This window comes from Streptomyces sp. NPDC001415 (assembly GCF_053597395.1).
Genome location: NZ_JBSFIE010000005.1, coordinates 225,670 through 283,018, shown reverse-complemented (window position 1 = coordinate 283,018; position 57,349 = coordinate 225,670). Strand labels below are relative to the sequence as shown.

Here is a 57,349-nt window from a genome sequence, read left to right as displayed (position 1 = left end):
CCACGAACAGGACGTTCTCGGGCGGGCAGCCCGCCGCCTCGGTCACCGCGGCGTAGAAGCGGGGATCTGGTTTGCGGATGCCGAGGGCACTGGAGAGCACCAAGGCGTCGAAGCAGTCCGCGATTCCCGCGGCTCGCAGGGTCTGGAGTCGCACCTGCTCCGGCCGGTCCGTGTTGGAAGCCAGTACGCACCTCAGACCGGTCGCGTGGAGGTCCCGAACCGCCGAAGCCGCCTCGGGGTCGATCCTCGCGTCGGGCAGCGCCGTGAACACCGCTTCCATCGCGCGCCGCAGATCCGGGATGTCCGCGCCGCAGTCCTGGGCGGCGCGGCGCAGGCGCGTCTCGAACGTGCTGCGTACTCCTTGGACGCGGCCGGTCGGCCCGAGGCGCCGGATCACCGTGTCGAAGCGGGTGGGGAAGTCGTCGGGGATCAGCGTCCCCGGCAGATTCCGTAGGACTTTCGCGACCAACTCGCCGTCCGGGGCCGGGCCGTGGCCCGCCAGGGTGCCGACGAAATCCAGCGCCAATACGCGCACCCGCTCCATGAGGCCACCCCTTTCCCGGGACAGGCCTCACCCTATTCAGCTGCCTCGCGGATATCCGGCACCCCTTCCCGCGTCGCTGTCGCGAAGCCGATCTGGGCGCGGCCGCGTATCGCCCAACACCTTCTGGCATCCGGTCCTGTCGCAGGCGCCGCATGAACCCCAGGGGTCGGCCCAGGTTGACCGGTTCGAGCGGGTCTCTTGAGGAGTACTGGGACGCTTGGGCGGTGAGGGGCTCAGGCGGCCGGCGAAGGGTGCGGCGCGGAGCGCCACGTACGACGAGAGGAACGGAACATGCGCAAGAGGCACGGAACCCGGTGGCCGGTGCTCGCCGGTCTCACGGCACTGGGCCTGGCCGCGGGAGTGCTGCCCGCGGCCGCCGCCCCGCCGGATCCGGGTGCCCGTGAACAGGCCCGAGTACAGGCGTACTTGGGGCGAATAGCGAACTCTCCGAGCGGGCTCCGGCGCTTCATGGCGGAGCTGCCCAAGGGCGCGGATCTGCATCACCATCTGGGTGGCGCGGTGCGCCCGGAGTCGCTCATCGGGTACGCGGCGCGGGACGGCAAGTGCATCGACACCACGAGCTACGTCGTCACACCGGGACCCCGGCCCTGCGCGGCCGGACAACGCCCGGCGCGGGACGCCGCAGCGCCGGGGCCGTTCCGCCGGCACGTGATCGAGGCGTGGTCGATGCAGGGGTTCGTCCTGCCGCCCGACGGCGACCCGCAGCCTGGACACGACCACTTCTTCGACACATTCGGCAAGTTCGACGAGGCCGAAACCGGCCACGACGCGGACATGCTCGCCGAGGTGGCCCGGGCCGCGGCCGAAGAACACAGCAGCTACCTGGAGACGCTCACCACTCCCGAGGCAGGACCGCTGAACCAGCTCGTCGACCGCATCCTGCCGAAAGACCCAGGACCCGCCGACTTCGCCCGGTTCCACGCCACCCTGACCGCGAACCCGCAGTTCCAGGCCCTGGTCCGGCAGGCGGCCGACGACACCGACCGCAGCGTCCGCGACTACCGCAAGCAGCTGGGCTGCGACACCCGGACCGCCCCGAAGGCCTGCCAGGTCGCGATCCGCTTCGACTACCAGGTGCTGCGCGCCCAGGAACCGCGCCATGTCCTCGCCCAGCAGATCCTCGGCTTCGAGCTCGTACGCCAACACCTCGGCGGGGTCGTCGGCGTGAACATGGTGCAGCCGGAGGACGCACCCGTCGCGCTGCGGGACTACACGCTGCACATGAAGATGGTCGGCTTCCTCAAGTCGCTTTTCCCGAAGGTGCGGGTCAGCCTGCACGCGGGTGAACTCGTCGAGGGCCTCGACGGGGTCGCCGGACGCGATCTGACCTTCCACATCAACGAGGCCGTCACCGTGGCAGGCGCCGACCGGATCGGCCACGGCGTCGACTTCCCCCGCGAGAAGAACCCCGCGGCGCTGGCCGCGCGGATGCGCCAACAGCACGTCCTCGTCGAGGCACCCCTCATCAGCAACGCCCAGATCCTCCGCGTCACCGGCGAGCGGCACCCGCTGCGCAGCTACCTCGACGCGGGCGTGCCCGTCGCCCTGGCCACCGACGACCCGGGCGTCAGCCGCAGCGACCTGACCGCCGTCTTCCAACAGGCCGTCACCGACCAGCAGTTGACCGTCCCGCAACTGCGCACGCTCGCGCGCGCCTCACTGGACCACGCCTTCATCGAGGGCCGGAACCTCTGGAAGGAGCAGGACAGCTACGGTGCGTTCGCCGCGCCCTGCACCAACGACACCGCCGACTCGCACCGGCTGCCGAGCGCCGGATGCCGCACCTTCCTCGCCGCCAGCCCCAAGGCGTCGCTCCAGTGGAAACTGGAAGCGGACTGGCGCGACTTCCTGAACCGGTACGCACACCGCTGAACCGAGGAACGGCTCATGCAGCACCGGGTCATTCGACGGTGACCTCGACCGAGTGCCGGCCAGTCGCCCCATTCGGGACGGTCGGGGTGCGCTGCTCGGTCTGGGTCGCGCCCGTGCCGTCGGTGGCCCGTACGGTCAGGGTGTGATGGCCGGAGGTGGTGGCCTGCCAGGGGAAGGACCACAGGCGCCAGGTGTCGACGCTGTCCTCGGCGGCCAGGTTCGCCTGCTGCCAGGGCCCGTCGTCGACGCGCACCTCGACGCGCTCGATGCCCCGGTGCTGCGCCCAGGCCACCCCCGCCACCATGACCGTGCCCCGCTTGAGCCGGGCGGACGCCCTGGGGGTGTCGATACGGGACTGCGTCTTGACCGGGGCCTGCTGCGACCAGGACCGCTGCACCCAGTACGCGTCGTACGCGGCGAACGTGGTCAGCTCGATGTCCTCGATCCACTTGCACGCCGACACGTATCCGTACAGGCCGGGCACCACCATCCGCACCGGAAAGCCGTGGGCGAACGGAAGGGGCGAGCCGTTCATGCCGATGGCGAGCATCGCGTCGCGGCCGTCGAGGACCGCTTCCACCGGGCTGCCGATCGTCACACCGTCCACCGACCGGGCCACCAGCTGATCGGCGGGCCCGCCGCGCGAGGGCGGGCGCACGCCGCACTCCTTGAGGAGGTCGGCGAGTCGTACGCCGATCCAGCGCGCGTTGCCCACATAGGGGCCGCCGACCTCGTTGGACACGCACGCCAGGGTGATGTCCCGTTCGATCAGCTCGCCCGCCCGGCCCTGGACGAGGTCGTCGAAGGTGACCGTGCGGGGCGTGGTGACACCTTTGCCGTGGATCTTCAACCGCCAGGTGGTGGCGTCCACCTTCGGGACGACGAGTGCCGTGTCGACGCGGTAGAAGTCGGAGTTCGGGGTGAATAGCGGGCTCAGGCCCGGGAGTTGGAGGGAGGCGGCTGGGGGCACGGGCGCCGCGGGTGAGGCCGGGCGGGGCAGGACGACCTTGGCACGGGAGGCGACCGCGCTCTCACCGCTTGAGTTCAGTACGCGGCCGAGCAGCCCCGCGGCGGTGGACGCGGCTGCCGCCGCGGTCGCCGCGAGGACGAACGCGCGCCGGTCCCATCCCTCGCCGCCGTCAACCCTCCGCGTGCTCGGCCGAACGCCGGGCAGACGCCCGACGAGCCAGTACAGGAGCGCCGCACCGGCCACCGCGCCGAACACGGACGGCAGCGCGTCCACCGCACTGTGCGAGTCGGGTCGCCCCGTGGCGGCCAGCGCCCCCACGACCCCGAACGCCAGGACCCCGGCGGCGCCGGCCCGCCGGTGGCGCAGGGCCAGCACCCCGAGGAACAGGGCCAGGACCGCGAGCGCGGCGAGGATGCCGATCTGGAGGACGAGCTTGTCGTTCGTCCCGAAGTGGCGGATCGCCCAGTCCTTGAGAGCCACGGGCGTCCGGTCGATGGCCGCCCCGCCGACCGCGGTCACCGGCCCGGCTTCCGGCCGGACGGCGGCCGCCACCAACTCGGCCACCGCCAGCGCGGCATAGCCCGAGAGGAGACCGCAGAGGGCTCCGAGTGAGGTACGGGTCCACCAGCTCAGTTTCTTCGTCACACTCCGCATTCGATACCGCGACGGCATCGGATTGTCCACGCACGGGCCGTGCGGTCACACGGACGGCCGCGATTCGCGCCGGGGAAGCCCTCAGCTCATGGTGACGGTCAGCAGCGAGTACTGAATGACCGTCAGATCCACGCTCACCGTGCTGCCGTCAACCTTCCAGGGAACCGGCGCCGGCGCGGGAGAGGAACCGTCCGGCGAGCTGACCGCGGCGGCCGTCACCCGCCGCCCCTCCGGGACCACCAGCGAGACCGTGCAGGCGGCCGGGGTGGTCTTGAACGGGGCCGGGCTCTCACCGAAGGCGGTGAAATTGACCAGTTGCACGATGGTGTCGTTGCCGAGGCGGCTCAGCTCCAGGTGGATCCGGTGGTCACCGGCGAGCGAGACGGCGGGCGGCGCGGCGGTGCGCACGGGTTCGAGGAGCCGGTCGGCGCTCGGCCCGTCCGTGTGCGACAGGTACGAGAGGCCGAGCAGATCCTTGAAGTACCAGCACGTCCCCGCCCCGAACGCATGACGGTTGCTCGCCGGCACCGGGTCCGCCTTGTGGAAGCCGAGCACATCGGCGAGCGCGTACTCCGGCCTTGCGGTGCCGAACGCGTCGAGGGCCGTGGGCGCGGGGCCGGTGACGACGACCGTGCCGCCGCCGCTCACGAAGGAACGAAGTACCTCGGCCTCCGCGTCCGAGACCGCCTGCGGATTCGGCAGGTACAGGACGCGGTATCCGGCGAGGTCAGCGCTGTTGAGGCCGGGACTCGGCACCGTGTTGAACGGAACGTGCGCGTACACCAGCGCCTTGACGGTGCCGCGGAACTCGCCCAGCCACTTCTGCTGGGTGCAGCTCTCGTCGGAACTCTCGAAACTCCACCAGTCCTTGATCCCGGAGGGCGGCTTGGTGTTGACGTACATGCCGCTGCCCTGGACGGGGCTCACGAAGTCGCGGCTCGCGGAGGAGTGGTACACGCCGACCGTCGCTGCGGAAACGGCGTCGAAGAGCCGCTCCTGATGCGCGGCGACGAACCCGAACATGCGGGTGCGCATCGCGGTGTCGGTGCTCTGGTCCTTGAAGGGGCTCTTCACCTCGAACGGATTGCAGCCCGCCGCGAGGAGCTCGGCCATCACCAAGGAGGCGTCATCCGCCTTCCAGCCGTACGAGAACGCCCAGGCGGGCTTGGTTCCGCTCGCGGCCCGCGCGTACTTGTACATCGAGATCAGGCAGGTCCAGTCGCTCGCCGTGGCGTGGCGCATCCCGTCGTAGTTGCCGAGGATGTCCACCTCCCACACCTGGCTGACCCCTTCCGCCCGGCGCAGCTGCGCGCCGTCCAGGCCGATCAGGGAGGCGTACTGGTAGTCCATGGTCACGGTCTCGACGAAGGTGACCAGGTCCGGGTTGACGGAGCGGCCCGCCGCGGCGATGTCCAGCTGGAACTGCGACAGGTTGCGGTGCCGCCACTCGACGTAGCGGCGAAAGCCCGGGTTGGTGAAGTCGGCCGTGCGGGGCAGTTCGAGGCCGGTGTCCGCCTTGAACGCGGAAGCCGCCCACAAGGACGCGTCGCACCAGCTCATCGCGCCGTCGAAGTAGATGGGAACGTCCGGCCAGACGGCATCGACGCCCGTCGCCGCGAGGCCGCGTATCCGCGCCAAGTAGTAGTCCCGCCAAGGGGAGTTGGGGCTCAGCCAGCAGCTCTCGTCACCCGGGTCCACCCAGACGACGAGGCCGCCGTAGAACACGTTGGGCTTCCCGTCGAGCCCGCGCTGCACCCAGTCCTTGCCGTTGCTGTTCTTGTAGAACGAGGGCCCCTTCTCGCCGCCGGGGCTGATGAGTTCGAGCGAGGGGTAGTACATGACCACGCGCATTCCGGCCGTGTGCGCCAGGTCGGCGAAGCTCTTCACCTTCGCCATGTGCTCGCTGAACTGCTGGTCGGTCAGCCAGTTCGACAGGACGGTGTCGAGTTCGATCACGCTCACGTTCTGCGCCTTGAGCCTGTTGATCACGGGCAGCATGTCGCGCTGCGGATCGGCGTCGTCGTCGAAGGTGCCGTCCGCGAGCCGCGCGTATCTGGCCCAGTCGGGGAAGGCGACCCCGGCGACCCGCCCGGCTTCCGGGGCATCCGCCCAGGCCGGGCGGGGCCCGCCGCCGGGGAGGAAGGGCGCCAGGTTCGCGGCCACCGCGAGCCCTCCCACGCCGAGCCCTGTCCGTAACACGCTGCGACGGCTCAGTCTTCGTCTCGATTCCATGCCCGGATCTCTCCCTGTGGACCACACCGGTACGTTCCGGCTCGGGCGAGGCATCCTGTCGCCGCGTGGCGGGATCGGCCAGAGTGCCCTTTCGGCCAGGGCGGCTCGACTATGAGGTGGTCGTGAGGGCGGGCGGCAGCATGGCCTCGTGGCCGGGGATGTCCGGGGTGCGGATGCGCTGGGTGAGGAAGAGGGCCGCCCGGTCCAGCGCGTCGTCGGCCTCGTCGAGAACGCCGGCGAACGACTTCCTGCGCCACCTCCGGGACCATCCCGGGGCCCGGGTGGCGGACCTCGCCGCCGAGTTCGCCATCGGAATCGGGGCGACCAGCAAGGGCGTCGACCGCCTGGAGAAGCAGGGATGGGTCGTCCGGCAACGCAATCCGGCGGATCGGCGCTCCTCGCTGCTGGCGCTGACCGATGAGGGCCTGGAACTGGTCGACGCGGCCGATCGCACCTTCACCGGGCGGCTGGCCGAGCTGATCGGTGAAACGCTCGGCGGATCCCGGCTGTCGACCGTCGCGCGGGCCCTCTCCGAGCTCCGCTCCGTGCTGGAACGCGACCAGATCGGCACACCCACAGGCTGAGAGCCTGTGTCTCAACCCCGCCCGGTCTGCGCGGAGTTGAGACCCAGGCTCTGACGCGCGGCGCTACGACACCACCTTCGCGGGGCACAGCCGCTGCGGCTCGCCGCCCTTGAGGGTCGCGTCGACGCAGCCGCCTGGCAGCTCGTCGTGGACGGCGGTGCCGAAGTTGGCCGTGACGGTCAGCGTGCCGTCGCCGAAGACGGTCCGCTGCACGGTGCGGTCGGCGGTCAACCAGTCGAAGGACGTCAACTCCTGTGCCCCCGCCGCCTGGTGGAGCGGCGCGAAGTACTTCTGGAGTGCGGCCAGTTCGCGCACGTTCTGGTCATTGTGCTTGTCCTTGTCGCTGAGCACGAAGTTCAGCGGCGTGTTGTAGAGCATCGCGAGCAGCGCCCGCGTCGTTTTCTGCTCCGGAAGCTTGCTGAAGGACAGTTCCCAGCGCTCCGCGTTGATCAGCGAGCCGTGCAGAGCGGTCTCGTACAGCGGCACGCGGTAGGCCGGGTCGTACATCGCCTTGAGGGCGTCGGCCACCGCGGCCCGGTGCTCCGGCTTGAAGTCGCTCACCCGCACCGGCTTGAAGAACGTGTCGGGGGCCGCCGCGGGTGTGTAGCCGCCCCACGCCGGGTCGTCCTTCGGCTGGTCCGGCGTGCTGTCGAAGTGTCCCGTCTCCATCGGCCACAGCCGGCCGTCGGCAGGGGTGCCCGAACCGTGGTCGAAGGCGAGAGCCCGGTTGGCCCAGGACCCGGCGGCCTCCGAGCCGAGCACGAGCGGGGGGCGCCGCGTGGTGTCGTACGTTCCGTCGGTCAGGCGCTGCATCCGGGCCAGGCGGTTGGCCCGGTCCTGGGCCATGGTCATCGGGTGGGCGGCATCGTGGTCCCGGAAGAGCTCGCCCGCCGCGTCCACGTCCAGGAAGTAACTGGCCGCGCCGCCCGCGACCAACGAGCGTGTGCGGTTCGCGAGGTAGTGCCGCTGGGGCTCGGCCTGCTCGAACGCCTGCGAGCTGAGGTAGCAGCCCTGCTTGTGGAAGCCGGGCTGGGGCGTGCCGTCGGCCCGGCGCACACAGAACGACGGGTAGACGTTGTCGGGCCAGACCGAGTTCGGGGGAGTGTCGGGGCCCTTGGTGCGCCCGTTGGCGAACGAGTCGTACGGCCCGACCAGGTACCCGGCCCGCTGTGCCGCGGTGATGTCCGCCGTCGTCATGGGCGAGTCATCGGCGTCGTAGCCGAGCCAAAGCCGGGAAATACCAAGGGAGTTGAGCTTCTCAATGCCCGCCGCCTTGCGGTCGCCGGCCCAGGCATAGGCGTGGAACGCGCCGAGGAGTTTGCCCGTCTCCGGGTTCTTGCGGATCTTCTCGCTGAGGCTGCCGAGCTGCCCGTGTTCGGCGAGCCAGTGCCGGTAGTCGACGGCAGGCGCGACCGGGGAGCCGTCGGTGAGGCTGAAGGCGACGGTGTACGCGCGGGTCGCGTTGCCGCCGGAGAAGGCGTGCTTGGCCGTGGCGCGCAGGCGCCCGCCCTGGGAGGCGTACGCGAGTGATGTGCCGATGTCGGTGGGCGTCAGATAGCTGACGCCTCGACCGGAGCCCAGGGTGTAGCCCCAGACGGGCAGGGTGAGCTGCGACGCCACGTCCTCCTCGGAGCCCACGAGTTGGGCACGCGACGAGTTCCAGAACGGGTCGGCGACCGGCAGCGACAGGCCCTCGCCGCGCGGGAGTTGGAGGGCGGAGGCGGCCTTGTCGGTGCCCGTGACCGGCCATGCCAGGGTGCCGTCGCGGTCGGAGGTGAGGGTGACGAGCAGCCTGCCGCGCTCGATGCGCGCCTCGGCGCTCAGGCCCCGGCCGGGGTACGACCAGCGGGCGCCCTGGCCCGACTTGGTCACGTGGCTGGGCTTGCCGGGCGCGTCGGCGGCCGGGTCCGACACGCGCAGGGTGCGCCCGTCGTCGGTGCGGGCGTCGATCGCCAGGGTCGCGGGGTCGATGGTGGCGGTGCCCCCGGCGACGGGCAGATCCACCTGGCCGCCATGGATCCGTACCCCCGCGGAGTGGGCGGGCCCGGCCGTGGCGGCCGGGGTCAGGCCGGCGGCCAGAGCGGTGGCGACGGCGAGACCGAGAAGGGTGCGCCGGCCGCTTCGACGGGCCGGACGCGTGATGGATGACTTCCCCGTGCTGATGTCCATGGCGCATGGATAACGAAGAGTTGTAAGAGGACCTTAAGAAGCGGTGGGGCGAGCGGGGTTGGCGGTTGTACGCCCTCGCCCACCCGACACATGCGAGTCGCGCTGAGCCGTTGTGTGCGAGGGTGCCGACGGGCGCGTCTGCCATGAGACACCGGAGGGGTGCATGAGTGCTGCCAGGATCGCGGTCGTGACGAGTGGTGCGGGCTTCGAGTACGACGTGGACCTGCCGCTCATCGTGGCCGCGCTGCGTGCCGAAGGCCTGGCGGCCGAAGCGGTCGCCTGGGATGCGGACTCCGTGGCGTGGGACGGGTTCGACCTCGCGGTCATCCGCTCGACCTGGGACTACGCGACACGGCTCGACGAGTTCCTCGCCTGGGCCGACACCACGTCCCGGCACACCCGGCTGCTCAATCCCGCTCCGATGGTGCGCTGGAGCAGCGACAAACGCTACCTCCTGGAACTCGCCCGACGCGGTGTCCCCGTCGTACCGACGCGGGTCCTCGAACCCGGAGACCAGTACGGCGAGGCCGACTTCGACCGGGAGGAAGGCGTAGTGGTCAAGCCCACCGTCTCCGCGGGCGCCCGGGACACCGCACGCTACGAGCCCGGCCAGGCCGCACAAGCCGTCCGCCATGCGCGGATGCTGCTCGACCAGGGCCACGCCGTGCTGATCCAGCCGTATCTGTCCCTGGTGGAAGAGGGCGAACGCGCGCTGGTCTTCGTCCGCGGCGCGTTCAGTCACGCCCTGCGCAAAGGGCCGCTGCTGACCGAGCCGGGGGTGATAGACAACTTCAGGGTGCCGCACCCCGATCTCGCCCCGCACCGCCCGACCCACGCCGAACTGCGCACCGCCTCGGCCGCGTTGGAGGCCGTTCCGGCACCGCACGCCGCGCTGTTCGCCCGGGTCGACCTCGCTCTGGACGAGAACCGGGAGCCCGTGGTCATGGAGCTGGAGCTCATCGAGCCGAATCTGTTCCTCGACACCAACCCGCTCGGGTTGAAGCGTCTGGTGGAGGCAGTGGCGGCGGAAGCCGGGCTCAGAGCCTGTGTCTGAACCCCGCCCGGGCCCGCGACGCCTGGCACGCACTCCCCCAAGGCCTTAAGGGCCAGGGGGGACCCCCATGCCGCGTTGCCGAAACGCCCTAGTAGCTCCTCCCCCAAGGTCTTGAAGACCAGGGGGTACCCCCATCGAGGACGCTCCGGCGCCTTGCGATCGCACGCACCAGACGCCCCGGCCTGATCCGGACGGGGTTCAGACACAGGCTCTCAGGGCCGCGCGATGACGCCCTCGGCCGGCACCGGCGGCCAGTGGCCGGGGGAGAGGACGCCCAGTGCGTACGCCTTCGCCACAAGCGCCGTACGCCCTTGGACGCGCCAGCGCTGGGAGAGCCGGGCCAGGTGGTAGTTGACGCCGTCGACGGTCAGGCCCAGGGCCTTGCCGATGGCGGCCGTGGTCGCGCCGGACGCCGCGAGCGCCAGAATGCGGGCCTGCGCCTCGCTCACCGATCCGCGCGGGGAAGGCGGCGGTCCGGGGCGCTCGTCCCGCACGTACAGCATCGCGAGCAGCACGGGCGCCGGGCTGGGGACGGCCATGATCGGGTCGATGGTGAACTCGCCCTCGCGTTCGGCGCCGTCCTTGCCCGCCCGCCAGGTCACCTCGATGGGATAGCGCGACGTGCGGCCCGCGCGCAGCGCCCTGACCAGCCGGTCGATCTGCTCCTCGGAGCGCGGGGTGAACAGCTCGCGCAGCGAGCGGCCGCGCAGCCGGCCGGGGGTCGTGCTCCCCCACTCGGCGGCCATCGCGGGGTTGGCGACATGCACCTCGCCGTCGATCGAGCAGACCGCGATCGGAAGGGGAATGCGGTCGAGCAGGGTGAGGAAGTGGTTGCGCCACGCCCCCAAGTCCTCCACCGGTGTCTGCTCGTCGGTCATACCGCGTGCCACCGCCCCCTCTTCGGCCCGTCCGCAAGTGCCGGACGCGAGAAACCACTGCACAATCATGCAGTCCGGCACCAGGGCGCGGCACACCGGGCGGGTGAGGCTGGACGCATGACGGACACGATCCTGATCCCCGCAGACGCACGCCCCGCCGACGACACCGTACCCTTGGTGGACATTTCGGGCGGTGGTCTCACCGAGACGCCCATCCAGCAGTCCATGGAGCTGGTCCGGGTGCACGGGCCGGTGTTCCGGCGTCGCCTCAACGAACACGAGCACCTCTTCGTCAGCTCGCTCGACCTGGTCACCGAACTCGCCGACGAGACCCGGTTCTCCAAGGGCATCTCGAAGATCCTCGACTATGTGCGCGAGTTCGCCGGTGACGGCCTCTTCACCGCCTACAACGACGAGCCGAACTGGGCCAAGGCACACGACATCCTCATGCCGGCCTTCGCGCTCGGCTCGATGCGGACCTACCATCCGACGATGCTGCGCGTCGCGCGCCGCGTGATGGACAGCTGGGACCGCCAGGCGGCACGCGGTGCGACGGTCGACGTCGCCGACGACATGACGCGGATGACCCTGGACACCATCGGCCTCGCCGGATTCGGCTTCGACTTCGACTCGTTCGGACGGGCCACCCCGCACCCCTTCGTCGAGGCGATGGTGCGCTGCCTGGAGTGGAGCATGAAGCGGCTCGGCCGCACCCCGGGCGCCGACCACAGCGAGCAGGACCAGGAGTTCGAGCGGGACTCGGCCTACCTAGCCTCCGTGGTCGACGAGGTCATCGCCGCCCGTACGAAGAGCGGGGACACCTCCGTCGACGACCTCCTCGGCCTGATGCTGGGCGCGGCCCACCCCGAGGAGGGCACCACCCTGGACGCGGCCAACATCCGCAACCAGGTCATCACCTTCCTCATCGCCGGGCACGAGACCACCTCCGGCACCCTGTCCTTCGCCCTCTACCACCTGCTCAAGGACCCGACCGCGCTGCGCCTGGCCCAGCGTGAGGCCGACGAGCTGTGGGGCGACAACCCCGACCCCGACCCCACCTTCGAGGACATCGGCAAGCTGCGCTTCACCCGCCAGGTGCTCAGCGAGGCGCTGCGCCTTTGGCCGACGGCGGCCGCCTTCACCCGGCAGGCCCGTGAGGACACCCTGCTCGGCGGGCGCGTCCCGCTGCGCGCCGGCGACCAGGTCACGGTGCTCACGCCGATGCTGCACCGCGACCCGGCGTGGGGCGACAACCCCGAGCTGTTCGACCCCGCACGGTTCGCGCCCGAGGCCGAGACGGCCCGCTCCCCGCACGCGTACAAGCCCTTCGGAACCGGTGAACGGGCCTGCATCGGGCGGCAGTTCGCGCTCCACGAGGCGACGATGCTCCTGGCTCTGCTGGTGCACCGCTACCGCTTCGTGGACTCCGCGAACTACCAGCTGCGGATCAAGGAGACCCTCACCCTGAAGCCCGAAGGGTTCACCCTCTCCCTGATCCCGCGCACCCCCGCCGACCGGGCCCTGAACCGGGCCGCACTCCCCGCCACGTCCTCCGGCACGACGTCCGAGGCCGCCGAGTCCGGGCCGGAACTGCCCTCCCGGGTCCGCCAGGGCACCGGCCTGCTCCTCCTGCACGGCACGAACTACGGCACCTGCCGCGAGTTCGCCGAGCGCCTGGCCGCCGAAGCCACCACGCTCGGCCTCGCCACCGAGATCGCCCCGCTGGACGCCCACGCCGGCGCGCTGCCGAAGGACCGTCCCGTCGTCATCGTCGCCGCCTCCTACAACGGACAGCCGACCGACGACGCGGCCCGCTTCGTGCGCTGGATCGAGGACGCCGGGCCGGGAGCCGCCGACGGCGTGCCGTACGCGGTGCTCGGCGTCGGCGACCGCAACTGGGCCGCGACCTACCAGCGCATCCCCACCCTGATCGACGACCGCCTCGCGTCCCTGGGCGGCGAGCAGCTGCTGCCCCGCGCCGAAGCCGACGCATCCGGTGAACTCATGGGCACGGTAAGGGAGTTCGCGGAGTCCTTGCGCGTGGCGCTGCTCGAACGGTACGGGGATCCGGAGAGCATCGGCGCCACCGCGCCGCCCGCCGAGGCCGCGTACACCGTCACCGAGATCACCGGTGGGCCGCGTGAGGCGCTCGCCGCGCGCCACGGTCTGACGGAGATGACCGTCACCGAGGCCCGCGACCTGACATCGCCAGGACATCCCCGGCCCAAGCGGTTCGTGCGCCTGGCCCTGCCCGATGGCGTCACCTACCGCACCGCCGACCACCTCACCGTCCTGCCCGCCAACGCCCCGGCGGCCGTCTCCCGGGCCGCGGCGGCCCTCGGTGTGGACCTCGACACCGTCCTGAGCATTCACGCGCGGGGGGCCGCGCCCGCCGCCCTGCCGGTCGACCGCCCGCTTTCCGTACGCGAACTCCTCACCCATTATGTCGAGTTGGGCGGGCGTCCGACCCGCGATCAGATCGCGCTGCTCGCCGCGCACAACCCCTGCCCGCCCGAGCGCGCCGCCCTCGAACACCTGGCGGCGGACGACCCGCGCCCCCTGCTCGGCCTCATCGAGGACCACCCGGCGCTGAAGGGTGCACTCGACTGGCCCACGCTCCTGGAGCTGCTGCCTCCGCTGCGCCCCCGCCAGTACTCGGTGTCCTCCTCGCCCGCCCGCGACCCGCGCCACGCCGACCTGATGGTCTCGCTCAACCCCGGCGGCACCGGCTCCGCCCACCTGCACTCGCTGCGGCCCGGCGACACCGTGCTCGCCCGCGTCCAGCCCTGCCGCGAGGCCTTCCGTATCGCGCCCGACGCACCGGAACCCGTCATCATGATCGCCGCGGGAACGGGCCTCGCCCCCTTCCGAGGGGCCGTCACCGATCGCCTGACGGAACGTCAACTCAGCCCCGCAGTCCTCTACTTCGGCTGTGACGCACCGGAGGTGGACTTCCTCCACGCCGACGAACTGCGCGCCGCCGAACGGGCCGGAGCCCTCTCGCTGCGACCCGCCTTCAGCGCCCCCGCCGAGGGAGGCGGCCGCTTCGTGCAGCACCGCATCGTCGCCGAGGCCGACGAACTCTGGCCGCTTCTGGAGGCGGGCGCCCGGGTGTACGTGTGCGGCGACGGCAACCGCATGGCCCCGGGGGTGCGTGCCGCCTTCCGTGACATCTACGCCCAGCGCACGGGTGCCTCGGCCGAGGACGCCGAGGCCTGGCTGAACCGGCTGACCGCCGAGGGCCGGTACGTGGAGGACGTGTACGCGGGCTGAGACACCCTGGTCGATCGGGCCCCTCCGGGAAGCGGCCCGGCACGGCGCGCACCAGAATCGTAGGAACCGGGGAGGCCGGCCGCCGAACGGCGGGCCTCCCCGCCCACCTCGACATCGGGAGAGAGCACGCGATGCCCACCAGCCCCGCAAGCAGCGAGAAGAGCACCATGAAGGCCATGACGTACGCCTCGTACGGGGACAACTCGGTCCTGAGCCTGACCGAGCAGCCACTGCCCAAGGTGGGTCCGGGCGAGGTGGTCGTGCGGGTGCGCTGCGCGGCCGTCAACCCGGTCGACTGGAAGATCATGTCCGGTGGTCTGGACGGCATGATGGACACGGTCTTCCCGGTGGTCCCGGGCTGGGACGTCGCCGGTGTCGTGGAGCGCACGGGCATCGACACCCCCGAGTGGAAGGCGGGCGACGAGGTCTTCGCGTACGCCCGCAAGGACTATGTGCACGGCGGCACCTTCGCGGAGTTCGTGACCGTCCCCGTACGGGCGCTCGCCCGCAGGCCGAAGTCCCTGAGCTGGGAGGAGACCGCGGGCGTCCCGCTGGCGGGGCTCACCGCCCGGCAGACCCTGACCCGGCTCGGCACGGCCAAGGGCGAGACGGTGCTCGTGCACGCCGCGGCGGGTGGCGTGGGCACGTTCGGCGTACAGATTGCGAAGGCCATGGGCGCCCGCGTCATCGGCACGGCCTCCGAGCGCAACCACGACCGGCTGCGCGAGCTGGGGGCCGAGCCGGTGACGTACGGCGACGGCGTCGCCGAGCGCATCCGGGCGCTGGCCCCCGAGGGCGTGGACGTCGTCGTCGACTACGTCGGCGGGGTCCTCGACACCACCCGGGCGGTCCTGCGTGAAGGGGGCCGCCACGCCTCGATCGCCGACCCGTCGGTCATGGAGGCGGGCGGCCAGTGGATGTGGGTACGCCCCGACGGGCCCGGCCTCGAAGCCCTTGCCACGCTCGCGGACGCGGGCCGGCTCAAGGTCCCGGTGGCCGAGACGTTCCCGCTGGAGCGGCTCGCGGACGCGTTCGAACTCAGCCAGACGGGCCACGCCCACGGCAAGATCGTGATCCGGGTCAGCGAGGACGCGGCGTAACCTGCGCCGTTCGTGGCAGGTCCCGGTCCCGGTGTCGTGTCGGTGAACTGAGGGGTAAATCTGGACGCCGGGCCACCCGGATGAGCGATCGGGCGTCACCGGGTGCCTAGCATGAGCTGCGTTGTCCCCTCGCAGCTGACACGAACGGAGTGCCTGATGAGCGACCCCGATCCGGGTTCGGGTCAGGAACCGGCCGAACTCGAAAAGGGGCCCGGCATACCGGCCCGCAAGGCCTGTCCGCCCGGTGGCCGTCGTACCGGCGCGGCGCTGGCCGTGGCCGTCGTCGCGGTGGGCGCGGGCGTCTACGCCCTGGCTTCCGTTGGCGACGGCCCCTCGGACGCCAAGCCTTCGGCGGCGAAGGGGCCGACACCCGTCGAGGTGTCGGCCGGCACGTGCGGCAAGGGCTGGAGCGGCGCGACCCCGGGCCCCCAGGTGTTCGCGCTGAGCAACACCTCTTCGTCGGCGGCCGAAGTCGATCTCACCGACCCCGCGACCGGCGCCGTCTACGGGGAGGTCGAGGGCCTCGCGCCCGGCACGACCCGCGAGATGCGCGTGGTCCTCGGCGGCGGCTCGTACGCCTTCAAGTGCCTGCCGGACGACGCCGACGCGGTCACAGGACCCACCGTGAAGATCGCGGGCCCGAGCACCGGGAGCGGCCCGGCCGCGGTGCCGGTGACCCAGCACGACCTCATCCCGGTGGCCCTCGCCTACCAGCAGTGGATCACCGCGAAAACCGTTGAACTAACCGACCGCACCGATGAGTTGAAGCGGGCCATCGACGACGGCGACCTCGCCGCGGCGCGCGACGCCTGGCTGCCCGCGCACCTGGTCTACGAGCGCATGGGCGCCGCCTACGACGCGTTCGGCGAGGCGGACGCAGCCATCAACGGCTCGGGCCCCGCCCCGTCGGCCGCCGGATCGGCCCAGGACTTCGAGGGCTTCCACCGGGTCGAGTACGGGCTGTGGCACGGCGAGTCGGCCGCGTCACTGCGCGGGCCCGCCGACCGGCTCGCCCAAGCCGTGCACGCCCTGCGCGACAGCTGGCCGCAGGAACGGCTCGACCCCGCGCAACTGGGGCTGCGCGCCCACGAGATCCTGGAGGCCACGGCGCAGTCCGAGCTCACCGGCCGCACCGACTACGGCAGCGGCACCAACCTGGCCACCGCCCGCGCCAACCTCGACGGCACCCGCGAACTCCTCACCCTGCTGCGCCCGTTGCTCACCAGCCGCTACCCGGACCTGCCGCGCCTCGACGCATGGCTGGACCGCACCCAGCACACCCTGGACGGCTTCGGAGCGGGCGGCCACTGGACGCCGCTGGACCGGCTCGGCCGCCAGGACCGGCAACGGGTCAACAGCGACGTCGGCCAGGCCGTGGAACTCCTCGCCCCGGTGGCGACGATCTGTGATGCGCGGAGGACAGCATGAGCGAGGTACGACGGCGCGGCTTCCTGCGGGGAGCGGCCGTGGGGGTCGGGACCGCGGTCACCGGGGCCGCGCTGAGCGGCGCGATCCCCCGCCCGGCGTCGGCGGAAGGCGCGAGCAAGACCTCCGCGCACCTGGACTTCCACGGGGTGCACCAGGTCGGGATCCTCCAACCTCCCCAGCGGGCAACGGCGTTGGTGTCCTTCGACGTGACCGCGGCGGACCGCAGGGAGCTCACCGAGCTGCTGCGTACGCTCACGGACCGGGCCCGCTTCCTGGCCGCCGGCGGCTCCCCGGCACCGGTCGGGATCACCGCGCCGCCGAGCGACTCCGGGGTGCTCGGCCCCCAGGGGCCCACGGGCGGGGTGACGGTCACCACGGGCGTCGGCGCCTCCCTCTTCGACGACCGGTTCGGCCTCAAGAGCCGCAAGCCGGTCCGGCTCACCGCGATGCCGGCGTTCCCCGACGACGACCTCGATACGGCCTGGTGCCACGGCGACCTGAGCGTGCAGCTGTGCGCCGACAGCCCGGACGTCGTCCTGCACGCCCTGCGCGACATCGCCCGGCACACCCGCGGCGGGATGCAGGTGCGCTGGCGCATGGACGGGTACACCAGTCCACCGAGGCCGAGCGGAACCCCCCGCAACCACATGGGTTTCAAGGACGGCACCGCCAACCCCGACACCGCCGACGCCGCCGCGATGGACCGGCTCGTGTGGGTGGGTGCCCAGGGCGGAGAGCCTGCCTGGACGGCCGGCGGGAGCTACCAGGTCGTGCGGTTGATCCGCATGCTGGTGGAGTTCTGGGACCGGGTCTCGATCAGTGAGCAGGAGCGGATGTTCGGGCGCAGCCGGGACACCGGCGCCCCGCTGGACGGCTCCGCCGAATTCGACGCGCCGAAGTACGCGGAGGACCCCAAGGGGGACGTGATCCCGCTGGACAGCCACATACGCCTCGCCAATCCGCGGTCCGGACCGAGCGAGGGGCAGCGGATCCTGCGCCGCGGCTACAACTACGACCGCGGCATGGACGCCAACGGCGACCTCGACATGGGACTTCTCTTCTGCTGCTACCAGCAGGACCTGGCCCGGCAGTTCGAGACCGTCCAGAAACGGCTGAAGGGCGAGCCGCTGGTGGACTACATCAAGCCATTCGGCGGCGGCTACTTCTTCGCCCTGCCGGGGGTGCGGGACCGTACAGACTGGTTCGGGCGGGCCCTGCTCGGCTGAGGGCCGCACGCTCGGCCGCGCTTCACCAACAGAGGGTCAAGTTTTGGCCTGATATTCCTGACTGGCTGTTCACCAGCAGGACACAATGCCGCCGTCGCGGTGTAGTGGTCCGCGCGAAGCATCACGTTTCGTCAACGACATCAAGACATCACGACGGCGGCCGGTCGCCGGACGCAAGTGGAGGCACGCGGAGCATGGGCAGCAAAGGTAGCGCGGCGGGTCCGGGGCGCTGGGCCAGACGGTGGGGGGCGTTCGCCGGAGCGGCGGCACTCGGCCTGCTGAGCGGTACGGTCCCGGCCGCGGCGGACTCGGCGGACCACCACGGCGAGGGTCAGACGGCCACCCCGGTCAAGCACCTGGTGGTGCTCTTCCAGGAGAACGTGTCCTTCGACCACTACTTCGGCTCGTACCCGGTGGCCGCGAACACCGACGGCACGAAGTTCACGGCCGACAAGCACACCCCGAAGGACATCGACACCCTGCGCAACGCCGGGCTGCTGACGAAGAACCCGAACCAGTACCTCCCCAAGCGGCTCACCCCCGAGCAGGCCATGACCTGCGACCAGAACCACAACTACGGGGCCGAGCAGTACGCCGCCAACGGCGGCAAGGCCGACCTGTACGTCCAGAACACCGACTCCGGCAAGTGCTCCGGCAACCTGTTCGGCGAGCCCGGCCTGGTCATGGACTACTACGACGGCAACACCGTCACCGCGATGTGGAACTACGCCCAGCACTACTCGCTCGGCGACAACTCGTTCAGCACCACCTACGGGCCCTCCACACCCGGTGCGCTCAACCTCATCTCCGCGCAGACCCACGGCGTGATCTCCACCGACCCCGCCTCGGGCACCGAGCACCCCAAGCAGACCGCGACGCCCGACCCGTACGCCGTCGTGTCTCCCGACGCCAAGGGTGTCGGCACGCTGGTCAACGACCCGGACCCGGCGTACGACGACTGCTCGGGCAAGGACCACACCAGCAAGAACGCGCTCGCCGCGATGCAGGGCCGCAACATCGGTGACCTGCTCAACCAGCAGAAGGTCTCCTGGGGCTGGTTCCAGGGCGGCTTCCGGGCGAGCACCGCCTGGGACGGCAAGCAGGGCCACTACGCGAAGTGCTCCGGCACCACCCACACCAACGTGGGCGGCGCGGCGGCCATCGACTACAGCCCGCACCACTCGCCGTTCCAGTACTACAAGTCGACGGCCAACCCGCACCACCTGCCGCCGAAGAACACCGCCGAGATCGGCCACAACGGTCGGGCCAACCACAACTACGACCTCACCGACTTCGACGCCGCGCTCAAGGCCGGCAACCTGCCCGCGGTGAGCTTCCTGAAGGCCCCGGAGTACCAGGACGGCCACGCCGCCTACTCCGACCCGATCGACGAACAGCACTTCCTCGTCGAGCAGATCAACAAGATCCAGCAGTCGCCGGAGTGGAAGGACACCGCGGTGGTCGTCGCCTACGACGACTCCGACGGCTGGTACGACCACGCATACGCCAAGCCGCAGAACGGCTCGAAGGACACCAAGCCCGGCTCCGACGGCAAGGCCGCCGACAGCCCCGCCTGCCAGGCAGGACCGGCCGCGGCCGGCGGCTACTCCGACCGCTGCGGCCCCGGCACGCGCCAGCCGCTGCTCGTCATCTCGCCGTACAGCAAGGTCAACTCGGTGGACCACACCCGGACCGAGCAGGCCTCCATCACCCGCTTCATCGAGGACAACTGGCACACCGGACGGATCGGTGACGCCTCGTTCGACACCCGCGCGAACGCGCTGACCTCCGCGTTCGACTTCAAGCACCCCAACGGCAAGCAGGTCCTGCTCAACGCCGACGGGTCGGTCAAGTCGGTCACCGACATTCCCGAGCACCCGGCCCCGCCCGCCTCCTCCTCCACCGGGGGCAGCACGTCCGGCGCCGGCGGATCGGGCAACAACGCGACGACCCAGACGGCAGGGGAGGCCCTCGCCGAGACGGGCTCCTCCTCGGCGCTCGTCCCGGCCGGGATCACCGCGGGCGCGCTCGCGGTGGGCGGCGCGGGCATCGCCTTCGCCCTGCACCGCCGCAGGAACCGCACCAGCGCGGCTCAGTAACTCCCGCCGCCGCAACACCAGTTGACCGAAGGACCGCCGACACGGTGTCGGCGGTCCTTCGTCATTGCAGGCCACAGGACACGCCGATGAGTGAGTCGGCCCGCTCGTCAGCGGGCAAGCAACAAGAGGGAAGAGGTGGTTCCGGCCGGCTCGCGGAAGGTTCTCATGGGTATCTACGGGCAGGACTGGGCGTCGTACCAGTCGTCGACACCGAACACGAGCGGCCTGTCCTTCGCCTTCGTCAAGGTCACCGAAGGACTCTCGTACATCAACCCCCGCTGGGTGACACAGCGCGACCACGCCAAGGCCAACGGCCTGGTGTGGGGCGCCTATCACTACCCCCACATGGGCAACAGCGCGCAGGCCGAGGCCGACTACTTCATCGCCCAGGTCAACTGGCGGCCCGGCGACGTGGTGATCCTCGACTGGGAGGGCTACGACTCGGCGAACTCCGGCGTCCCCAAGTCGACCCAACGCGCCTATAAGGACGCCTGGTTGAGATATGTCAAGAGCCGCCTGCCGCACAATCCCGTCGGCATGTACGCCAACCTCGACTACTGGTGGAACGTCGACCAGGACGGCTTCTACGCCGACTTCCTGTGGATCGCCACCGCCGGACGCGCCGCGGGGAACCCCGGCATCCAGGCCCCCTGGATGTTCCACCAGTACGGCGAGTCCAACGGCCTCGACCTCGACTACTGCCACCTCGCCAGTACGAGTCAACTGCGCGACTGGGCGCTCTCGTTCCAGCACTCGCCTGAGGAGACCGACATGCCCCAATGGATCACCGGCCGCGTCGACCCGGGCGCCCAGCCCACCGTCGTCCTGCTGCCGCACGGCAGCGCCTGGGCCACCTACAACCGCAGACTGCACCTCGGCATGGACCAGCTCACCGCCACCCCGGCCACCGGTTCGGTCCGCGTAGCCCTGCACGACGGCACCGCGTGGCACGGCGTCCAGGCCGTACAGCTCGCCGCCGACGCAGGCCCGGTCGACGTCGACATCACCAGCAACGACGTGAAGCTGAGCCTGCAGACGGACACGGCAGGCGTCGCCTTCGCCATCGAAACCTGGTGATCCCGGTCGAAACCCGGCAGGGCTCGACCGAAACCCGTCAGGACTCGGTCGCATTCCTCGGCGACGCACAGCGCTTGGCGTGACACTCTGGGCACTCTTGTGTCCTCGGGTCATGCAAGGAGGCGGGTGCGCGTGCGGCCGATCCAGCCGGGGGAGACCCCTTCGGTCCTGACGGTACTGGGCGAGGAGCGCCGGCTCCACAAGGAACTCGGCTTCTGGAGCCTGACCGCGATCGGGTTCTCCAACATCCTCGGCTCGGGCTGGCTGTTCGCCGCCATGTTCGCCGCCCAGACCGCGGGGCCCGCGGCGCTGCTCTCCTGGGTCGGGGCGGGCGTCCTGTGCGCGCTGGTGGCCCTCGTCATGGTGGAACTCGGGGCCACCCGCCCCGAAGGCGGCGGCACCGTGCGGTGGCCGCTGTACGCGAGCGGCCGCCTCGTCGGCACCGTCGTCGGCTGGTCGGTACTGCTGTCGGTCGGCGGTACGGCGGCGGAGATCAGCGCGATCATGCAGTACGCCGCGCACTATCTGCCCAGCCTCTACGACAACGGCCGCCTCACCGGCACCGGCCTCGCCGTGGCCACCGGGCTCAGCGTGCTCCTGACCGCGCTCAACTGGTTCGCCGTTCGGACCTTCGCCCGGCTCAACAACCTGGTGTCACTGTTCAAGGTCCTCATCCCCGTCCTCACCGTCGTCGCCCTGTTCCTCTCCGGCACACACTCCGGCCGCCTCACCGACCACGGCGGCTTCGCACCGTACGGCTACGCGGCCTGTCTGACCGCGTTGGCCGGCGGCGGGATCGTGTACTCCGTCAACGGGTTCCAGGCACCCCTCGACTTCTCCGGCGAGGCCCGCAATCCGCGCCGCACCGTGCCGCTCGCGGTGCTCACCGGCATCGGGCTCGCGGTCCTCGTCTACCTCGGCCTGCAACTGGCCTTCCTCTTCACGGTCCCCGACTCCCTCCTCGGGCACGGCTGGCACGGCGTGAACTTCGACTCGCCCTTCGGCCAGCTCGCCCTCGTCCTCAACCTCCACTGGCTGGCCACCCTGCTGTACGCGGACGCGGTGGTCTCGCCGGGCGGCTCGGCCTACGTCGGAGTCGCGATCGACGCCCGGCACACCTACGCGCTGGCCAAGAACGGCCTGCTGCCCCGCTTCTTCATGCGGATCGACCCCCGCTCCGGCATGGCACACCGGGCCCTGCTGCTCAACCTCGTCGTCATCGTCGTCTTCATGCTGCCGTTCGGCGGCTGGCAGGACATCGTCAGCGTGATGGGCGACATGTACCTGCTCGTGTACGCGGCCTCGGCCGTCGCCGCCGCGGCGTTCCGCGCCCACGACCGGGAGCGGGGACTCCCGCCGGCGGACGGCCAGGTGCCCGGGGTGCACTGGATCGCGCCCATCAGCTTCGTGGTGGCCAGTGAGTTCGTCTTCTGGTCGGGCTGGCACCACCTGCGGCTCGCCCTGCCCCTGGTCCTCGCGGGCGTCCCCCTGTTCCTGATGCTGCGCCCCGACGCGGAGGGCCGCTCCTCGCTCCAGGAACTGCGGCACGGCGCCTGGATCGTCTTCCACCTGGCCGCGCTGACCCTGCTGTCGTGGCTCGGCACCTTCGGCGGCTCGGGCCACCTTCCGGCGCCGTACGACTCGGTGGCGGTGGGCGCCCTCTCCCTCGCCGTGTTCGTCTGGGCGGTCCGCTCCGGCACGGCCCACCTCAGAACGGCCCCGGTCACGGCACTACCCCTCACGTGACGCGGGGCACGGGGCCGTCCGACCCCGCACCACCCGCCGGACCGGCCACCCGAATGTCGTGGAACACCCGTCGCGGCGTGTCCTTCCGGTGTTACCTTCCGTGTCAATCGATGCGGAAGGTACGCCTTGTGCGTGTCGGTTCCGGGGGGCGGTGAGTGCGGTGGGGGATCTTGACGTGGCAGGGGGCGCCGATGCGTTCCTGCGGCACATGTTGTGGCGGTATCCGGGTCAACGGCAGCCGATCGTGGCGCTGTTGGGGCCCAGGCGGTCCGGGAAGACCGATCTTCTGCGAGCCGTGTCGCGGGCGTGCGGCGGGACCGTGGTGCACGCCGGGCTCGACTTCGAGGAGAACCCGGTCGACCCGGTGTCGGCGGCCGCCCTTGTCGCGTTCCAGATGATGCGCGGCTGGGACAACCTGCGCCGGGGGCCGGTGTTCCACCGCTTCGGGCTCGGGCTGCTCGCCCTCAACGAGAACCTGGACGCGGACCGAGGCAGGGCCGCCGACCAGATACGTGAGCTCATACAGCAGTACACGCGCAACACCCGGCCGGGCAGGTTCGCCGCCGGTGTGGAGCACGCCGCGGCGACCACCATGGACGTCGTCGCCCAGGGAGCGTTGAGCCCCCTGGTCTCGGGGCCCGCGCGGGAGGTGGTCTCCGCCGTGCGCGACCAGGCCAAGCCCGTCATCGGATCCCTCTTGCAGAGCGCCGCCCGGTGGGGCGTACGGGACGCGCTGCGGTGGCACATCAGCGTTCCCGAGGCCGAGTCGGCGCGCTCCATCGACGCGCTGATCAGGCTGAGTTCCACCTCCCGGTCCGCCGCGGTCGGCCCCCTGATGGCCGCCTTCCTCGCCGATGTCAAGGACCAGGCCGAACGTCATCCGCCGCTGCGTTCCGCCTGCTCCTGTGTGCTGCCCGCCCACGGCGCCCGCCGGGACCGGCACGACCACGCCTGGGTGCTCCTGGTGGACGGCGCGCAGACCCCGGCAGGACGCCGCTTCCTCACCGAACTCGCCGGCGCCCGGTCCCGCAACCAGCTGGCCGACCTGGACGGTTCGGGCGCGGCGGACCCCCTGCTCGTCCTGTCCGCGTGCGAGCAGTGGCAGTCCGAGTGGACGTCCTGGTGGTGCGAGCCCTGGCGCGCGACACCGCTGGCCGCCACACCCCAGCGCCGCGTCCCGCTGCTTTCCCGGGCGACCCGGACGCTGTGGGCACGGGAGAACGACGCGGCCGTCGCCGCCGAGCGCGGGCCCGCGGCCGCCTGGTGGTACCCCGTGTGGCTCGACCCGATGACCGAGGAGCAGGTCGGGTACTCGATGGACCGCTCCGACCCGTCACCCGCCCGGCCGCTGCCCGCATCCGTCGTCCACCGGCTCACCGGAGGCCACCGGGGCGCCGTCCGCGCCGTACTCGACGAACCGTTCGCGCACCCCGGACCGCACGGCCCCGCCGTGTCGCTGCTCGCCCCGGCCGACGAGGACGGCACCCCGCTGTGGTCCCACGCCCTGGAGACCAGCCTGCCCGAAGGGCTGCCCGTCCCCGGCACCTCGTGGAGCACCGCCCCCGCGATCGTCCTCGCGGCCGCCTACCTCGCCGACGTACGCACCGCGGACGACCCGCGCCTTCCCGCCGCCTCGACGGAACTTCCGCGCGGCCTGGAACTCCTGCGTCGGCACCTGTGGGTGAGCACCTTCACCCACCGCCCCTCTCGCATCCGCCAGATCGGCTGGGGCGACGCCGACGGCCCCGCCACCCTGCACCCTTGGCTGGCCCGCTCCGCACTCACCGCGCTGAACACCGCCCGGCCCGCCCGCCCCGACGCGACGAGCCCCTGGCACGAGCTGTTCGCCGCGCAGTCCCTCGCCCTGGCCGCACTGCCGGTGCAGCACGGCGGCGATGCCGCGGCCGTCGAGCGAAGGCTCTTCCACGACCTGGCCCTCGGCCGTTTCACGCCGGTCGCCGCCGCCCTCGCCGACCGGTTCGACGAGGACCACCGCGCCTGGATCCGCCTGCTCGACTACCTCTCCTCGGCTCCATGCCGTCTGCTGTACGAGCACTCGCCCCAGGAGGCGTACGTGCTGCTGCTCGACGGGGTCGAGGACGGCGGGCAGACGGTCCTCGCGGTGGCCACCGCCAAACTGCTCGCCCTGCTGTGGCTTTACAGCGACCCGCTGACCGAGCACACCCGGCGCTGGGACGGCGAGATCCAGGAATGCTTCACCCGCCTCGCGCACAACTCCCGTCTGCTGGACGTCAGTCCGCTCCAGCAGGCGGCGGCCGCGTTCGCCTAGCCCCGCGACGGAACGCGCCACCCCGCGCCCGCCGACCGCACCGCAAGGAGTGTCCATGCCACCCGCTGTAGGCAACCCCCGCTTCGGCCGGCTGCGCCGTCACCCGGTCCTCTCGCTCCTCGCGGCGCTCGTCATCCTCACCGGCCTCGTGTTCGGCGGCCGCTGGGGCTACGACCGGCTCTTCCCGCCCTCGCTGACCTGCGGCACCGGCATGACCGCGACGGGCACACCCCTCGCCTGCGCCGGCGTGAACATCGACAGTGGGCCGTTCACCGACCACGAGCCCGCCCGGATGCGGGAGTTGGAGCACATGGTCAAGTCGGCCAACGACGCGGTGAAGGGCCCGTACACCAGCGTCGTCCTGATGCTGGACCTCTCGCCCGTGTCCGATGTGGACACCCTCACCTACGACTCCCTCTACCCCAACATCGAGGGCGCCCTCACCGCCGTGTGGCGGGCCAACAACACCGCGGCCTACGGCAGTACGCCCGCCATCAAGTTGTACCTCGCCAACATGGGCAGCCAGTACGGCTCCTGGGCCGAGACCGTGGCGAGGCTGAAGGAGCGGGTGAACGCCGAGCACATCTCGGCGGTCGTCGGGCTCGGCCAGTCCACCGAGCAGACCCGCCGCGCCGCCGCGGCGATCTCCACGCAGCTGCACATCCCCGTCATCGGATCGACGGTGACCGGCGATTCGATGAACCTCGACCCGGCCGACCCCACCGGCAAGAAGCAGATCGTCGACATGTTCCGGGTCTCCCCGACCAACTCGGACTCGGTGATCGCCGCGAACCAGTACGTGTCCACCTTGAAGCCGGCCGTGACCTCCCTCGCCGTCGTCGCGGACAGCGTCACCGGCGACGACTACACACAGACGCTCGCCGAGGCCGCCAAGAGCAGGTTCAAGGCGCCGAACCGCACGGTGACCGTGCTCCCGTACACCTCGCCCAGCGATCTGCCCGCGGGATCCGGCCGCCAGGACTATCTGGTCCAGCAGTTCAACCTCATGCACGCCAACCTGTGCCAGGCCGCCCCGTCCGTCGTCTACTTCGCGGGCCGGGGCCGCGACCTCGGGGCGTTCGTGGAGAACTGGGTGCAGGGCGCGCCCTGCGGGATTCCCCAACTGCACATCCTCGCCGGTGACGACGCCTCGGAGTCCATCCGCGACAAGGGCGTACTCAACGGCATCGCCTCGGGCCGCGTCACCGTCGCGTACACCGCGCTCGCCAGCCCCGACGAGTGGGGCAAGGACTGCCCCGGCTCCGACGCCAAGCACAACTACGACCAGTTCTGGGCCGCGTTCACCGGCCGGCCCGACCCCTGCACCGGCCAGCCGCTGACCGCCGACAAGGACGTGGCGACCCTCACCTTCGACCCCGTCGACCTGGGCAGCGGGCAGGCCATGCTCACGCACGACGCGGCCGTGGCGGCGATCAGCGCGGGCCGGCGCGACGCCGTCGGACTGAAGAACCCGGGCCTGGAGACCGGCATCCTGCACCAGTTCTACTGCGCCCAGATGCTGCCGGGGGCCAGCGGCTGGCTGTCGTTCCGCACCGACGGAACACCTGCGGGCAAGCCCACCCCGGTGGTCCAGCTCGGATCCGACGGCGCGGCCAGGACGATCGCCCTCACCTGGCCCGACGGCGCTCCCAACCTCAGCCTGCCGCAGCGCGGCGGCAAGGGGGCGCCCGGCTGCTGAACCTCGCATGATCCGCCCGGGGCACGGTACTCGGGGGGTGATGAGGCGGCCGGCCCGGCCGCCGGGGCCTGCCGCGAGGAGGTGGCATCGCATGAGCACGCCACGGGTCCCCGGGAGCCGGCTTCAGTAGCATCGCCGCCAGAGTGCGACGGAAGGCAGCGCGATGAGCACCGAAGTGAAAGTGGCCCTGGTCCTCGCGGCCCTCGCCCTCCTCGCGACCGCCGTGCTTGCGGTCGTTCTGACGGTACGTCTGATCCGCGCCCGCAAAGTGCTCCGGGACGCCGGGATCCCCCTGACCCACAAGGCCGCCTTCTGGGGCGCACTGCTCTATGTCATCAGCCCCGTCGACCTCCTCCCGGACCCGATCTACCTGGACGACATCGGCGTACTCCTCCTGGCCCTGCGAACCCTGCACATGGCGGCCACCGCCCCGGGCGGCCCGGGCAGGCTCACCGAGGGGTCGGGAGCAGCGCCCGGAGATCGGCCGCATGGATGAGGGCCTCGGCGCAGCCGTCGCGCAGGACGACCGCGGTGTCCTGCGCGTGCCCGGTCAGTGTGCCGAGGGCCGCCGCGGCGGGCTCGCCGTAGCCGAAGTGGGGCAGCGGCGGTTCGAGGTGGTCCGACAGCGGGTCGGCCGGGTCGGCAGTGCCGTCGTGGAGGGCTTCTTCGAGGGCGGCCAGGGTCGCTGAACCGGTGAGTTCGGGCGCGGTGGGCCGGCGGTCCGGGCCCGCCGGACAGGGGCCGGCCGGCAGGACGGGGCCCGCGCCGCTCCGCTTCCTTGCACGCAGCACCTCCAGTGCGTCACCGACGGAGGTGTGGATGTTGAGGTAGGGCAGCGGTGAGGCGCCGCCGTCCAGGGGTGCGGCCTCGGCGACCCTGGGGGCGCTCTCGTCCCCGTCGAGGAAGCCGAGGCGCAGCATCCAGGTGTCGTTGAAGTACTTGGACAGGTACTGCCTCCCGGAGTCCGGCAGGATCACCACCACAACGGCGTCGGGCCCGGCATCCGCGGCGACCCGGTGGGCCGCGGCCAGCGCCGTACCGGAGGAGCCACCGGCCAACAGGCCTTGTTCACGGGCGAGTTGGCGCAGCGTTTCGAGGGCGTCCCGATCGGCGACGGGAATGATGCGGTCGACGACATCGGGGTGGTAGGACGCGGGCCAGACGTCCTGGGCGGTGTCCGGATGCAGAAAGTGTCCGGCCGCCTCGATGAAGTACGGGCGGCCGTCGCCCCCGGAGTAGACCGACGAGGAGGGGTCCGCCCCGATCACCTCGACGGTGTGGTCACTGACCTCCTTGAGGTAGCGTCCGGCGCCGCTGATCGTGCCGCCGGTCCCGATGCAGGACACCAGATGCGTGACACGCCCCCGAGTCTGCCGCCAGATCTCCGGCCCGGTGGTCAGGTAGTGGGCCTCGGGGTTGGCCGGGTTGTCGTACTGGTTGGCCAGCCACCCGCCCGGCGTCGTCTCCGCGAGGTGCGCGGCGAAGCTCATCGGGTGGTCGGGATGCTGGCGCGGCAGCCCAGCCGGCTTGATCACCACTTCGGCGCCGAAGGCCCGCAGGGTGTCGACCTTCTCATCGCTGACCCGGTCCGAGACGACCACCACGATCCGGTACCCCTTCTCGGCCGCCACCAGCGCGAGCCCGATGCCCGTGTTGCCGGAGGTGGCCTCGACGACGGTCCCGCCGGGCCGCAGCAGCCCGTCCTGCTCCGCCTGCTCGATCATGCGCAGACCGATCCGGTCCTTGGCGCTGCCCCCGATGCTCAGGTACTCCAGCTTCGCGTAGACAGCGGCAGCGCCCTTGGTGCGCAGCCTGACCAGCGGGGTGCCGCCGACGAGGCCGAGCGCAGACTCATACACATCCATTGCGTCCATCACGGCACCTTAGGGGCGTCCGGTGGCCGCGCTCAAACGCCCGGCGGGGATGGCGAGTTGGACCCAGTCCTCCCGCCCCACCGTCCCGGAATCAGCGACCAAAGTTGCCGCATCGGTAGGCCAGGCCTTCAGGCCCGGCTCGATGCGGCCCAGGAGCACTGGTTCGAGATCATGCGGGCAGAGCTCCCCGGCAGCGCCGGTGTGGTCGAGGACTGGCCCGGGATGCTCCGCCGCGCCGGGCTCACTCAGATCGGCGGCTTCACGCTCCTCCTCGACCTGCCGGCGCCCGTGGATGAGTCGGCCCGCACGTTCCTGCACGCCCGTCTGACGCGGATTCGGGAGACGATGAGCGAGTCCTGGATGCGGAGGACCGCACGACCCTCGACGTGCTGCTCGACCAGGACGCGCCGGGCGGCATCCTGAGCCGCTCCGACGCCTTCCTTCTGTGCGCCACGACGGTGTACACGGGCGTACGTCCCGCTTGACGGCCGTGCTGGGCACGACGGCCGGGTGCCCAGCCGGCCACCTACCGGCTATCGCTCGGCATGACCGTTCGCCAGGGACCACTCGCGGTGGAGGGTGCCCAGCGGGATGTGGTGCTCGATGACCGGCGTGCCGAACAGGGACAGCTGGAAGTCGAGCCGTCCGCTGAGGTCGAAGCCGCCGTACACCGCCCAGGTCGCGGACGCGGATGCCTTGCCGTCGCTCGACGCGTTCGCCTTGGCGTCGACGTCGCCGCGCAGGTAGGGGGCGAAGTCCGCGGTGACGCCGACGGCGCCGTACAGACCGACGGAGGCCTCGGCGCCGAGCGCGCCCTTGACCTTGCCGGCGGCGGTGACGCTCGCGTTCACCGGGGTGCTGTGCACCGCCGACGTGCTGACCGGGGCCCAGCCCTTGCCCGCCGCGTAGCTGCCGCCCACTCGGAAGTCGCCCTTGACGTCCTGCTGAACGTCGAGGGTGACGTGGCCGTCGGCCTCCACCTGCACGTAGCAGGTCAGGTCGAGGTTGACGACGACGGGCACCGGGCCCACCTGGATGACCGGCGCGCTGTGCAGCTTGGCGAACGGGATCCGCTTCGGCGCGCCCGTACTGGCGGCGGCGCGGCCCTTGAGCGCCCACTGCGAGGACCAGTCACCGCTCATGCCGAGGAACGCGGAGCTCAGCCCGAGCCCGCCGTCCTTGCTGCCGTCGTAGGAGAACTCCACCTGCGGGGCGAGCTGGACGAAGCCGGAGACCGATGCGCCGGCCGAGGCGGGGGCGTCCTTGGCGGTGTCGACCGCCGCGTTCACATCGAGGCGCAGGTTGCCGAGCGGCAGTTTGGCGCCCTGCGGGCCGAACCGTACGCCCTGGCTCTTGGCGTAGGAGAAGGTGACGCCCTTCATCAGGGGCACGACGGTGACCGATGCCGGGTCGACCGGGACCTTGCCGTCGGCCTTGTCGTCCTTGAGGACCGAGGCAAGCGTCGTGGAGGCGGTCTTCACCTCGGTGCCGCTGTCCTTCTTTCCGACGACCTCGGTGACCTTCGCGAGCAGGCCGTTGGGGGCGCCGGGCGCCGGGGCACTCGCGATGATGTCGCCCACGGCGACGGGCTTGTCGACCGGCTTGCCGGGCGTGGGGGAGTGGCTCGGCTTCGCGGTGTGGGCAGGCGGGGCCGTGGATATGACGGCGCGCCCGCTCGCCTTGTCGTACGAGGCGACCTTCAGCGAGGACTTCTCGGGCTGACCCTTGCCGGTACGGGTGCGGGCCAGCGGCGTCGGCGCGGCCGAGCCCTGCGGCGCGGCGTTCACATCGAGTTGCTGGGTGCCGTCGGACGTCGCCGAGGGCGTTGCGGCGCTTTCCGGCCCGGCCGCCGCGGTGTGGCCCGGTGAGGAGCAGCCCGTACCGGCCAGCGCGAGAGCGGTCAGGCCGGGGAGCAGGAGGCGTCTGGTGAGCGTACGCACGTAGGTGTGACCTTCAGGTTGGGGGGTGGCCATTACCGACAGGTAACGTGAAGGTGATCATGCCATGTGCGCACAGCTGTGGTCATCTTCGGATCCCGCCAACTCGCCTGCTGAGCAGGTCCGTTGAAGCTTCACCTACGAGTGGAGCCGGACGCCTCCACGGGGGCCGTGCGCCGCCAAGGGCGGAGCTCCTCCAACTGGGCTGCCAGATCGAGCAGTTGATGCTCCGCGCCCGGTCGTCCGACGAGCTGGACGGAGCCCGGCAGTCCTGAGGGAAGCGTGCCGAACGGCACGGCGAGGGCGGGGCGGCCGGAGAGGTTCCATGGCGGGGACATCGGCGAGCAGGCGGTGTTCACCAGCATGTTGGCCAGCCAGCCGCGCTCGTGCCAGGCGTCGGCCGCCGGGCCGCGACGGGCGAGCGCGGGGGTGACCAGCACGTCGTACTTCTCGAAGAAGGGATCCAGCCGTTCGTTCAGCGCCGCCCCGTGGTCGCTGCGCAGCATGCCGAGCCGTGCGGCCAGCCGTCCGATCGCGGCGTGGCGCCGGGTGCGGGGCGCGAGCAGCCGTGGGTCGAGGCCCCGGGCGTCCTGCGCGGTGCCGCCCGTCCAGCGGGCCAGGATGACCGTGCCGAAGGAGAGGGGGTAGGGCGGATGGGCGGTCGCCACCTGGTGCCCCGCCCCGGCGAGGGCCCGGGCGGCCTGGCGGGCGAGCCCCGCGTATGCCGCGCCGACGCCAACTCCCGCTATGGGGCTACGAGTTGAGAACGCGATGTCAAGGCCGGGGCCCTTTCCGGTCGGTGCGCTCCCGCCGGAGTCCGTGACCGGTTCGCCCGCGAGCACCGAGAACATCAGCCGCGCGTCCGCCGCGGTCGTGGCGAGCGGGCCGTTCTCCGACATGCCGAACCAGCCGCCACCGAGGTCCCGGGGCACCCGCCCGGTGCCCGGCTTGAGGCCGACGAGGCCGCAGTGCGCGGCGGGAATGCGCAGCGAGCCCATGCCGTCGTTGCCGAGCGCGATCGGAACGAGGCCCGCCGCCACCGCGGCCGCGCTGCCTCCGGATGAGCCGCCCGCCGTGCGCGAGGGGTCCCAGGGGTTGCGCGCGATGCCGTGCACCCCGTCCGTGGTGCCGAAGACACACAGCTCCGGTACGTGCGTGAGCCCCACCACCACCGCACCTGCCGCGCGGAGCCGGGCCACGGTGACGTGATCCTCGGCGGCCGGTGTCGCAGGGGTGGCCGCCGAACCGTTGCGGGTGCTTTCGCCGCGTACCGGCAGATTGTCCTTGACGGCCACGGGCACGCCCGCGAGCGGCAGTTGGGCGAGATCCGCCCGCGCGCCGACCGCGTCGGCCTCCTCCAGCGCGGCCGCCGCGCGCACCACGCGGAACGCTCCGACGCGGCCGTCCGCCTCCGCGATCCGGGCCAGATGGCCGGCGACCACCTCGCGGGGCGTGGCCTCCTTGCGGCGTACTGCCTCGGCGATCTCGACTGCGGTACGGCCTGCCCACTGGGTCACGGTGGCTCCTCGGTGCTGGTGTGGTCACGAACGCTGAGGAGGTCACTGTGTACGGACGGTACGGCCGCTGTCGATACCGCGATCTTCAGTGCGCCCAACTCGGCTTCCAGGTAGGGGAGTTGGCGTGAAGGGGTGCCGTGAGATGGCTGCGCAGTGCGGCGAGCGTGGGGTGCGGGTTGTCGCGGTGCCAGATCAGGGAGTGCGGGTAGACCGGCGTCGGACCGACCAGGGGAACGCGCCGCAGGCCCTGGTCGGCGGGCCACACGAAACGGGTCTGCTCGCCGACCAGGGTCGCCAGCGTCGAGGAGTCGGCGATCGTGTCGAGCAGCGGCTCGGTGCCGAAGTCGGGGCCGGTGGCCTCGATGGTGAGCCCGAACGCGGCGGCGAGCTCGTCGTAGTAGGCGGCCCACTCGGTCCCCGCGACGAGGCCGGGCATCCAGATCCGGTGTCCGACGAGCGCGGCGGGCGTGACCGCGCGGGCCGCGGCGAGCGCATGGTCCGGCCCGGTCAGGAGCTGCACGGGCTCGTCATGGACCCGGGCGGTTTCGATCCCGTCCGGCAGCTGCCGCTCGGGCAGGGTGACCGCGCGGAAGGACGCGTCGATCGTGCCTGAGCGGATCGCGGTGAAGGCCGCGTCCGCGTCGAAGAGGGTCACCACGTCGAGTTCGGTCCCGGGATGCGCGCGGTGGAAGTCGCGCAGCAGGTCCGCGGGCGCGAGCCGTCGGCCGATCACGTCGACGCGCAGGGCGCGGTGGCCGGGCCGCACGGAGGCGGCCGCCCGCTCCTCGGCCCGCAGCAGAGCCCGGGCATGCGGCAGGAACGCCTGCCCGTCCACGGTGGGACGGGCCCCGCGCGGTGTCCGTGTGAACAGCCGCACACCGAGTTCCTTCTCCAGTGCGGCGATGCGCTTGGAGACGGCCTGCTGGGTGATCGCGAGATCGGCGGCGGCCTGCTGGAACTGGCCCGCGTCCGCCACGGCGACGTAGGTACGTACGGCGTTGAGATCCACGGTGGGCGACCCTAGTGCCTGTCCGCGGATCCTGTCCGGGACGCGCGGCCCTGGCACGCCCTCCCCCAGGCCCAACGGGCCAGGGGGACCCCCGGCCGCGTTGTCGTCCCTGGTGCACAATGCCTGGTTGTAGCTTTCCGCCCGGGTAGTTGTTTGACCGGCGGGTGGGACGGCCGCTTTGATCTCGCTGGTCAACGCGAGGTTGTTCGGCAGGGGCGGCGAAGGGTGTGCTGGGCATGGTGGGCAGGCGGTCGCTCGGGCGGCGGTTCGGGTGGCTGTGGGCCGCGTACGGGGTCAGCACGGTCGGCACGATGCTGGCGTTCGACGCGTTGCCGATCATCGCGATCCTGGTGCTGAACGCCGGGCCGGCCGCGGTGTCGGCGCTCGCCGCCACCGGGCTCGCGGTGGGGGCCGCGCTCGCGGTGCCGCTCGGCCCGTGGGTGGAGTTCCGCCGCAAGCGGCCGGTGATGATCGCGATGGACCTGATCCGCTTCGCGTCCCTGCTGAGCATCCCCGCCGCATTCGCGCTCGGCCTGCTCGGCTTCGTCCAGCTCGTGGTCGTGTCGGTCGTCGTCGGCGCGGCCGACCTCACCTCCAGGGCGGCGAGCGGGGCCTGCCTCAAAGCGCTCGTACCGCCCGAGGACCTGCTCGTCGCGAACGGCCGGTTCGAGTCCACCAGTTGGACCGCCACCATGATCGGGCCGCCGCTCGGCACGGCTGCGATCGGACTGTTGGGCCCGGTGACCACGGTGACGGCCGACGCGGTCAGCTATCTGCTCTCGGCCCTGGGGATCCGGGCGATCGGCGGGAAGGAGGCGCCCCCGCCGAAGCGTGCCGTCGCACCGTCGGGGCAGCGGCGAGGCGAGCTGCTCGAAGGGTGGCGGTTCATCCTGACGCACCCGGCGCTGCGCCCGCTGTTCTTCAACACGGCGCTGAACAACGGCTTGATCATGGCGACCGCACCGCTGATGGCCACGCTCATGCTCGGCCCCCTCGGCTTCGCGCCCTGGCAGTACGGCCTCGCGTTCGGAGCCCCCTGCATCGGCGGCCTCATCGGCTCACGGCTCGCACGTCGGCTCGTCGCCCGGTTCGGGCAGCACAAGGTGATGTTCACGTCCGGGGTACTGCGCGCGTGCTGGGTGCTGTGGCTCGCCTTCATCCGCCCCGGCGTCAGCGGCCTCGTGCTCGTCATCGTCGTCGAGCTCGGGCTGATCACGTGCTGCGGGATCTTCAATCCGGTGTTCGCCACCTACCGGCTCGAACAGACCGGCATGGACCGGGTCGCCCGTACCCTGTCCGCGTGGTCGGTCACCACCAAGGTCACCACCGCCGCGACGACCGCCCTGTGGGGCGTGCTGGCGGCCCTGACCGGCCCGCGCACCGCGATCGCCGCCGCCGGAGTCCTCATGCTGGCCACCCCGCTCCTGCTTCCCCGGCGGGCCCGCACGCCGATGAGCGAGGGGGAACCGGCCCCGAGCGGTGCCTGAGAACACCCCCGTGCCGTTGGGCGGGAACAGCACCTTGCACGCCTCCGTCGGCCATGCGTCAGGGGCGGCAGGTCAGTTCTCGGGGGAGGGGGCGTACTGCGCGATGCCGTGGCCGAGCGACCAGTCGATGGACTCGTTCTCGGTGAGGGTGACGAACACGTTGCGGGGCTCGGTGCCCGCGTACGCGTGGGCCAGCTCGGCGATCCGCTGGTAGAGGGCCCGCTTCCGGTCGGGCGTCCGCCCGGTGCGCAGGGTGATCGCGACGTACACGATGCCGTGGTCGCGAGGCACGCCGAGGTAGTTGTCGTAGCGCAGGGTGCTGCGGGTTCCGTCGTGACCGACCAGGACCTGGAACCGGTCGTCGGGCGGGATGCCGATCGTCTCGACCAGGGCGTCGTGTACGGCACGGCCGAGCGCGTCGAGGCGATCGCTGTCGGCCCCGAGCGCGTCGATGCGGACGAACGGCATGTCGGGTTCCCCCTTGAGGAGTTGAGGTATGGGTCCGCTCTGCGAGGTCTGGGCCCGGATCTGGCTCTGGCTCTGGCTCTGGTGTGACTGTGGCCCTTGCCCGCCACTGTACATACTAGTAGGTACAGTGGCGGCATGGATCGATGGGAGTCGATCCCACCTGACAGTGGGTCAGAAGACGGAGAGGCCGGTCAGGGTCGTGAAGCGGTCCAGGGCGGCGACGCCCGCCACCGAGTTGCCGCGCTCGTCGAGGCCGGGGCTCCAGACGCAGATGGTGCAGCGGCCCGGGACGACGGCGATGATGCCGCCGCCGACGCCGCTCTTGCCGGGCAGGCCCACGCGGTGCGCGAAGTCGCCGGCCGCGTCGTACGTGCCGCAGGTCAGCATGACCGCGTTGATCTGCTTGGCCTGGCTGCGGGTGAGCAGGGCGGAACCGTCGGCGAGTATCCCGTGCCGGGCAAGGAACCCGGCGGCCCGCGCCAGGTCGGCGCAGGACGCCTCCAGGGAGCATTGGCGGATGTACTGGTCGAGGAGGTCCGGGACCGGGGTGGTGATGTTGCCGTACGACGCCATGAAGTGGGCGAGGGCGGCGTTGCGGTCGCTGTGGTCGGCCTCGGACGTGGCGACCTGCTCGTTGAAGCCGAGACGGGGGTTGCCGGACTCGGCGCGCAGGAAGGCGCGCAGGGTGTCGGCCGCGGCGCCGGTCAGCGTCTGGAGGCGGTCGGTGACGACGAGGGCGCCCGCGTTGATGAACGGGTTGCGCGGGATGCCGTCCTCGTACTCCAGCTGCACCAGCGAGTTGAAGGGGTTGCCGGAAGGTTCACGGCCGACGTGTTCCCACAGCTCCTCACCCTCGCGGGACAGGCACAGCGCGAGGGTGAAGACCTTGGTGATGGACTGGGTGGAGAACGGGTGCTGCCAGTCGCCCACCCCGTACACCGTGCCGTCGAGCTCGGCGACGGCCATCCCGAAGCGCCGAGGGTCGGCCGAGGCGAGGACGGGGATGTAGTCGGCAGGGCGGCCGCGGCCCGGGGTGGCCGCGATCTCGGTGGCGATGCGGTCCAGGACCGACTGAAAGGACGACGACACGCTCAACTTGCTCCGGATTCCCGCGGCACTGCACGACTGCATCACCCTACGACAGGCGTCGTACGGTGGCGCGCAGGCGGCGGGGGCTGAGCACGCGGAAGGCGGTCCCCGGGCGTACCGCCCCGGGGGCCGTCGGCGCTCTCAGGTCTGGGTGCTGGTCCTGACGGCTTCCGGTGGCCACACCACGTCGACCCGTACGCCGGCCGCCCGCGCCGCGCTCACGACGTCCGCGGTTCCTCCGCCGCGGCCCGAGGGCGCGCTGCCGTCCCATACGGCCACCAGGCGGTCCGCCCCCTGGAGCAGGCGGCGGTTCGCCGCCTCGTAGGCGGTGCGTCCCGCGTGGTCGTACGGCATGACCACCACTTCCTGCGCGGCGTCGAGCAGGGCGTCGAACTCGGCGAGGTCCGCCTCCCGCACCTCGGTCTCCCGGTAGTCCCGGGACGGGATGATCGCGGAGAGCCGGCCGCCGATGGCCAGTACTTCCTGGGCGAAGAGGGCATCGGCACCCCGCGCGAGGCACGAGCGCCCCACCAGGTCATCGCCCTCGAACTCCCCGAGCAGCATGCGGAGTTCGCCGCGTACGGGCCCGGCGGCTTCCGGAGCCAGGTCCATATGGCCGGTGACGGCGATCGTGGTCACGTGACAACTTCCTTCCGGGCCAGGTCGGTTGATTGTCACGTTACGGGATGGTCCGGTGCGTATCACACCGCGAGGCCGATGAATCCCAGGAAGTACGTGCTCGCGAAGATGACGGGGATCCAGCGCTCGACCTGGGTCAGCGGCAGGTAGACGTGCCAGTCGAGCCCCCTGCCGAGCGCCTCCCACTCGGCCCTCTGGAAGGCGCGGGCCGGAAGGCGCTCCTCCAGGGCGCCGATCACGCGGAACTTCCCCTCGTTCAGCTGCCGGTACGAACGCAGGGTGAACCACCACGCGGTGCACAGGGCGAGCAGCACGAGCAGCCCCGCGAGGAGCAGCAGGACGGAGAGCCTGCCGTGGTGCGCCTGGGACAGCCAGGCGCCGAGGAAGGCGACCAGGCCGCTGTGGAGCGTCAGGAAGAAGGTGTTCGCCAGGTTGCGGCGGGAGCTGACCCGGTCGGCCATCTCGACACACAGCTTGTACTGCTCGAAGACGGCCTCGTGGTAGGTCGCCCTCTCCGCGCCGTAGTCGGACGCGGTGACACCCTCGTTCCACAGCTCGCTGATCTCGGCCATGGCGTCATCATGCCCCAACCATCACCGCCCGACCCCCGTCTTGCGCAACCGCGATCCGAGGCCTGGGGCGTCTCTACTGACGCTTCGTCAGGTTACGCAATTGGGCGCGCGTTCAAGGGAGTTGGGTCAACCCGGGGTGATGCACACGCAAAGTGCCGCTGACCAGGTGCTTGGTGACCGGTCAGCGGCACTCTCGTACAACTGCTTGGCGTCAGCGGACGCCGGGGTGGGTCAGGAGCGGGGGCCGCGGGACTCGTCGGCCTGCTGCGCGCTCTTCTCCCTGTCCTTCTCCTGCTTCTCCTTGATGCGGACGGCTTCCTTGCGGACCTCGGCCTGGGTGGCGCGCTCCTTCCGCAGCCACTCCGGGTTCTCCTGCTTCAGCGCGTCGATCTGCTCGGTGGTGAGGGCCTCGGTGACCCCGCCGCGCGCGAGACCGGCGATGGAGACGCCGAGCTTGGCCGCGACCACCGGCCGCGGGTGCGGGCCGGTGCGTCGCAGGTCCTGGAGCCACTGGGGCGGGTCGGCCTGCAGGGCGTTCAGTTCGGTACGCGAGACGACACCCTCCTGGAACTCGGCGGGGGTGGCCTCAAGGTACACACCCAGCTTCTTCGCCGCGGTCGCGGGCTTCATCGTCTGGGTGGTCTGGTGCGACGTCATGTGTCAAGAGTAGCGAGCGTGTGCGATGCCGCCGACCATGACCGGTAACCTGGCCAAGTGACAGGCTCGGAAGAATCCCCATCGTTCCGGCTCGCCTATGTTCCGGGTGTGACGCCGAGCAAGTGGGTGCGGATCTGGAACGAGCGGCTGCCCGACGTCCCCCTGACCCTCAGCACGGTGCCCGCCGCCGAGGCGCCCGACATGCTGCGCGGCCGTGGCGCGGACGCGGGATTCGTGCGGCTGCCGATCGACCGTACGGACCTCAGCGCGATCCCTCTCTACACCGAGACGACGGTCGTCGTGGTCCCCAAGGACCACCTCGTCGCGGCGGTCGAGGAGGTGTCCGCCGAGGAGCTGGCCGACGAGATCGTGCTGCATCCCCTGGACGACACCCTCGACTGGGAGCGCCCGCCGGGCCGGCCCGCCCTGGAGCGCCCCGCCACGACGGAGGACGCCATCGAGCTGGTGGCGGCCGGAGTGGGACTGCTCGTCGTGCCGCAGTCGCTCGCCCGCCTCTACCATCGCAAGGACCTCACGTACCGGACGATCACCGGGGTCCCCGAGTCGCGCGTCGCGCTGTCCTGGCCGGAGGAGGAGATCACCCCCGACCTGGTGGAGGAGTTCATCGGCATCGTTCGCGGCCGTACGGTGAACAGCTCCCGCGGCCGCACGCCGACGCCGCCCCAGCCGAAGCAGAAGCGCGCCGACAAGGGCGGCGCCCAGCGCAAGCCCGCGGCGGGCAAGTCGGGCGGCAAGGCGGGCAAGCCCGGCGCCAAGAACCCGCGCGGTGGCTCGGGCGCCCCGAAGAGCGGCGCCAAGCGCGGCAAGCCCCGCCGCCGTCCGTAGCCCTTCGCTGTTACGCGGCGGACGTGGCCTCGCCCGGCGCGTCCGCCTGCGCGGGCCGGGCCTGCGGTCCGCCGGATCCGGGGCGACGTAACCTTCCTGTGGCCGGGCGGGGGCAGGCGTCGCCGGGCGTACCGGAAAGGAACAACGTCCAGGTGAGAGCAGTGTTCGGCGTCCTCGGCGCCGTCCTCGTGCTCGGGATCTTCTCCTCGGTGCTGCGCACCCTGGTGATTCCCCGGCCGACCCGATCCAGCTTCACCCGGATCGTCCAGCAGGCGGTCCGCTGGCCGTTCCAGCGGGTGGCCGACCTGTTGCACGGGGCCGAGGCCAAGGACCGGGTGCTCGCGCCGGTCGCCCCGCTGTCCATCGTCGTCACCCTGATGGGCTGGCTGCTCTTGTTCATGATCGGCTACGGGTTGCTCGAAGCGGCGGTGAGCGGGCTCGGTCTGCGGGAGTCGATGACCGAATCGGGCTCCTCGCTCTTCACCCTCGGCTTCGCCGCAGGCAACCGGGTCAGCCTGAACGCGATCGACTTCTGCGCGGCGGCCACCGGACCGATCGTGATCGGCCTTCAGATCGGCTATCTGCCCACCCTGTACGCCGCCTACCAGCGCCGGGAAACCGAGGTCACCCTCCTCCAGGCGCGCGCCGGCAGCCCGCCCTGGGGCCCCGAGATCCTCGCCCGGTACGCCCAGGTCGAGCTGGTGAACAGCATCGGCGAGCTGTTCGTCAACTGGGAGCGGTGGAGCGCCGAGGTGGGCGAGAGCCACACCACCTATCCGGTACTCATTCACTTCCGCTCCCCGAAGGCGACCCGCAACTGGCTGATCGCACTCCTTGCGGTGATGGACGCGGCAGCGCTCCAGCTCGCCTTCAACCCCTCCCAGCCGCAGTCCGACGTACGGATGGCGCTGCGCGCGGGATTCGTCTGCCTCCGCGACATCGCCGACCTCCAGGGCATCCCGTACGACCCCGATCCACACCCGGACGGCCCGCTGGAACTCACCTACGAGGATTTCCTGGCCGGGGTGGCGCGCATGCGGGAGCAGGGCTATCCCGCCGAGCGCAGCCCCGAAGAGGCGTGGCCGCACTTCCGGGGGTGGCGGATCAACTACGAGGCGCTGGCCATGCGGATCGCGCGGGACATCGACGCCGTGCCGGCTCCGTGGTCAGGGCCGCGCCGCACCCCGGTCGCCATCCGCACCCCGGTGACCCCGATCAACCGCAAACCGGCGCCCGAGCCCCCGGTCAAGAGCGCGTAATGAGCCAGAAGTTACCTCTAGGTATGTAGTGACTTATCACGGAAGCGCCAGTAGAACCTGTTCTCACTCCATCGAGAGTGAGGAATGTCACATGAGTGACACTACCATGCAACCTTCAGGTTCCCAGGGTGTTTCCCGGCGAAGATTCATCGCTGGAACGGGTTCCATTCTTGGTGCCGCGGCACTCGTCGGTCACGGCGCCGCCGCGCATGCGGGAACCGTCGCCCAGGCCGCCCCGATCGGCGACGGTGCCCATGTCCCGGCGCTCGTCATCGGCACCGGATACGGCGGCTCGGTCGCCGCGCTGCGGCTCGCCCAGGCGGGCGTCGACGTGCAGATGATCGAGATGGGCATGGCCTGGGACACTCCCGGCTCGGACGGCAAGATCTTCTGCAACACGACCGCGCCCGACTACCGCTCGTACTGGCTGCGCACCAAGACCAAGCAGCCGCTGAGTAATTTCTTCGGCATCCCGATCGACAAGGACATCCCCCGCTACACCGGGATCCTGGACGCCGAGGACTTCAGCGGCATCACCGTCTACCAGGGCCGCGGCGTCGGCGGCGGTTCGCTGGTCAACGGCGGCATGGCGGTCACGCCCAAGCGCGAGAACTTCGGCGCCGTCCTCCCGTCCGTCAACCCCGACGAGATGTACAGCACCTACTACCCGCGCGCCAACGCCGGACTCGGGTCGGGGCTCGTCGACCCGGCCTGGTTCGACACCGTGGACTGCTACCAGTTCGCCCGCGTCGGCCGCAAGCAGGCCCAGCGCTCCGGCTTCCCGTTCGTGTTCGTACCCGACGTGTACGACTGGGACTACATGAAGCAGGAGTCCGCCGGCACCGTCCCCAAGTCGGCCGTCGCGGGCGAGATCCTGTACGGCAACAACTACGGCAAGAAGTCGCTTCAGAAGACCTACCTGGCCCAGGCCAAGTCGACCGGCAGGGTCACCATCTCCCCGCTGCACAGGGTCACTTCGGTCTCCCCGGGCTCCGGAGGCGGCTACACCGTCGTCATCGAGCAGCTCAACACCAACGGCGATGTCACCACCACCAAGACCGTCACCTCGGACAAGGTGTTCTTCGCGGCCGGCAGCGTCGGCACCAGCAAACTCCTCGTCAAACTGAAGGCCACCGGCGCCCTGCCCAAGCTCAACGGCGAGATCGGCCGGGGCTGGGGCGACAACGGCAACGTCATGTGCGGCCGCGCCAACTACCTGTGGGACCCCACCGGCAAGGTCCAGGCGGCCATCCCGTGCGGAGGCATCGACAACTGGACGGCGGGGGGCGCGTTCGCCGAGGTCGCGCCGCTGCCCACCGGCATCGAGACGTACGCCTCGTTCTACCTGTCGATCACCAGGAACCCCAACCGCGGCACGTTCTCCTGGAATCCCGCGGCCGGCCGGGTCGACCTGGACTGGCAGACCGCCTGGAAGCAGGCGTCCATCGACATGGCCAAGACGATCTTCGACAAGATCAACGCCACGGAAGGCACGATCTACCGCACCGACCTGTTCGGCGTCTACAAGATCTGGAACGACACGCTCACCTACCACCCACTGGGCGGCGCGGTCCTGAACAAGGCTACCGACAACTACGGGCGCCTGTACGGCTATCCGGGCCTGTACGTCATCGACGGCTCGCTGATCCCCGGCAACACCAGCGTCAATCCGTTCGTCACCATCACGGCGCTCGCCGAACGGAACATCGAGAAGATCATCGCCGTCGATCTCACGTGACGGCGGGAACGCGGGGCCGCCCGGGACACCGGACGGCTCCTTTCAATGCGTCTTTTCGAGTCGTCCTTTCAGTGCGCCGGCAGCACGCACACCGAGTCGAGACCCAGCACGTGGTTGAGCCGGCCGAACGCCAGCCATGAGCCGATGCTCATGCTCAGCTCCACGATCTCGACCTGGCTGTAGTGCGCGGTCATCCGGCCCCAGAACTCCTCGTCCAGACCGTGGTGGTCCAGGGCGTACCGCTCGGCGTACTCGGCGGCGAGCCGGGTGCGGTCGTCGAAGGCGTCGGTGGTGCGCCACTGCGCGACCGCGTCGGCGAACGTCTCCTCGACCTTCTCGCCGTCCCGGTCGGTCCGCCAGTCCAGACAGAACTGGCAGCCGTTGATCTGCGCGATCCGCAGCCGCGCGGCCTCGAACTCCCGCAGCCCCAGGGTCGTATGGGCGTACACGGACAGGGAGAAGTTCGCGGCGGCCATGCCGATACCGGGGACCATGTCGCCCCACACGTACCCGATCGGCTCCTGGCCCTCGGGGATGTCGATCCTCATCGTTGCTTCCTTCCGAGTCTGCCGACGGCCGGGCGCAGCGGTACGTCGAGCGCGTCGTAGAGGCCGGGTTCCGCGGCCACCAGCCAGTCGACGGCGTTCACCAGCCGGCCGGCCGCGGTGGCGTTGCCGCCCGCGGACCGGTTGTCGCCCTCGTCGCTCGCCTCGACGGTGACCTCGATGCGCGGGCGCCCCTCGATGACGACCCGGTGCGCCCCGTCACCGCCGCCGGGCGGCACCGGCCAGTCCGGGGCGCAGGAGGGATGGATGCGGGTGACGTGCTCGATGACGATGCGGGGCTCGCCCCCGACGATGCCCTGCACCTCGAAACGCACCGCGCCCTGCGTGCCCGCTTCGAAGGTGCCCATCGTGCGGGTGCTCACCGTGGCATCGAGCGCGCGCCGTTCCATGGTCTCGCGGATGTCGTCGAGCTCGACCCCCAACGCCCTTGCCATCAGGCGTAGTTGACCGCCCCACACCATGGTCGGGACGGACGGCGCGAGCATCAGGGGCTCGTACTCCATCGGATGGCCCATGCCGATCAGATGGCGGACCGACTCCTCCTGTTCGTACGTGGAGTAGTCGAAGATCTCCTGGCAGCGGATCGCGTCCACGGTGCTGCCGAGCCCGCTGATCAGGAGTGGCAGGACGTCGTTGCCCCAGCCCGGGTCGACGCCGGAGACGAACAGGGACCCGCCGCCCTCCGCGACGGCGGCGAGTACCGGGTCCCGGAACTCGGGTGGGGCGCTGCGGTGGTCGTAGAGCGGGTACAGCGCGGGGGTGACCACCGCGGCGCCCGCCCGGATCGCGCGGGTGACGTCGGCGAGGGCCTCGTCGGGCCGGATGTCGCCGGACGCCGCATACACCACGGCCCGGGGTCCGGCGGTGAGTACGGCCTCGATGTCGTCGGTCGCCGCGATGCCCAACCGGTCCTCGACACCGGCCAGTTCACCCGCGTCGCGGCCGACCTTGGCGGGGTCGTGGACCAGGACGGCCGCGAGCTCCAGCGCCGGATGGGCCTCGACGGCACGTATCGCCGCACGGCCGACATTGCCGGTACCCCAGACAACCGTGGAAATCATGCGCGGAGGGTAGCGAGACGGCCCCGAGGTTCCTAGTGCCGTGCCCGGAAAAGATGGGGCGGCTCTACTGGCGTACGGTCCAGTGGTCGTCGGCGCCCGCCTGGATGAAGTTCAACCGCGGGCACAGGAAGTCCTGCCCGGACGGATTCTGGTCGGTCCACGGCGAGTCGGACGGGCTCGCGGGCTTCCAGGCGCCGTGGTGGCGCAGCTCTATGGCGCTGCTGTCGAAGACGGTGTCGCGCGCCTCGGTGCAGTAGTAGCCCACGCCGGTGGACGGGTTCACGCTCGCGTATATCTCGAACATGTCCCAGCCGTGGTCGAGCCCGCTCTGGTCCCGACCGGACTGGCGGTACAGCAACTCCCATCGCGCGGAACGGTAGTTGTAGAGGTACGACGACCAGCTGTTGCCGGAACCGGGGTTCCGCACGAGCTGGACGCTGTAGGCGAGTTCGTTCCCGGAGGGCTGGGTGTACTTCGCCTTGAAGTCCGCGTCGACGGCCACCGTCTTGGCGGGGCCGCCGGCCCCGCACCAGTCCCACGCCCATATCTCGTTGCCGCTGTTCCAGTAGGCGGTGACCACCTCCATGCAGGAGTTCTGCGCCTTGGTGGTGGGTGCGTAGGTGAAGTTGTCGGCGTCGCTCACCCGGTAGGCCGGGTCGACGGTGTGGGTCGCGGTGATGCCGTCGTGGGTGCCCGGCTGGGGGAACACGCCCCACCAGTTGTGCGTGGGCTCGGCCCGGTCCTTGCGGAACGAGGTGCTGCGGCCCTTCTTGAGCGCTGCTACGGCCCGGTCCCTGGCGGGGTTGTGGTCCGGGGTGCGGGCCCCGGCGACCGTGCCGCGGTGGGGGGCGTTCGGGGAGGGTGTGATGGCGGGGTGGGCGGTGGCGGGGTGGGCGCTCTGCACCGAGGCGAGTCCTGCGGCGGCGGTGAACAGGGCTGCGGCCAGGGCGGTTCTGCGTCGTCTCATGGTGGCTCCTCCAGGACCGTGCGTCATGGATGTGACGAGGGTGGGGGGTGGAGCACGGCTCCCGGCCGCTTGGGTGGGGCGGCGGAGGAACCGGATGAGCGACTAGTAATGTCCATGTCATTGACAGGAGTGTCAATAGTCCCGGAACGCCACCGGAACCCCAAGCGATGCTTTCCGGCCGCCAGTTGAAGCGGGGAGTGCTTCATGCCTGGAGAGTGCTTTATGCCCTACGGCCCCGGTCGGCCGCGGAGGCGGCGCGGACCTGGGTGAGGTGGGCGAAGACGACGAGGTTGCTCTCGTACCCCGTCTTCGGGTGGAAGCGGCCGCCGCAGGTGATCAGTCGGAGCTCCGGACGCCCGGTCGGGCCGTAGACCTCCCGGTCGGGGAAGCGGTTCTTCTCGTACGTCCTGACCTTGTCCACGGTGTACACGGCGACCTTGCCATCGGCGCGGCGCGCCTCGACCGAGTGGCCGGGCCGCAGTGTTCTGAGGCCCGCGAAGACGGCGGGCCCTGTCCTGGTGTCGAGGTGTCCGACGGCGACGGCCGTGCCCAACTCGCCGGGAGATACCCCGCGTTGGTACCAGCCCACCACCTTGGGGTTGTCCACGGGCGGGGTGGTGAGATGCCGCTGCGCGTCGAGGCCCAGGGCGACGACCGGCGCCTCGACGCCGAGGTGCGGGATCGCGAGCGAGACGGCCGGGGACGGCGGCAGCGCGGGCGGCGGTTGCGGGGGCTGCGGTTGCGGGGGCGCCGGACGTGGGGACGCCGAGCCCCGGCTGTCGCCGGCCGGGACGGCCGCCCCCTTGGCGAACCGGGGTACGTCTGCGACAGGCGGGGCGGGCTTGTCGTCCTGGGCCCACCAGACACCGCCCACCGCCAGGGACAGGGCGAGGGCCGCCGTCCTCGTCAGGCGGTAGGCGCGCGTCCGGTGCCGGGCGATGGGGGCGCGTCTACGCTGGGCCATGGGGGCGACGGCGGAGCCGGCGGACGTACAGCACGCCGGCGATCGAGACCAGTCCCAGGCCTGCCGCGGCTCCGGCTTGCGGAATGCCAGGAGTCTCAGCGAGCCCGCCGCCGCCTGCGGGCACCCCGCCGCGCGGCGTGCCGCCGCTGGATGCGGAGGCGGGCGTGCAGTCGACCTTGAAGACCTTCTGCTTGGTCGTACCGTTGCCGCCGGTGATGTTCCAGACGAGCTTGTACTGCCCGTCGGGCAGCGTCAGCGGAATGGTGTGTCCGGTGCCGCCCATGAGCTGGAGGGCGCCGTTGAGGGTGGCACCGCCGGCCCTGGCGGGCTGGGGGCCGATGTTCCAGGTGACGCTCTGGACGGTGTCGAAGTTGAAGCCGTCGAGGTAGAAGCCGCAGACCTTCGAGTTGTTGCTCTGGTCGGTGAAGAGCGTTCCCATCGCGTGGATCTTGACGTCGCCGTTGTCGCCGGGAGCGGCGAAAGCAGCCGGTGTGCCGGCCAGGGCGGTCCCCGCGAGGGTGAGTGCCGCGACGGCGGCGACCCGGGTGCGCGGGCTGGTGAAGGCATGGAGTGCTGGGGCAGGCATGCGCAGTTCCTCCGGTTCGGATGATTGTCATATAAAGCGGAGTTCTGTCCGACTCCCTTTCACGTCCGGGGGCTGCGGCGGCCGCGCCGCGCCGTGAGACCAGCCGAAGACCACCCGTCGGCCCCAACGCGACAGGCCGCGGGGCGCGCGGGGCGGGCCCCGGCGCACGACCGGAGCATGCGCCGCCGTGCTCCCAGCCTCGCCCGGTAGTCGAGAAATGCCCTCATGGTGCGCTTTGGGCGACGAAATACTGGCGGTGTTCTCGCGGGGCGGGCCCATCGGTGCCACCGTTCGGCCGTGGCTTCCCCGCGCCCATGCGGTCCCGCGTGGTCGGCGCTGGAGATGTGGCCGGCCCGGACCGCCGACGAGACAGAGGAGTTCTTCCTATGCGTCGTATCCACTCGTTCGCCATCGCCTCCATGGCCCTGGCCGCCGCGCTGGGCGTCGTACCCACGGCGACCGCGGCCCCTGCGGCGCCCACCGGTACGGCGGACTACAACTGCTCACCCGGATACTTCTGCATCTACAGCGGCTGGAACGGCTCGGGAACCCGTTGTCAGTGGTCGCAGTCCAGGCTGGCCAACACCGCGGACAACTGCTCCTTCATCCAGAGGGGCGAGAACGTGAAGTCCGTGTGGAACAAGACAGGGCACCGCGTTCAGTACTACACGCACACCAACTACAACTCACGCGTCGGATCCACCCCGTCAGGCCAGGGCGGCAACCTCCAGGGCAGCTACCAGATCCGCTCCTTCAAGCCCCAGTAGGGGCACCGGCGCGCATCCCGCGCACCACATGAAGAAGCGGCGCTGTGCTTCGCAGAGCACAGCGCCGCCGCTCGTGGGTACGGGTCTCAGCACTCGGAGTGCTGTACGACCCTCGCGATGGCGTGGTAGACGCTGGGTTCGAAGGTGCCCTGCACCGTGTACGTGTGGTGCTTGCTGGGCCACATGGTCGGGCTGTTGTAGGTCCCGGTGGTGTACACCGTCTGACTTGCCGAATTGTTCAGCTTGAACCGCGAGTGCCAGATGTCGCCGCTGATGGTGCGGGTCGTCCAGGTCGTGGCGTTGAAGGTGAGTTTGCCGTCGGAATAGAGCTGTAGGTGGCCGCCCGTCTGATGGCAGTCGCCGACGCTCAGGTCGTCCCAGGTGAACCACTTGTAGTCGGCCGCGACCCCTGAACGGACGGCTCCCCCCTGGGAACCGGCCGAAGCCGTCGCGGGGTTCAGGACGAGGAGGGTGGCACCGATGGCGGCCGCGGACACGAGGATTCTGCTCGCCCGCCGCAGAACGTTCATGAGGGAACTCCCTTGCTGTGGTGCTGAGTTGGAGGACCGAGCCGGGGCATGTGCTAGCCGGAGCCGAATCCCGCGCTGCGGGCCGGCAGCGGCGGAGGGCCGGTCTCGTCCCAGGTTCCTCCGGCGCCCACGATCGCGAGGAGTTGCGTGCAGCCCGTGTCCGCGTAGACGAATGCGGTGGCATCGGTGTCGTTGCTCGCGTGGGCCGCGCCGCCGGCCAGGGGCAGGCATAAGCCGTTCGGCGGATTGACGAGCGCGTCGAGTGTTCCGGTGTCGAATCGGGTGTAGGGGAACTGGCCTTCGGCCGCCCGGGCGCTGCTCGGCAGCAGGGCGATCAGAAGAATGGCCCCGTCAACCGCCGTTCCCAGCCGCCGAATTGCCGGACCGGGCGTCACTTTTCGCGGATCGGCTTTCCGTAGGGCTTTTCGTGGCGTAACTCGCCTGTGCATAGGCACCCCCCTTCTGGGTCACTCGATGGTTCCCTGGGAAAAGTGCCGACGGCAACGGCTCGAACGGTCGCGCACTGGCTTTCCAGGCGCTCGCCAGCGCCTGTACGTCGAGGGTGTGCGCTGCGCCGTCCGAGTGACGGCGGCATGAGTCGCTTCCCCTGCCCAAGTCCGTACGGGACTCTCAAATGGTCTGACTCCAGACAGAGTTGGGCAGGGAGGGAGAGAGCGCAGATGCGTGCATTCATGCGGGTGCTCACAAGTGAGAAGGCGGCCAAGTCGGTACTGGTCGCCGGTGCGGCGCTGTCGCTGTTCGCCGCGATGGCCGGGCTCCGCACCGATGCCCAGGCCGCCGCGGGAAGCTTCGGCTATCAACGCGCGGACACCGGGGGAATCACCACCATCGACAATCCGCCCGACCATTTCTGTTTCATCCTCAGCGGCGAGGCGCTCAGTGTCCACAACGGAACGAACAGCACCGCCATTCTGTACGAGGACGCGGATTGCGACCCGAATCAATTCCTCGACGCGGCTCAGCCGGGTCAGACCCTGAGCTTCGGTGTGCGGCTGCCGTTGAGCGTGCGATTCGGAGGCTGACCGGCAGGGGTCGGGTCGGTGCCGGGGTCGAGGAGCGCGGACGCCGTCGGAGTGGGGAATGCCATCCCGCAGAAGGGCAAGCGGCCGTGTGCGGGGGTGGGACGGCTTCCGGTCGTCGTTCGTACAATTTGAGTCCGAACGATGTCCTCGAACCATGCCGCCCCGCGGCGTCGAAGGGGTGTGGCCCGTGCCCGGCCGGCGATCCATCACCGAAGCAGAGCAGCTGGCGCAGGCGAAGCTCGGCGGTACGCCGATCCGCCATGACCAGATGGCCGTGGTCGCCAACATCTACCGGGCGGCCTCCGCGGTCCGCCAGCACCTGGAGAACTCCGTGCTGCGGGGCTGCGATCTGACGTGGACCGCGTTCGTCGTGCTCTGGGTGGTGTGGATCTGGGGGGAGTCGGAGACCCGCCATGTCGCGGAGGAGGCGGGCATCTCCAAGGGCACGCTGACCGGCGTCGCCCGCACGCTGGAGGCTCGCGGCCTGGTGCGACGGGCCGGCCATCCCACCGACGGCAGGCTCGTGCTGCTCAGCCTCACCGATGACGGGGAGGCGCTGATGCAGGGCCTCTTCCCGCGCTTCAACGAGGAAGAGGCCTTTGTCACGGGGCAGTTGGGCGACGAGGAGTGCCGGAGCGTGGCCGACGGGCTGCGGCGGGTCGTGCTGCAGGTCGAGGAGCGGGGGGAGGACCGCAGACGCGACCTCCTGGACGGCGCGGAACCGGCCCCGCGCCGCAGCGGCCGCCGCGCGAAGCGTTCTGCCTGACGGGGGGCGGGGTGGTGGGCCGGTGCTGCTGGGGCTCCGCCCCGGACCCCATTGGGCCCCTCCCCGTCCCTTCCCCGGACCAGCCGGGGGTGTGGGTGTGAACGGCTGTGGCCAGTGGTTCGGGTGCGGGTCGTGTGTGGCTGGTCGCGCAGTTCCCCGCGCCCCTGGCAGGATCGATCCTGGCAGAGCCGAGCGTCTTCAGCCCGTTGACTCGCGTGCCGCCCCGCCAGGCATCCGCAGGCCCGTCCGACGGACACGGACGTCAGCCCACTCCAGCCTGTCCGGCGTTTGGGCACGAGCGCCCTCAAGGCGCGAACGGGGGTCCGGGGGGCGGAGCCTTCGAAGGGGATGCAGGGCGGAGCCCCCGCGGGGGTTCGAGGGGCGCGGCCCCTCAGGGGGCTGGGGCGGAGCCAGCCCGAGGAGCTGAGCCGTCCCACCCCCGTCACGGGCGGACGGGTGCGTAAACTCCCAAGGGGCTCCCCGCCCGCACCAGCGCCTCGAACAACCCCCGCTGCGCCGCATCCTCGTGCGCCGTGTCCTCCGGGTGCCACTGCACCGCGACGAACCAACCGGCGTGGCCGGGGAGTTCAAGCCCCTCCACCGTGTCGTCGGCGGCGCGGGCCGTGACCGTCAGGCCGGCCCCGATGCGGTCGAGGCGCTGGTGGTGATAGCAGGACGCGGTCACCTTCGTCGTACCAGCGGCCCGCGCGAGCAGCGTGCCGGGGTGGACGGTCACCCGGTGCACGTAGTGCCGGTGTGCGCGCTCGGGGCCGCCCATGTCCTGGTGCAGGGTGCCGCCCAGAGCGACGTTGACGACTTGCATGCCGCGGCAGACCGCGAGGAGGGGCAGCCTCAACTCCAGTGCCTGGTAAGCCACTTCGAGGTCGAAGCCGTCCTGCTCGGCATCGACGTCGTACACGCTGGGGTCGGGCTCGGCAGCGTACCGGCGCGGTGAGAGGTCGCCGCCCCCGGGCAGCAGTACGCAGTCGAACCGGGCGAGCCGGGCACCCACCTCGGCCGGATCCGCCCGGCCGCCCGGCGCGTGGGGATGCAGGGTGACCGGCTCGCCGCCCGCCCGCCACACCGCCTCGATCAGCGCCCGGGCGTTGACCTCGGCCGCGTACCGCAGCGCCGAGGTGGAGGCGGAGAAGCGGGCCGGGATCGCGACCAGCGGGCGCACGGCGAAGCTCACGTAGTTCTGCCCCGGATCGGCCGGGCCGGGACCGGGACCGTGCCCGGCGGGCGCACGGCGGAACTCACCGGGCCCTGCCGCGGATGAGCCACGCCGCCCCCGCGCCGAGCGCCAGGACCACCGGCACGGCCAGCGCGAGCCACGTCGCCGTCGCGCGGTCGCCGCCGATGAGCGTCGTCAGGTTGGCCAGGATCAGCCAGATCGCGCCCGCCAGACCGAGCGCGCCGAGGGCCGGGGCGATGAGCGTGTTCCACGGCCGGGTGTCGAGGCGCTCGCGGCGGAAGAAGACGATCACCGAGACCGAGGTCAGGAAGTACAGCAGCATCATCGCGAGCACCGCCACCCCGCTGAACCAGGAGAACAGGGTGAGCACCGGGTCCTTGCCGGCGAAAGCGAACGGCATGACGAGCAGGACGGCGATGGTCGTCTGCACACCGCCCGCGACCCACGGGGAGTGCCGTCGGTTCAGGGTGCGCAGCCCGCGCGGAAGGAGGCCTTCCCTGCTGAGCGAGAACAGATAGCGGTTGGCGGAGTTGTGGAAGGCGAGCATGCCCGCGAACAGCGAGGTGGCGAGCAGGACCGGCAGCACATCGTTCGCCCAGCCGCCGAACCGTTCGGCGATCGGCGCGAACACGAACGCCGATCCGTCACCACCCGCCAGCGCCTTGCCGGCCGCCCCGGTGGCGCCGGACGCACCGTATGAGGAGACCACCATCCACGAGGTGAAGGCGAAGAAGGCGGTGACCACGACGATCGACAGATAGGTGGCCCGCGGCACGGTCCGGTGCGGATTCCGGGCTTCCTCGCCGTAGATCGCGGTCGCCTCGAAGCCGAACATCGACGCCACCGCGAACATCAGCGCCACTCCCGGAGCGCCCTGGAGCGCCGCGCCCGGCGAGAAGCTGTGCGCGAAGCCGAGCCCTTCCGGGCCGCCGCCCCGGACCAGCGTCACCAGGCCGAAGGCGAGCAGCATGCTCATCTCCGCGAAGACGAACACCGCGAGGACCTTGGCCCCCATCTCGATGCCGGTCGCGCCGAGCACCTGCACGACGGCCATGGTGGCCAACGCCCATACCCACCACGGCACTTCGGCGCCCGTGTGCTCCTTGACGATCCCGCTCACGGTAGCTCCGTAAAGGCCGTACATCGCGGCCTGGATGGTGCAGTACGCGAACAGCGCGACGGCCGCGCTGCCCGCGCCGTACGTACGGCCGAGGCCCCGGCCGATGTACGTGTAGAAGGCCCCCGCGTCGACCACGTGGCGGCCCATGGCGACGAAGCCGACGGAGAACAGCAGGATCACCGCGCCCGCGGCGACGTACGCGGCGGGCACGCCGGGCCCGTCGCCGAGGCCCACGGAGAGCGGGACGGCGCCCGCGATGCCGGTCAGCGGCGCCTGCGCCGACAGGACGAGGAAGAGGATGCCGAGGACGCCGAGCGCGTCGGGCTTGAGCCGTCCCGCGGCGGGGGAGTCCTGGTCGATGGGTTGTCTTGCGGCCGTCCTGCCGTCCACGCGGATCACCTGTCCGAGGGCTCGGTCTGCGGGTGGGGGAGGTGGTGCAGCACCGCGCCGGGCGTCCCCGTGGCATGCCCGGTGCGGTGCTCGTATGGGGTGTCCTATCGGCGCGGCGCCCGGATGCCGCGGAACTCCCAGTCCCCGCCGAGCGCCGTGGACAGCACTTCCTCGGACTCGGTGGGCTGGGCGCCGACGTCGGCGCGGATGGGTGTCGGTCCGGCGACGATGTGGTTGCTGAGCCGCCCGAGCCCCTCGACCTCGACCTCGACGACGTCTCCCGGCTGTACGGGACGGGAGTTGGCCGGGGTCCCCGACAGGAGTACATCGCCGGGCAGCAGGGTGATGGTGCGGGCGATGTCGGCGACGAGATAGTGCATGTCCCATCGCATCTCGTCGGTCGAACCGTCCTGCGCCACCTTGCCGTTGACGTAGGTGCGCAGGTACTTGTGGCGGAAGTCCCAGTCGGTGACGAGCCCGGGGCCGAGCGGGCACAGGGTGTCGGAGCCCTTGACGCGCAGCATCGAGCCGGCGTCGGTGTCGCGGAAGTCGTGCAGTCCGAAGTCGTTGCCCACGGTGTATCCCGCGATGTACGCGGCCGCCTGGTCGGGTGCGATGTTGCGGGCGGTCCTGCCGATGACGATGGCCACCTCGCCCTCGTAGTTGAGCCACTTGCAACCCGCCGGGCGCACCACCGCGCCCTGGTGGGAGTTGAGGGCCGAGACGGGTTTGTGGAAGTAGGTCGGAGCGGGCGGGAGTCGGGCGCCGAACTCCTCGACTCTGCTGCGGTGGTTGAGGTGGACGGCGACCACCTTCGAGGGCACGACGGGCGGCAGGTGCGCGGCTTCGTCGGCCTTCACGCGGCGGCCGTCCCCGGCGACGAGCTCGTCCCCTTCGCACAGGACCTGAACGGGTGACCCGTCGAGCAGGATGCGGCGGTACTCGGTCATGTCAGGCCTCCCGGTCGCGTCGGTGCGGGTGGCGTGGGGCGGCGGGCGCGGGCAGGCCCGTGCAGGTCCAGCCGTCGGCGGGGCGGTCGAACCACAGGTGGACCTGCCCGGTGCCGATCGAGTTCTCGTACGCTCCGTACTGGCGGCCGGGCGCGGCGCAGGCCTCGCCGCCGAGCGCGCCCGCCATCATCAGGTAGTGCGCGAAGCCCGCCTCGGGCCTGAACTCCCGGAATTCCGGCATGGTTCGGAGCACCTTGGCGTGGCGGCCCTCCTTGAACCAGCCGATGCGTTCGACGTCCGCCGCCCGGGCCTCGGGCGTACGGATGTGGGCGGGATCGCTCGCCTCGTGGTCGCGCAGTTCGCGCAGCGGCCAGAAGGTGTGCGACAGGGCGCCCGACGCGATGAGGAGGACCCTGCGGCCGGGCGTCGCAGCGATGCCGTCGGCGAGCGCCCGGCCGAGCCGCAGATGGTCCTCCACGTCACCGGTCTGACACACCCCGATGGACACCCACCGCTTGTCGGGCAGCCCCTCGCCGAGGAACTTCCACAGGTTGACGGTGGCGTAGTGCACCGGAAGGTACGGGTCGTCGACGGCGGTGATCCAGGTGCCGTGCCGGTCCGCGAACCCGGCTGTCCGGTAAGCGAGTTCGGGGTCTCCGGGGAAGTCGTACCGCATCCGGCACATGCCCCGGGGAAGCTCCTCGGAGGTGAACAGCCCGGCGCGTCGGCTCTGCGCGGTGACGACGAACTCGACGGTGGTCGCCCAGTGCGAGTCGAGGACCACCACCGTGTCGTAGCGGTCGCTCTCGAAGACGTCCTCACGCAGCTGACGCAGACCGGTGACGAGGCTGATCTCCTTGCCCTCGTTCAGTTCCCGCCGCACCGGCTCGGGCAGCACGATGGTGGGCACGTGCGCGAGCAGGCCCGCTCCGACGATCTCGCCCATGGCCCCTCAACTCCCCGGTGCCGTAACGGTGTTCTTGACGTCGCAGAAGAAGTCGAAGCTCCAGGTGCCGCCCTCGCGGCCGATGCCGGACGCGCGCGAGCCGCCGAAGGGCGCCCGCAGGTCGCGTACGAAGAAGCAGTTCACCCAGACCGTGCCCGCCACGAGCGCGGCGGTCACCCGCCGAGCCCGCTCGTCATCCGAGGCGACCACGGTCGCGGCCAGCCCGAAGCGGGTCCCGTTGGCGAGGGCCAGCGCCTCGTCCTCGTCCGCGAACGTCTGGAGGGTGAGCACCGGACCGAACACCTCCTCCTGGACGATCTCGCTGTCCTGCGCCACATCGGTGAGCAAGGTGGGGCGGTAGTACGTGCCGCCGAGCTCGGTGTTGGGTGTGCCGCCGAGCAGGGCCCGTGCCCCGGACGCGACCGCACGCCGTACGAACCCGTCGACCTTCTCAAGCTGGGCGGGGTGGACCAGCGGCCCGATGTCGGTCGCCTCGTCGCGCGGGTCGCCCTGCCGGAGCCGGGCGGCCTTCGCCACGAACCGCGAGGTGAACTCCGTCGCGACGGACTCCTCGACGAGCAGCCGGGTGGCGGCCAGGCACACCTGCCCCGCGTTGTCGTACTGCTCCACGGCGAGATCGACGGCCAGATCGAGATCGGCGTCGGCGAAGACCAACAGCGGTGATTTGCCGCCCAGTTCAAGGCTCAGCGGGGTGAGGTGCCCGGCCGCGGAGGCCGCGATGCGGCGGGCGGTGGGCACCGACCCGGTGAAGCCGATGCGGCATACGTCCGGGTGGGCGACCAGCGCGGCGCCCGCCTCGGAACCGTATCCCTGGACGACGTTGAGGACACCGGGCGGGAGTCCGGCGTCGGCGGCGATGTCGGCCAGCAGCGACGCGGTGAGCGGCGACCACTCGGCGGGCTTGAGGACCACCGTGTTCCCGGCGGCGAGGGCGGGCGCCACCTTCCACGTGGCCAGCATCAGCGGTGCGTTCCATGGCGTGATCAGCACGCACGGCCCCGCCGGGTCCCAGGAGACGTGATTGACGGGACCGGGGCCTTTGGGCGGGGTCGTGAAGTCGTCGAGGCTCAGGGCAAGCAGCCGGTCGGCGAAGAAGCGGAAGTTGTGCGCCACCCTCGGCATCACCCCGCGCCGGTGGGAGCGGAGCAGCGAGCCGTTGTCGAGGGTCTCGACCTGGGCCAGGTCCTCGGACCGCTTCTGCACGCCGTCCGCGATGGCATGCAGGACTCGGGCCCGCTCAGCGCGGGGCGTGGCCGCCCAGCCGGGGAAGGCGGCCTTCGCGGCGGCCACCGCCGCGCCGGCCTCGAAGGAGGAGCCGCGCGCCACCCCCGCGAGCGCGCGGCCGTCGATCGGGGAGACGTCGGTGAAGGTGCTGGGGGAGCCGACGCGCGCGCCACCGATCCAGTGCCGCGTGTCGACGGCCACCCCGGCGACGGTGGCAGTGTGCTCATTCATGACCGTCCTCCGACTGATCGGCACCGGACCCTCCAACTAAGCGCCACGACAAGTGAGTCACTCGGCTCCCGAGGTGTTGGTTTCGAGGAGTCTGCCGCCGTCCCAGACGACGCCGACCTGCCGGAAGTACGCCGCGATCGGCTCCCGTACCGCGAGGCGGGCCAGCTCTTCGGTGGGGGACTCGAAGAGTTCCAGATCGGCGTCCCCCACCCACGCCTGCCCGGCCTCGAAGGACGCGGCGCCGGACTCGATCAGCTCGTCGAGGGCCAGCCCCTTGCCCTTCTCGATGGAGGGCAGCCAGCGGTGGTGCGCCATCGGATGCCCGTTCACGAAGCCGCCGGTCGACGAGGGCTGACGCAGCGTCACCACGACTTGGGCGAGCCTGCGGTCGGCCGCCGCGAGGGTGGCCCCGAAGCGGGCCCCCGCCTCGATCCGGGGCGCCGGCCCGAACGGGTGCGGCCGAGTCTGGTGGATCGAGCCGAGCTTCTTCGGATAGCCCTGGTGGAAGCCGCGTACGACCGCGAAGTCCTTGTCGACCCAGATGTACACGCAGCGCGAGTAGACCTGCCTCCGGTAGGAGCAGCGCACCACCGCGAACGCCTCCTTGTACTGGGCCAGCACCGGGTCGAGCAGCTCCCGCTTCGAGGCCGAGCAGGACTGCCAGTCCGCCCAGACGAGGGCGACCGCTCCCGGGTCCTCGGGCGCCAACTCCAAGGGGTGGGGCAGGAGTTCGCGTACGCGCTCCGGATCCGTACGGTATTCGACCGTGAGGACGTCGCCCGAGTAGAGCCACGGGGGCGCGGGGACGATCGACGAGTCGCCGGTCGCCGTCTTGGGGTGGAAGTAGCCGCGGACGCCGCTCACGGGGCGACGCCTTGTCGGCTGAGGGCGGGCCTTTCGAGGAGGAGGGGCCGGTGGCGGGCGGCGGCCGCGGTGGCGGCCGGGCCTCCGAGCCCCACCACGCCGACGAGGCGGCCGTCGCGGTGGTAGCCGACCAGGACGTCACCGTCCACCGCGCCGTCGAGCAGCCGCACGTCGTCGCGCCCCAGCTCGGGTGAGCCGAAGGACTGGAGCCGGAAGTCGTACTGGTCGCTCCAGAAGGAGGGGAGGGGCGCGAAGGGCTCCAACTCGGCGGCATTCGAATGCAGTTGGGCTGTGAGCACCTTCGCGGCGTGCTTGGCTGTGTCGCCGGGGATCGACCAGTGCTCGACCCGGCGCGGTACGCCGTCGTACCGGGCGTTGGGGAAGCGGGCGATGTCGCCGACGGCGACCACACACGGCAGCCCGTCCGCACCGGCCGCCGTTCCGCATGGCAGTCCGCGGGCACCGGCCGCTGTGCCACGTGGCAGCCCGTCGGTACCGGTAGCTGTGCCGGACGACCATGGCGGTCCGCCCGCCTCCGCCGCTTCCTCCGCCCCGCCGTCAACGCCCCGCACCCGCAAGTGACCGTCGGTGAGGACGCCGTCGGACAGGTCGAGGCCGTTTCCCGCCAGCCACTCGGTGTTGGCGACCGAGCCGACCGACTCCACGACCACGTCGGCCGCCAGGACCCGCCCGTCGCTCAGCGCGACCCCCGTCACGCGGGCCCCGCCCTCGAACCCGGCGACTCCCGTGCCCAGCGTGAAGCGCACCCCGCGTTCCTCGTGGCGGCGCAGCAGCGCTCGGGCGAGCAGCTCGCCCAGGGGGCGCAGCATCGGCAGCGGCTCGACGTCGACCACCGTCACCTCGGCGACGCCGAGACCGACGGCGGTGGCGGCCACCTCGCAGCCGATGAATCCGGCGCCGATCACGACCAACTTCACTCCGGGCGGCGTCAGTTCGTCCCGTAGCGTCCTCACGTCTTCGAGTGTGCGGACCGTGTGGCGGCCGCTGCCGGGGCCGGACGGTCCCGGGCAGGGCAGCCGTCGCGAGCGCAGCCCGGTCGCGACGACCAGGCCGTCGAAGCCGAGCTCCTCGCCGTCATCGAGGACGACGACGCGGTCCCGCAGCCGGGCACTCGCCACCCTCGTTCCCA

Annotated in this window: 50 protein-coding genes (2 of these 50 running past the window's edge); 21 read left to right on the top strand and 29 right to left on the bottom strand. The window is 71.2% G+C overall.

What is annotated here, in order from left to right:
- Window positions 1-544, bottom strand: the 5' portion of a protein-coding gene (locus ACWC2B_RS09140) for an HAD family hydrolase (protein ID WP_450715821.1). Its footprint begins 158 nt before the window's first position; only the first 544 of its 702 coding nucleotides appear in the window; its start codon is at window positions 542-544; its stop codon lies off the left edge, out of view.
- A gap of 291 nt (window positions 545-835) precedes the next feature.
- On the opposite strand from ACWC2B_RS09140, the gene ACWC2B_RS09135 reads away from it, so the two are divergent.
- Window positions 836-2,437: an adenosine deaminase gene (locus ACWC2B_RS09135; protein ID WP_450715820.1), complete on the top strand. Its 1,602-nt coding sequence runs from the start codon at window positions 836-838 to the stop codon at window positions 2,435-2,437.
- A 28-nt stretch (window positions 2,438-2,465) separates the two neighbouring features.
- Here the strand turns inward: ACWC2B_RS09135 and ACWC2B_RS09130 are convergent, their stop codons facing one another.
- From ACWC2B_RS09130 to ACWC2B_RS09120, 3 genes are all read right to left on the bottom strand, one after another.
- Complete coding sequence (locus tag ACWC2B_RS09130; RefSeq protein WP_450715819.1) at window positions 2,466-4,061, bottom strand: molybdopterin-dependent oxidoreductase; 1,596 nt, start codon at window positions 4,059-4,061, stop codon at window positions 2,466-2,468.
- Window positions 4,062-4,142: 81 nt separating this feature from the next.
- On the bottom strand, window positions 4,143-6,224 hold the full coding sequence (locus ACWC2B_RS09125) for a hypothetical protein (RefSeq protein ID WP_450715818.1): 2,082 nt from the start codon (window positions 6,222-6,224) through the stop codon (window positions 4,143-4,145).
- A gap of 178 nt (window positions 6,225-6,402) precedes the next feature.
- Window positions 6,403-6,603 carry a hypothetical protein gene (locus tag ACWC2B_RS09120; protein WP_450715817.1) on the bottom strand — a complete coding sequence of 67 codons (201 nt, stop codon included), beginning with the start codon at window positions 6,601-6,603 and terminating at the stop codon, window positions 6,403-6,405.
- Between ACWC2B_RS09120 and ACWC2B_RS09115 the strand changes: the two genes are divergently transcribed.
- Window positions 6,575-6,877 (top strand): MarR family winged helix-turn-helix transcriptional regulator, encoded by a 303-nt coding sequence (locus ACWC2B_RS09115; RefSeq protein ID WP_450715816.1) that lies wholly within the window; start codon window positions 6,575-6,577, stop codon window positions 6,875-6,877. The genes ACWC2B_RS09120 and ACWC2B_RS09115 overlap by 29 nt on opposite strands.
- Window positions 6,878-6,940: 63 nt before the next feature.
- On the opposite strand, the gene ACWC2B_RS09110 is transcribed toward ACWC2B_RS09115, so the two are convergent.
- Window positions 6,941-9,046: a glycoside hydrolase gene (locus ACWC2B_RS09110; protein ID WP_450715815.1), complete on the bottom strand. Its 2,106-nt coding sequence runs from the start codon at window positions 9,044-9,046 to the stop codon at window positions 6,941-6,943.
- 163 nt (window positions 9,047-9,209) lie between these two features.
- Between ACWC2B_RS09110 and ACWC2B_RS09105 the strand changes: the two genes are divergently transcribed.
- A complete protein-coding gene (locus ACWC2B_RS09105) occupies window positions 9,210-10,100 on the top strand; it encodes an ATP-grasp domain-containing protein (RefSeq protein WP_450715814.1) in 891 nt (296 codons plus the stop codon).
- A 212-nt stretch (window positions 10,101-10,312) separates the two neighbouring features.
- Here the strand turns inward: ACWC2B_RS09105 and ACWC2B_RS09100 are convergent, their stop codons facing one another.
- Window positions 10,313-10,978, bottom strand: a complete 666-nt coding sequence (locus tag ACWC2B_RS09100) for a PAS domain-containing protein (protein WP_450715813.1) — start codon at window positions 10,976-10,978, stop codon at window positions 10,313-10,315.
- Window positions 10,979-11,095: 117 nt separating this feature from the next.
- Here ACWC2B_RS09100 and ACWC2B_RS09095 point away from each other — a divergent pair, with 117 nt between their 5' ends.
- From ACWC2B_RS09095 to ACWC2B_RS09050, 10 genes are all read left to right on the top strand, one after another.
- Window positions 11,096-14,251, top strand: a complete 3,156-nt coding sequence (locus ACWC2B_RS09095) for a cytochrome P450 (protein ID WP_450715812.1) — start codon at window positions 11,096-11,098, stop codon at window positions 14,249-14,251.
- A 167-nt stretch (window positions 14,252-14,418) separates the two neighbouring features.
- Window positions 14,419-15,351: an NADP-dependent oxidoreductase gene (locus tag ACWC2B_RS09090; protein ID WP_450715893.1), complete on the top strand. Its 933-nt coding sequence runs from the start codon at window positions 14,419-14,421 to the stop codon at window positions 15,349-15,351.
- 156 nt (window positions 15,352-15,507) lie between these two features.
- Entirely contained in the window at window positions 15,508-16,779 is a 1,272-nt protein-coding gene (locus ACWC2B_RS09085) for an imelysin family protein (protein ID WP_450715811.1), read from the top strand.
- Complete coding sequence (efeB, locus tag ACWC2B_RS09080; RefSeq protein WP_450715810.1) at window positions 16,776-18,005, top strand: iron uptake transporter deferrochelatase/peroxidase subunit; 1,230 nt, start codon at window positions 16,776-16,778, stop codon at window positions 18,003-18,005. Before ACWC2B_RS09085 ends, efeB begins: the two co-directional genes overlap by 4 nt.
- Window positions 18,006-18,199: 194 nt before the next feature.
- Window positions 18,200-20,104, top strand: a complete 1,905-nt coding sequence (locus ACWC2B_RS09075) for a phospholipase C (RefSeq protein WP_450715809.1) — start codon at window positions 18,200-18,202, stop codon at window positions 20,102-20,104.
- A gap of 165 nt (window positions 20,105-20,269) precedes the next feature.
- On the top strand, window positions 20,270-21,181 hold the full coding sequence (locus tag ACWC2B_RS09070; RefSeq protein WP_450715808.1) for a glycoside hydrolase family 25 protein: 912 nt from the start codon (window positions 20,270-20,272) through the stop codon (window positions 21,179-21,181).
- Between the two features lie 141 nt (window positions 21,182-21,322).
- Window positions 21,323-22,927 (top strand): APC family permease, encoded by a 1,605-nt coding sequence (locus tag ACWC2B_RS09065; RefSeq protein WP_450715892.1) that lies wholly within the window; start codon window positions 21,323-21,325, stop codon window positions 22,925-22,927.
- Window positions 22,928-23,222: 295 nt separating this feature from the next.
- Entirely contained in the window at window positions 23,223-25,217 is a 1,995-nt protein-coding gene (locus ACWC2B_RS09060; protein WP_450715807.1) for a hypothetical protein, read from the top strand.
- A 55-nt stretch (window positions 25,218-25,272) separates the two neighbouring features.
- Complete coding sequence (locus ACWC2B_RS09055; protein ID WP_450715806.1) at window positions 25,273-26,916, top strand: ABC transporter substrate-binding protein; 1,644 nt, start codon at window positions 25,273-25,275, stop codon at window positions 26,914-26,916.
- A gap of 163 nt (window positions 26,917-27,079) precedes the next feature.
- Window positions 27,080-27,412, top strand: a complete 333-nt coding sequence (locus ACWC2B_RS09050; RefSeq protein WP_450715805.1) for a YkvA family protein — start codon at window positions 27,080-27,082, stop codon at window positions 27,410-27,412.
- Here the strand turns inward: ACWC2B_RS09050 and ACWC2B_RS09045 are convergent.
- Window positions 27,366-28,790 (bottom strand): pyridoxal-phosphate dependent enzyme, encoded by a 1,425-nt coding sequence (locus tag ACWC2B_RS09045; protein WP_450715804.1) that lies wholly within the window; start codon window positions 28,788-28,790, stop codon window positions 27,366-27,368. The two genes, ACWC2B_RS09050 and ACWC2B_RS09045, sit on opposite strands and share 47 nt — an antisense overlap.
- Window positions 28,791-28,961: 171 nt before the next feature.
- On the opposite strand from ACWC2B_RS09045, the gene ACWC2B_RS09040 reads away from it, so the two are divergent.
- The gene (locus ACWC2B_RS09040; RefSeq protein ID WP_450715803.1) at window positions 28,962-29,213 is read left to right on the top strand and encodes a hypothetical protein; all 252 of its coding nucleotides are present in this window, start codon (window positions 28,962-28,964) and stop codon (window positions 29,211-29,213) included.
- A 110-nt stretch (window positions 29,214-29,323) separates the two neighbouring features.
- On the opposite strand, the gene ACWC2B_RS09035 is transcribed toward ACWC2B_RS09040, so the two are convergent.
- The 3 genes from ACWC2B_RS09035 to ACWC2B_RS09025 all read right to left on the bottom strand — a co-directional run bounded on the left by ACWC2B_RS09035 (window position 29,324) and on the right by ACWC2B_RS09025 (window position 33,253).
- A complete protein-coding gene (locus ACWC2B_RS09035) occupies window positions 29,324-30,730 on the bottom strand; it encodes a hypothetical protein (protein WP_450715802.1) in 1,407 nt (468 codons plus the stop codon).
- Window positions 30,731-30,861: 131 nt separating this feature from the next.
- A complete protein-coding gene (locus ACWC2B_RS09030; RefSeq protein WP_450715801.1) occupies window positions 30,862-32,244 on the bottom strand; it encodes an amidase in 1,383 nt (460 codons plus the stop codon).
- Between the two features lie 85 nt (window positions 32,245-32,329).
- Window positions 32,330-33,253 (bottom strand): LysR family transcriptional regulator, encoded by a 924-nt coding sequence (locus ACWC2B_RS09025; protein ID WP_450715800.1) that lies wholly within the window; start codon window positions 33,251-33,253, stop codon window positions 32,330-32,332.
- 236 nt (window positions 33,254-33,489) lie between these two features.
- On the opposite strand from ACWC2B_RS09025, the gene ACWC2B_RS09020 reads away from it, so the two are divergent.
- Window positions 33,490-34,740 (top strand): MFS transporter, encoded by a 1,251-nt coding sequence (locus ACWC2B_RS09020; protein WP_450715799.1) that lies wholly within the window; start codon window positions 33,490-33,492, stop codon window positions 34,738-34,740.
- Between the two features lie 72 nt (window positions 34,741-34,812).
- Here the strand turns inward: ACWC2B_RS09020 and ACWC2B_RS09015 are convergent, their stop codons facing one another.
- From ACWC2B_RS09015 to ACWC2B_RS08995, 5 genes are all read right to left on the bottom strand, one after another.
- Window positions 34,813-35,208: a tautomerase family protein gene (locus ACWC2B_RS09015; protein WP_450715798.1), complete on the bottom strand. Its 396-nt coding sequence runs from the start codon at window positions 35,206-35,208 to the stop codon at window positions 34,813-34,815.
- 171 nt (window positions 35,209-35,379) lie between these two features.
- Window positions 35,380-36,339: a glutaminase gene (locus ACWC2B_RS09010; protein ID WP_450715797.1), complete on the bottom strand. Its 960-nt coding sequence runs from the start codon at window positions 36,337-36,339 to the stop codon at window positions 35,380-35,382.
- Between the two features lie 99 nt (window positions 36,340-36,438).
- A complete protein-coding gene (locus ACWC2B_RS09005; RefSeq protein WP_450715796.1) occupies window positions 36,439-36,936 on the bottom strand; it encodes a hypothetical protein in 498 nt (165 codons plus the stop codon).
- A gap of 62 nt (window positions 36,937-36,998) precedes the next feature.
- A complete protein-coding gene (locus ACWC2B_RS09000) occupies window positions 36,999-37,508 on the bottom strand; it encodes a RipA family octameric membrane protein (protein ID WP_450715795.1) in 510 nt (169 codons plus the stop codon).
- A gap of 231 nt (window positions 37,509-37,739) precedes the next feature.
- Entirely contained in the window at window positions 37,740-38,165 is a 426-nt protein-coding gene (locus ACWC2B_RS08995) for a DUF5997 family protein (RefSeq protein WP_450715794.1), read from the bottom strand.
- Window positions 38,166-38,222: 57 nt separating this feature from the next.
- Here ACWC2B_RS08995 and ACWC2B_RS08990 point away from each other — a divergent pair, with 57 nt between their 5' ends.
- The 3 genes from ACWC2B_RS08990 to ACWC2B_RS08980 all read left to right on the top strand — a co-directional run bounded on the left by ACWC2B_RS08990 (window position 38,223) and on the right by ACWC2B_RS08980 (window position 42,008).
- Window positions 38,223-39,011: a LysR family transcriptional regulator substrate-binding protein gene (locus ACWC2B_RS08990; RefSeq protein ID WP_450715793.1), complete on the top strand. Its 789-nt coding sequence runs from the start codon at window positions 38,223-38,225 to the stop codon at window positions 39,009-39,011.
- 152 nt (window positions 39,012-39,163) lie between these two features.
- A complete protein-coding gene (locus ACWC2B_RS08985) occupies window positions 39,164-40,270 on the top strand; it encodes a hypothetical protein (RefSeq protein ID WP_450715792.1) in 1,107 nt (368 codons plus the stop codon).
- Window positions 40,271-40,361: 91 nt separating this feature from the next.
- The gene (locus tag ACWC2B_RS08980) at window positions 40,362-42,008 is read left to right on the top strand and encodes a GMC oxidoreductase (RefSeq protein WP_450715791.1); all 1,647 of its coding nucleotides are present in this window, start codon (window positions 40,362-40,364) and stop codon (window positions 42,006-42,008) included.
- Window positions 42,009-42,076: 68 nt separating this feature from the next.
- Here the strand turns inward: ACWC2B_RS08980 and ACWC2B_RS08975 are convergent, their stop codons facing one another.
- The 5 genes from ACWC2B_RS08975 to ACWC2B_RS08955 form a co-directional block, all read right to left on the bottom strand.
- The gene (locus ACWC2B_RS08975) at window positions 42,077-42,556 is read right to left on the bottom strand and encodes a carboxymuconolactone decarboxylase family protein (RefSeq protein ID WP_450715790.1); all 480 of its coding nucleotides are present in this window, start codon (window positions 42,554-42,556) and stop codon (window positions 42,077-42,079) included.
- Window positions 42,553-43,635, bottom strand: a complete 1,083-nt coding sequence (locus ACWC2B_RS08970; protein ID WP_450715789.1) for an NAD(P)H-dependent amine dehydrogenase family protein — start codon at window positions 43,633-43,635, stop codon at window positions 42,553-42,555. The genes ACWC2B_RS08975 and ACWC2B_RS08970 overlap by 4 nt, the downstream gene beginning before the upstream one ends.
- Before the next feature lie 64 nt (window positions 43,636-43,699).
- Window positions 43,700-44,602 carry a carbohydrate-binding protein gene (locus tag ACWC2B_RS08965; RefSeq protein ID WP_450715788.1) on the bottom strand — a complete coding sequence of 301 codons (903 nt, stop codon included), beginning with the start codon at window positions 44,600-44,602 and terminating at the stop codon, window positions 43,700-43,702.
- Window positions 44,603-44,822: 220 nt separating this feature from the next.
- Complete coding sequence (locus ACWC2B_RS08960) at window positions 44,823-45,566, bottom strand: class F sortase (RefSeq protein ID WP_450715787.1); 744 nt, start codon at window positions 45,564-45,566, stop codon at window positions 44,823-44,825.
- Window positions 45,553-46,152 carry a hypothetical protein gene (locus ACWC2B_RS08955; protein WP_450715786.1) on the bottom strand — a complete coding sequence of 200 codons (600 nt, stop codon included), beginning with the start codon at window positions 46,150-46,152 and terminating at the stop codon, window positions 45,553-45,555. The genes ACWC2B_RS08960 and ACWC2B_RS08955 overlap by 14 nt, the downstream gene beginning before the upstream one ends.
- A 386-nt stretch (window positions 46,153-46,538) precedes the next feature.
- On the opposite strand from ACWC2B_RS08955, the gene ACWC2B_RS08950 reads away from it, so the two are divergent.
- Window positions 46,539-46,919, top strand: a complete 381-nt coding sequence (locus ACWC2B_RS08950) for a peptidase inhibitor family I36 protein (protein ID WP_450715785.1) — start codon at window positions 46,539-46,541, stop codon at window positions 46,917-46,919.
- An 86-nt stretch (window positions 46,920-47,005) separates the two neighbouring features.
- Here ACWC2B_RS08950 and ACWC2B_RS08945 read toward each other — a convergent pair whose 3' ends face one another.
- Entirely contained in the window at window positions 47,006-47,449 is a 444-nt protein-coding gene (locus tag ACWC2B_RS08945; RefSeq protein WP_450715784.1) for a DUF6294 family protein, read from the bottom strand.
- A 53-nt stretch (window positions 47,450-47,502) separates the two neighbouring features.
- Window positions 47,503-47,844, bottom strand: coding sequence for a hypothetical protein (locus ACWC2B_RS08940; RefSeq protein WP_450715783.1), 342 nt, complete (start codon window positions 47,842-47,844; stop codon window positions 47,503-47,505).
- A gap of 285 nt (window positions 47,845-48,129) precedes the next feature.
- Between ACWC2B_RS08940 and ACWC2B_RS08935 the strand changes: the two genes are divergently transcribed.
- Window positions 48,130-48,492, top strand: a complete 363-nt coding sequence (locus ACWC2B_RS08935; protein WP_450715782.1) for a hypothetical protein — start codon at window positions 48,130-48,132, stop codon at window positions 48,490-48,492.
- Window positions 48,493-48,679: 187 nt separating this feature from the next.
- Window positions 48,680-49,258 (top strand): MarR family winged helix-turn-helix transcriptional regulator, encoded by a 579-nt coding sequence (locus ACWC2B_RS08930; protein ID WP_450715781.1) that lies wholly within the window; start codon window positions 48,680-48,682, stop codon window positions 49,256-49,258.
- Between the two features lie 442 nt (window positions 49,259-49,700).
- Here ACWC2B_RS08930 and ACWC2B_RS08925 read toward each other — a convergent pair whose 3' ends face one another.
- The 7 genes from ACWC2B_RS08925 to ACWC2B_RS08895 form a co-directional block, all read right to left on the bottom strand.
- Window positions 49,701-50,450: a gamma-glutamyl-gamma-aminobutyrate hydrolase family protein gene (locus ACWC2B_RS08925; RefSeq protein ID WP_450715780.1), complete on the bottom strand. Its 750-nt coding sequence runs from the start codon at window positions 50,448-50,450 to the stop codon at window positions 49,701-49,703.
- Window positions 50,451-50,514: 64 nt separating this feature from the next.
- Window positions 50,515-51,963, bottom strand: a complete 1,449-nt coding sequence (locus tag ACWC2B_RS08920) for an APC family permease (RefSeq protein ID WP_450715779.1) — start codon at window positions 51,961-51,963, stop codon at window positions 50,515-50,517.
- Between the two features lie 104 nt (window positions 51,964-52,067).
- Window positions 52,068-52,913 (bottom strand): fumarylacetoacetate hydrolase family protein, encoded by an 846-nt coding sequence (locus tag ACWC2B_RS08915; RefSeq protein WP_450715778.1) that lies wholly within the window; start codon window positions 52,911-52,913, stop codon window positions 52,068-52,070.
- A 1-nt stretch (window position 52,914) separates the two neighbouring features.
- Window positions 52,915-53,859, bottom strand: a complete 945-nt coding sequence (locus ACWC2B_RS08910) for a 3,4-dihydroxyphenylacetate 2,3-dioxygenase (RefSeq protein ID WP_450715777.1) — start codon at window positions 53,857-53,859, stop codon at window positions 52,915-52,917.
- 6 nt (window positions 53,860-53,865) lie between these two features.
- The gene (locus tag ACWC2B_RS08905) at window positions 53,866-55,335 is read right to left on the bottom strand and encodes an aldehyde dehydrogenase (protein WP_450715776.1); all 1,470 of its coding nucleotides are present in this window, start codon (window positions 55,333-55,335) and stop codon (window positions 53,866-53,868) included.
- Window positions 55,336-55,392: 57 nt separating this feature from the next.
- Window positions 55,393-56,199 carry an acetoacetate decarboxylase family protein gene (locus ACWC2B_RS08900; protein ID WP_450715775.1) on the bottom strand — a complete coding sequence of 269 codons (807 nt, stop codon included), beginning with the start codon at window positions 56,197-56,199 and terminating at the stop codon, window positions 55,393-55,395.
- On the bottom strand, window positions 56,196-57,349 hold the 3' portion of the coding sequence (locus tag ACWC2B_RS08895; RefSeq protein ID WP_450715774.1) for an NAD(P)/FAD-dependent oxidoreductase. It continues 223 nt past the right edge of the window; 1,154 of the gene's 1,377 nt are visible here — the last part of the coding sequence; the start codon falls outside the window, past its right edge; its stop codon occupies window positions 56,196-56,198. Before ACWC2B_RS08895 ends, ACWC2B_RS08900 begins: the two co-directional genes overlap by 4 nt.

Bases quoted from the DNA above. Each gene is read 5' to 3' on its own strand.
- ACWC2B_RS09135 (WP_450715820.1), top strand. From the start codon at position 836: ATGCGCAAGAGGCACGGAACCCGGTGGCCGGTGCTCGCCGGTCTCACG.
- ACWC2B_RS09130 (WP_450715819.1), bottom strand. From the start codon at position 4,061: ATGCGGAGTGTGACGAAGAAACTGAGCTGGTGGACCCGTACCTCACTC.
- ACWC2B_RS09120 (WP_450715817.1), bottom strand. From the start codon at position 6,603: ATGGCGAACTCGGCGGCGAGGTCCGCCACCCGGGCCCCGGGATGGTCC.
- ACWC2B_RS09110 (WP_450715815.1), bottom strand. From the start codon at position 9,046: ATGGACATCAGCACGGGGAAGTCATCCATCACGCGTCCGGCCCGTCGA.
- ACWC2B_RS09105 (WP_450715814.1), top strand. From the start codon at position 9,210: ATGAGTGCTGCCAGGATCGCGGTCGTGACGAGTGGTGCGGGCTTCGAG.
- ACWC2B_RS09100 (WP_450715813.1), bottom strand. From the start codon at position 10,978: ATGACCGACGAGCAGACACCGGTGGAGGACTTGGGGGCGTGGCGCAAC.
- ACWC2B_RS09095 (WP_450715812.1), top strand. From the start codon at position 11,096: ATGACGGACACGATCCTGATCCCCGCAGACGCACGCCCCGCCGACGAC.
- ACWC2B_RS09090 (WP_450715893.1), top strand. From the start codon at position 14,419: ATGAAGGCCATGACGTACGCCTCGTACGGGGACAACTCGGTCCTGAGC.
- ACWC2B_RS09085 (WP_450715811.1), top strand. From the start codon at position 15,508: ATGAGCGACCCCGATCCGGGTTCGGGTCAGGAACCGGCCGAACTCGAA.
- efeB (WP_450715810.1), top strand. From the start codon at position 16,776: ATGAGCGAGGTACGACGGCGCGGCTTCCTGCGGGGAGCGGCCGTGGGG.
- ACWC2B_RS09075 (WP_450715809.1), top strand. From the start codon at position 18,200: ATGGGCAGCAAAGGTAGCGCGGCGGGTCCGGGGCGCTGGGCCAGACGG.
- ACWC2B_RS09070 (WP_450715808.1), top strand. From the start codon at position 20,270: ATGGGTATCTACGGGCAGGACTGGGCGTCGTACCAGTCGTCGACACCG.
- ACWC2B_RS09055 (WP_450715806.1), top strand. From the start codon at position 25,273: ATGCCACCCGCTGTAGGCAACCCCCGCTTCGGCCGGCTGCGCCGTCAC.
- ACWC2B_RS09050 (WP_450715805.1), top strand. From the start codon at position 27,080: ATGAGCACCGAAGTGAAAGTGGCCCTGGTCCTCGCGGCCCTCGCCCTC.
- ACWC2B_RS09045 (WP_450715804.1), bottom strand. From the start codon at position 28,790: ATGGACGCAATGGATGTGTATGAGTCTGCGCTCGGCCTCGTCGGCGGC.
- ACWC2B_RS09040 (WP_450715803.1), top strand. From the start codon at position 28,962: ATGCGGGCAGAGCTCCCCGGCAGCGCCGGTGTGGTCGAGGACTGGCCC.
- ACWC2B_RS09020 (WP_450715799.1), top strand. From the start codon at position 33,490: ATGGTGGGCAGGCGGTCGCTCGGGCGGCGGTTCGGGTGGCTGTGGGCC.
- ACWC2B_RS09015 (WP_450715798.1), bottom strand. From the start codon at position 35,208: ATGCCGTTCGTCCGCATCGACGCGCTCGGGGCCGACAGCGATCGCCTC.
- ACWC2B_RS09010 (WP_450715797.1), bottom strand. From the start codon at position 36,339: ATGCAGTCGTGCAGTGCCGCGGGAATCCGGAGCAAGTTGAGCGTGTCG.
- ACWC2B_RS09000 (WP_450715795.1), bottom strand. From the start codon at position 37,508: ATGGCCGAGATCAGCGAGCTGTGGAACGAGGGTGTCACCGCGTCCGAC.
- ACWC2B_RS08995 (WP_450715794.1), bottom strand. From the start codon at position 38,165: ATGACGTCGCACCAGACCACCCAGACGATGAAGCCCGCGACCGCGGCG.
- ACWC2B_RS08980 (WP_450715791.1), top strand. From the start codon at position 40,362: ATGAGTGACACTACCATGCAACCTTCAGGTTCCCAGGGTGTTTCCCGG.
- ACWC2B_RS08975 (WP_450715790.1), bottom strand. From the start codon at position 42,556: ATGAGGATCGACATCCCCGAGGGCCAGGAGCCGATCGGGTACGTGTGG.
- ACWC2B_RS08970 (WP_450715789.1), bottom strand. From the start codon at position 43,635: ATGATTTCCACGGTTGTCTGGGGTACCGGCAATGTCGGCCGTGCGGCG.
- ACWC2B_RS08965 (WP_450715788.1), bottom strand. From the start codon at position 44,602: ATGAGACGACGCAGAACCGCCCTGGCCGCAGCCCTGTTCACCGCCGCC.
- ACWC2B_RS08960 (WP_450715787.1), bottom strand. From the start codon at position 45,566: ATGGCCCAGCGTAGACGCGCCCCCATCGCCCGGCACCGGACGCGCGCC.
- ACWC2B_RS08955 (WP_450715786.1), bottom strand. From the start codon at position 46,152: ATGCCTGCCCCAGCACTCCATGCCTTCACCAGCCCGCGCACCCGGGTC.
- ACWC2B_RS08950 (WP_450715785.1), top strand. From the start codon at position 46,539: ATGCGTCGTATCCACTCGTTCGCCATCGCCTCCATGGCCCTGGCCGCC.
- ACWC2B_RS08945 (WP_450715784.1), bottom strand. From the start codon at position 47,449: ATGAACGTTCTGCGGCGGGCGAGCAGAATCCTCGTGTCCGCGGCCGCC.
- ACWC2B_RS08935 (WP_450715782.1), top strand. From the start codon at position 48,130: ATGCGTGCATTCATGCGGGTGCTCACAAGTGAGAAGGCGGCCAAGTCG.
- ACWC2B_RS08915 (WP_450715778.1), bottom strand. From the start codon at position 52,913: ATGACCGAGTACCGCCGCATCCTGCTCGACGGGTCACCCGTTCAGGTC.
- ACWC2B_RS08910 (WP_450715777.1), bottom strand. From the start codon at position 53,859: ATGGGCGAGATCGTCGGAGCGGGCCTGCTCGCGCACGTGCCCACCATC.
- ACWC2B_RS08905 (WP_450715776.1), bottom strand. From the start codon at position 55,335: ATGAATGAGCACACTGCCACCGTCGCCGGGGTGGCCGTCGACACGCGG.